This is a genomic window from Massilia mucilaginosa, assembly GCF_011682145.1.
Classification (GTDB): domain Bacteria; phylum Pseudomonadota; class Gammaproteobacteria; order Burkholderiales; family Burkholderiaceae_D; genus Telluria_A; species Telluria_A mucilaginosa.
Map to the genome: position 1 here is coordinate 1 of NZ_WHJH01000037.1, position 54,255 is coordinate 54,255.

General features: G+C 64.6%; 63 protein-coding genes (1 of these 63 only partly in view). 31 read left to right on the plus strand and 32 right to left on the minus strand.

The features are described from left to right. Positions 1-156: 156 nt before the first annotated feature. From F2P45_RS23400 to F2P45_RS23415, 4 genes are all read right to left on the minus strand, one after another. The gene (locus F2P45_RS23400) at positions 157-1,482 is read right to left on the minus strand and encodes an ATP-binding protein (protein ID WP_166880517.1); all 1,326 of its coding nucleotides are present in this window, start codon (positions 1,480-1,482) and stop codon (positions 157-159) included. Positions 1,483-1,550: 68 nt separating this feature from the next. Continuing rightward, positions 1,551-2,441 carry a M90 family metallopeptidase gene (locus F2P45_RS23405; protein WP_166880408.1) on the minus strand — a complete coding sequence of 297 codons (891 nt, stop codon included), beginning with the start codon at positions 2,439-2,441 and terminating at the stop codon, positions 1,551-1,553. A 100-nt stretch (positions 2,442-2,541) separates the two neighbouring features. Then, entirely contained in the window at positions 2,542-3,294 is a 753-nt protein-coding gene (locus F2P45_RS23410; protein WP_166880410.1) for a glutathione peroxidase, read from the minus strand. Positions 3,295-3,631: 337 nt separating this feature from the next. Next, the gene (locus F2P45_RS23415; protein ID WP_229421934.1) at positions 3,632-4,243 is read right to left on the minus strand and encodes a winged helix-turn-helix domain-containing protein; all 612 of its coding nucleotides are present in this window, start codon (positions 4,241-4,243) and stop codon (positions 3,632-3,634) included. A 338-nt stretch (positions 4,244-4,581) separates the two neighbouring features. On the opposite strand from F2P45_RS23415, the gene F2P45_RS36810 reads away from it, so the two are divergent. The 4 genes from F2P45_RS36810 (at position 4,582) to F2P45_RS23435 (ending at position 7,449) form a co-directional block, all read left to right on the plus strand. Next, complete coding sequence (locus F2P45_RS36810) at positions 4,582-4,890, plus strand: collagen-like protein (RefSeq protein WP_166880411.1); 309 nt, start codon at positions 4,582-4,584, stop codon at positions 4,888-4,890. Positions 4,891-5,128: 238 nt separating this feature from the next. After that, positions 5,129-6,145, plus strand: a complete 1,017-nt coding sequence (locus F2P45_RS23425) for an OmpA family protein (RefSeq protein WP_166880521.1) — start codon at positions 5,129-5,131, stop codon at positions 6,143-6,145. A gap of 61 nt (positions 6,146-6,206) precedes the next feature. After that, positions 6,207-7,136 (plus strand): YihY/virulence factor BrkB family protein, encoded by a 930-nt coding sequence (locus tag F2P45_RS23430; RefSeq protein ID WP_166880413.1) that lies wholly within the window; start codon positions 6,207-6,209, stop codon positions 7,134-7,136. 10 nt (positions 7,137-7,146) lie between these two features. Further along, the gene (locus F2P45_RS23435) at positions 7,147-7,449 is read left to right on the plus strand and encodes a hypothetical protein (protein WP_166880414.1); all 303 of its coding nucleotides are present in this window, start codon (positions 7,147-7,149) and stop codon (positions 7,447-7,449) included. 291 nt (positions 7,450-7,740) lie between these two features. On the opposite strand, the gene F2P45_RS23440 is transcribed toward F2P45_RS23435, so the two are convergent. From F2P45_RS23440 to F2P45_RS23465, 6 genes are all read right to left on the minus strand, one after another. Next, the gene (locus F2P45_RS23440; RefSeq protein ID WP_166880416.1) at positions 7,741-8,070 is read right to left on the minus strand and encodes a hypothetical protein; all 330 of its coding nucleotides are present in this window, start codon (positions 8,068-8,070) and stop codon (positions 7,741-7,743) included. Between the two features lie 40 nt (positions 8,071-8,110). Beyond that, a complete protein-coding gene (locus tag F2P45_RS23445) occupies positions 8,111-9,370 on the minus strand; it encodes a lipoprotein-releasing ABC transporter permease subunit (protein ID WP_166880417.1) in 1,260 nt (419 codons plus the stop codon). Between the two features lie 6 nt (positions 9,371-9,376). Next, a complete protein-coding gene (locus tag F2P45_RS23450) occupies positions 9,377-10,324 on the minus strand; it encodes a polysaccharide deacetylase family protein (RefSeq protein ID WP_166880419.1) in 948 nt (315 codons plus the stop codon). Between the two features lie 91 nt (positions 10,325-10,415). Continuing rightward, positions 10,416-11,660: an AI-2E family transporter gene (locus F2P45_RS23455; RefSeq protein WP_166880421.1), complete on the minus strand. Its 1,245-nt coding sequence runs from the start codon at positions 11,658-11,660 to the stop codon at positions 10,416-10,418. 66 nt (positions 11,661-11,726) lie between these two features. Continuing rightward, positions 11,727-12,041, minus strand: a complete 315-nt coding sequence (locus F2P45_RS23460) for a BON domain-containing protein (RefSeq protein ID WP_166880422.1) — start codon at positions 12,039-12,041, stop codon at positions 11,727-11,729. 72 nt (positions 12,042-12,113) lie between these two features. After that, on the minus strand, positions 12,114-12,662 hold the full coding sequence (locus F2P45_RS23465) for a hypothetical protein (protein WP_166880424.1): 549 nt from the start codon (positions 12,660-12,662) through the stop codon (positions 12,114-12,116). Between the two features lie 208 nt (positions 12,663-12,870). On the opposite strand from F2P45_RS23465, the gene F2P45_RS23470 reads away from it, so the two are divergent. The 3 genes from F2P45_RS23470 to F2P45_RS23480 all read left to right on the plus strand — a co-directional run bounded on the left by F2P45_RS23470 (position 12,871) and on the right by F2P45_RS23480 (position 14,037). Continuing rightward, entirely contained in the window at positions 12,871-13,332 is a 462-nt protein-coding gene (locus F2P45_RS23470; RefSeq protein ID WP_166880426.1) for an outer membrane lipoprotein, read from the plus strand. A 73-nt stretch (positions 13,333-13,405) separates the two neighbouring features. Beyond that, positions 13,406-13,558 (plus strand): DUF3309 family protein, encoded by a 153-nt coding sequence (locus F2P45_RS23475; protein WP_166880428.1) that lies wholly within the window; start codon positions 13,406-13,408, stop codon positions 13,556-13,558. A 71-nt stretch (positions 13,559-13,629) separates the two neighbouring features. Continuing rightward, a complete protein-coding gene (locus F2P45_RS23480; RefSeq protein ID WP_166880429.1) occupies positions 13,630-14,037 on the plus strand; it encodes a hypothetical protein in 408 nt (135 codons plus the stop codon). A 51-nt stretch (positions 14,038-14,088) separates the two neighbouring features. On the opposite strand, the gene F2P45_RS23485 is transcribed toward F2P45_RS23480, so the two are convergent. The 8 genes from F2P45_RS23485 to F2P45_RS23520 all read right to left on the minus strand — a co-directional run bounded on the left by F2P45_RS23485 (position 14,089) and on the right by F2P45_RS23520 (position 18,807). After that, positions 14,089-15,240, minus strand: coding sequence for a patatin-like phospholipase family protein (locus tag F2P45_RS23485; protein ID WP_166880431.1), 1,152 nt, complete (start codon positions 15,238-15,240; stop codon positions 14,089-14,091). Beyond that, positions 15,233-15,463: a hypothetical protein gene (locus F2P45_RS23490; RefSeq protein ID WP_166880433.1), complete on the minus strand. Its 231-nt coding sequence runs from the start codon at positions 15,461-15,463 to the stop codon at positions 15,233-15,235. The genes F2P45_RS23485 and F2P45_RS23490 overlap by 8 nt, the downstream gene beginning before the upstream one ends. Positions 15,464-15,501: 38 nt before the next feature. Beyond that, positions 15,502-15,894, minus strand: a complete 393-nt coding sequence (locus tag F2P45_RS23495) for a hypothetical protein (RefSeq protein ID WP_229505253.1) — start codon at positions 15,892-15,894, stop codon at positions 15,502-15,504. Between the two features lie 32 nt (positions 15,895-15,926). Next, positions 15,927-16,313: a phage holin family protein gene (locus F2P45_RS23500; RefSeq protein WP_166880436.1), complete on the minus strand. Its 387-nt coding sequence runs from the start codon at positions 16,311-16,313 to the stop codon at positions 15,927-15,929. A gap of 18 nt (positions 16,314-16,331) precedes the next feature. Further along, entirely contained in the window at positions 16,332-16,670 is a 339-nt protein-coding gene (locus F2P45_RS23505) for an ElaB/YgaM/YqjD family protein (RefSeq protein WP_166880438.1), read from the minus strand. 63 nt (positions 16,671-16,733) lie between these two features. Beyond that, positions 16,734-17,273, minus strand: coding sequence for a ferritin-like domain-containing protein (locus tag F2P45_RS23510; RefSeq protein ID WP_166880439.1), 540 nt, complete (start codon positions 17,271-17,273; stop codon positions 16,734-16,736). A 55-nt stretch (positions 17,274-17,328) separates the two neighbouring features. Further along, a complete protein-coding gene (locus F2P45_RS23515; RefSeq protein ID WP_166880441.1) occupies positions 17,329-18,264 on the minus strand; it encodes an OmpA family protein in 936 nt (311 codons plus the stop codon). Between the two features lie 150 nt (positions 18,265-18,414). Continuing rightward, the gene (locus F2P45_RS23520; protein ID WP_166880443.1) at positions 18,415-18,807 is read right to left on the minus strand and encodes a DUF4398 domain-containing protein; all 393 of its coding nucleotides are present in this window, start codon (positions 18,805-18,807) and stop codon (positions 18,415-18,417) included. A gap of 185 nt (positions 18,808-18,992) precedes the next feature. On the opposite strand from F2P45_RS23520, the gene F2P45_RS23525 reads away from it, so the two are divergent. The 3 genes from F2P45_RS23525 (at position 18,993) to F2P45_RS23535 (ending at position 21,778) form a co-directional block, all read left to right on the plus strand. Continuing rightward, positions 18,993-21,077, plus strand: coding sequence for an AsmA family protein (locus F2P45_RS23525; RefSeq protein WP_166880444.1), 2,085 nt, complete (start codon positions 18,993-18,995; stop codon positions 21,075-21,077). 142 nt (positions 21,078-21,219) lie between these two features. After that, a complete protein-coding gene (locus F2P45_RS23530) occupies positions 21,220-21,531 on the plus strand; it encodes a BON domain-containing protein (protein ID WP_166880446.1) in 312 nt (103 codons plus the stop codon). A gap of 25 nt (positions 21,532-21,556) precedes the next feature. After that, positions 21,557-21,778: a YMGG-like glycine zipper-containing protein gene (locus F2P45_RS23535; RefSeq protein ID WP_099881030.1), complete on the plus strand. Its 222-nt coding sequence runs from the start codon at positions 21,557-21,559 to the stop codon at positions 21,776-21,778. Here the strand turns inward: F2P45_RS23535 and F2P45_RS23540 are convergent. Continuing rightward, positions 21,762-22,046: a hypothetical protein gene (locus tag F2P45_RS23540; RefSeq protein WP_166880448.1), complete on the minus strand. Its 285-nt coding sequence runs from the start codon at positions 22,044-22,046 to the stop codon at positions 21,762-21,764. The genes F2P45_RS23535 and F2P45_RS23540 overlap by 17 nt on opposite strands. A 52-nt stretch (positions 22,047-22,098) precedes the next feature. Continuing rightward, positions 22,099-22,830, minus strand: a complete 732-nt coding sequence (locus tag F2P45_RS23545; protein WP_166880450.1) for a Crp/Fnr family transcriptional regulator — start codon at positions 22,828-22,830, stop codon at positions 22,099-22,101. A 232-nt stretch (positions 22,831-23,062) separates the two neighbouring features. Here F2P45_RS23545 and F2P45_RS23550 point away from each other — a divergent pair, with 232 nt between their 5' ends. The 4 genes from F2P45_RS23550 to F2P45_RS23565 all read left to right on the plus strand — a co-directional run bounded on the left by F2P45_RS23550 (position 23,063) and on the right by F2P45_RS23565 (position 25,220). Beyond that, positions 23,063-23,806, plus strand: a complete 744-nt coding sequence (locus tag F2P45_RS23550) for a glycine zipper 2TM domain-containing protein (protein WP_166880452.1) — start codon at positions 23,063-23,065, stop codon at positions 23,804-23,806. A 171-nt stretch (positions 23,807-23,977) separates the two neighbouring features. After that, positions 23,978-24,208 carry a hypothetical protein gene (locus F2P45_RS23555; protein WP_166880454.1) on the plus strand — a complete coding sequence of 77 codons (231 nt, stop codon included), beginning with the start codon at positions 23,978-23,980 and terminating at the stop codon, positions 24,206-24,208. Positions 24,209-24,300: 92 nt separating this feature from the next. Beyond that, a complete protein-coding gene (locus F2P45_RS23560) occupies positions 24,301-24,447 on the plus strand; it encodes a lmo0937 family membrane protein (protein WP_103170603.1) in 147 nt (48 codons plus the stop codon). Positions 24,448-24,554: 107 nt separating this feature from the next. After that, on the plus strand, positions 24,555-25,220 hold the full coding sequence (locus F2P45_RS23565) for a YiaD family glycine zipper/OmpA-like lipoprotein (RefSeq protein ID WP_166880456.1): 666 nt from the start codon (positions 24,555-24,557) through the stop codon (positions 25,218-25,220). 54 nt (positions 25,221-25,274) lie between these two features. Here F2P45_RS23565 and F2P45_RS23570 read toward each other — a convergent pair whose 3' ends face one another. Beyond that, positions 25,275-26,045 (minus strand): DeoR/GlpR family DNA-binding transcription regulator, encoded by a 771-nt coding sequence (locus F2P45_RS23570; protein ID WP_166880458.1) that lies wholly within the window; start codon positions 26,043-26,045, stop codon positions 25,275-25,277. A gap of 85 nt (positions 26,046-26,130) precedes the next feature. Between F2P45_RS23570 and F2P45_RS23575 the strand changes: the two genes are divergently transcribed. The 5 genes from F2P45_RS23575 to F2P45_RS23595 all read left to right on the plus strand — a co-directional run bounded on the left by F2P45_RS23575 (position 26,131) and on the right by F2P45_RS23595 (position 28,948). Further along, entirely contained in the window at positions 26,131-26,718 is a 588-nt protein-coding gene (locus F2P45_RS23575; protein ID WP_166880460.1) for an NUDIX domain-containing protein, read from the plus strand. A gap of 46 nt (positions 26,719-26,764) precedes the next feature. Then, entirely contained in the window at positions 26,765-27,220 is a 456-nt protein-coding gene (locus F2P45_RS23580; RefSeq protein WP_166880461.1) for a hypothetical protein, read from the plus strand. An 83-nt stretch (positions 27,221-27,303) separates the two neighbouring features. Then, positions 27,304-27,576: a hypothetical protein gene (locus F2P45_RS23585; protein WP_166880463.1), complete on the plus strand. Its 273-nt coding sequence runs from the start codon at positions 27,304-27,306 to the stop codon at positions 27,574-27,576. Between the two features lie 110 nt (positions 27,577-27,686). Beyond that, complete coding sequence (locus tag F2P45_RS23590) at positions 27,687-28,274, plus strand: DUF3617 domain-containing protein (protein WP_166880464.1); 588 nt, start codon at positions 27,687-27,689, stop codon at positions 28,272-28,274. A gap of 92 nt (positions 28,275-28,366) precedes the next feature. Then, a complete protein-coding gene (locus F2P45_RS23595) occupies positions 28,367-28,948 on the plus strand; it encodes a DUF3617 domain-containing protein (protein ID WP_166880466.1) in 582 nt (193 codons plus the stop codon). Between the two features lie 48 nt (positions 28,949-28,996). Here the strand turns inward: F2P45_RS23595 and F2P45_RS23600 are convergent, their stop codons facing one another. Beyond that, on the minus strand, positions 28,997-29,833 hold the full coding sequence (locus F2P45_RS23600; protein ID WP_166880467.1) for a branched-chain amino acid aminotransferase: 837 nt from the start codon (positions 29,831-29,833) through the stop codon (positions 28,997-28,999). 178 nt (positions 29,834-30,011) lie between these two features. Between F2P45_RS23600 and F2P45_RS23605 the strand changes: the two genes are divergently transcribed. From F2P45_RS23605 to F2P45_RS23625, 5 genes are all read left to right on the plus strand, one after another. After that, positions 30,012-30,728: a hypothetical protein gene (locus F2P45_RS23605; protein WP_166880469.1), complete on the plus strand. Its 717-nt coding sequence runs from the start codon at positions 30,012-30,014 to the stop codon at positions 30,726-30,728. Between the two features lie 92 nt (positions 30,729-30,820). After that, positions 30,821-32,917: a site-specific recombinase gene (locus F2P45_RS23610; RefSeq protein ID WP_166880471.1), complete on the plus strand. Its 2,097-nt coding sequence runs from the start codon at positions 30,821-30,823 to the stop codon at positions 32,915-32,917. Continuing rightward, complete coding sequence (gene cls, locus F2P45_RS23615; protein ID WP_166880473.1) at positions 32,914-34,305, plus strand: cardiolipin synthase; 1,392 nt, start codon at positions 32,914-32,916, stop codon at positions 34,303-34,305. Before F2P45_RS23610 ends, cls begins: the two co-directional genes overlap by 4 nt. 256 nt (positions 34,306-34,561) lie before the next feature. After that, positions 34,562-38,374 (plus strand): autotransporter outer membrane beta-barrel domain-containing protein, encoded by a 3,813-nt coding sequence (locus tag F2P45_RS23620; protein ID WP_166880475.1) that lies wholly within the window; start codon positions 34,562-34,564, stop codon positions 38,372-38,374. Between the two features lie 20 nt (positions 38,375-38,394). After that, positions 38,395-39,774: a phenylacetate--CoA ligase family protein gene (locus tag F2P45_RS23625; protein ID WP_166880477.1), complete on the plus strand. Its 1,380-nt coding sequence runs from the start codon at positions 38,395-38,397 to the stop codon at positions 39,772-39,774. Positions 39,775-39,776: 2 nt separating this feature from the next. Here the strand turns inward: F2P45_RS23625 and F2P45_RS23630 are convergent, their stop codons facing one another. From F2P45_RS23630 to F2P45_RS23660, 7 genes are all read right to left on the minus strand, one after another. Beyond that, complete coding sequence (locus F2P45_RS23630; RefSeq protein ID WP_166880478.1) at positions 39,777-40,640, minus strand: class I SAM-dependent methyltransferase; 864 nt, start codon at positions 40,638-40,640, stop codon at positions 39,777-39,779. After that, the gene (locus F2P45_RS23635; RefSeq protein ID WP_166880480.1) at positions 40,637-41,815 is read right to left on the minus strand and encodes a mandelate racemase/muconate lactonizing enzyme family protein; all 1,179 of its coding nucleotides are present in this window, start codon (positions 41,813-41,815) and stop codon (positions 40,637-40,639) included. Before F2P45_RS23635 ends, F2P45_RS23630 begins: the two co-directional genes overlap by 4 nt. Before the next feature lie 92 nt (positions 41,816-41,907). Then, on the minus strand, positions 41,908-42,744 hold the full coding sequence (locus F2P45_RS23640) for a metallophosphoesterase family protein (protein WP_166880482.1): 837 nt from the start codon (positions 42,742-42,744) through the stop codon (positions 41,908-41,910). A gap of 9 nt (positions 42,745-42,753) precedes the next feature. Beyond that, positions 42,754-43,644, minus strand: coding sequence for a diacylglycerol/lipid kinase family protein (locus F2P45_RS23645; RefSeq protein WP_166880483.1), 891 nt, complete (start codon positions 43,642-43,644; stop codon positions 42,754-42,756). After that, the gene (locus tag F2P45_RS23650; protein ID WP_370663304.1) at positions 43,641-44,354 is read right to left on the minus strand and encodes a phosphatase PAP2 family protein; all 714 of its coding nucleotides are present in this window, start codon (positions 44,352-44,354) and stop codon (positions 43,641-43,643) included. Before F2P45_RS23650 ends, F2P45_RS23645 begins: the two co-directional genes overlap by 4 nt. Before the next feature lie 112 nt (positions 44,355-44,466). Then, complete coding sequence (locus F2P45_RS23655) at positions 44,467-44,832, minus strand: response regulator (protein ID WP_166880485.1); 366 nt, start codon at positions 44,830-44,832, stop codon at positions 44,467-44,469. A gap of 11 nt (positions 44,833-44,843) precedes the next feature. Further along, positions 44,844-45,164 (minus strand): hypothetical protein, encoded by a 321-nt coding sequence (locus F2P45_RS23660; RefSeq protein WP_166880487.1) that lies wholly within the window; start codon positions 45,162-45,164, stop codon positions 44,844-44,846. Between the two features lie 415 nt (positions 45,165-45,579). Here F2P45_RS23660 and F2P45_RS23665 point away from each other — a divergent pair, with 415 nt between their 5' ends. The 7 genes from F2P45_RS23665 to F2P45_RS23695 all read left to right on the plus strand — a co-directional run bounded on the left by F2P45_RS23665 (position 45,580) and on the right by F2P45_RS23695 (position 51,578). Next, the gene (locus F2P45_RS23665; RefSeq protein ID WP_166880489.1) at positions 45,580-46,128 is read left to right on the plus strand and encodes a hypothetical protein; all 549 of its coding nucleotides are present in this window, start codon (positions 45,580-45,582) and stop codon (positions 46,126-46,128) included. A gap of 1 nt (position 46,129) precedes the next feature. After that, positions 46,130-46,879 (plus strand): hypothetical protein, encoded by a 750-nt coding sequence (locus tag F2P45_RS23670; protein WP_166880491.1) that lies wholly within the window; start codon positions 46,130-46,132, stop codon positions 46,877-46,879. A 24-nt stretch (positions 46,880-46,903) separates the two neighbouring features. Next, a complete protein-coding gene (locus tag F2P45_RS23675) occupies positions 46,904-47,899 on the plus strand; it encodes a phospholipase A2 family protein (RefSeq protein ID WP_166880493.1) in 996 nt (331 codons plus the stop codon). 53 nt (positions 47,900-47,952) lie between these two features. Further along, positions 47,953-48,978, plus strand: a complete 1,026-nt coding sequence (locus tag F2P45_RS23680) for a MauE/DoxX family redox-associated membrane protein (protein ID WP_166880495.1) — start codon at positions 47,953-47,955, stop codon at positions 48,976-48,978. Between the two features lie 126 nt (positions 48,979-49,104). Beyond that, the gene (locus tag F2P45_RS23685; protein ID WP_166880497.1) at positions 49,105-49,317 is read left to right on the plus strand and encodes a hypothetical protein; all 213 of its coding nucleotides are present in this window, start codon (positions 49,105-49,107) and stop codon (positions 49,315-49,317) included. 91 nt (positions 49,318-49,408) lie between these two features. Beyond that, positions 49,409-50,416 carry a sulfate ABC transporter substrate-binding protein gene (locus F2P45_RS23690; RefSeq protein ID WP_166880499.1) on the plus strand — a complete coding sequence of 336 codons (1,008 nt, stop codon included), beginning with the start codon at positions 49,409-49,411 and terminating at the stop codon, positions 50,414-50,416. A 277-nt stretch (positions 50,417-50,693) separates the two neighbouring features. Next, positions 50,694-51,578, plus strand: a complete 885-nt coding sequence (locus F2P45_RS23695; protein WP_166880500.1) for a dienelactone hydrolase family protein — start codon at positions 50,694-50,696, stop codon at positions 51,576-51,578. 45 nt (positions 51,579-51,623) lie between these two features. Here F2P45_RS23695 and F2P45_RS23700 read toward each other — a convergent pair whose 3' ends face one another. The 3 genes from F2P45_RS23700 to F2P45_RS23710 all read right to left on the minus strand — a co-directional run. Beyond that, positions 51,624-52,061, minus strand: coding sequence for a hypothetical protein (locus F2P45_RS23700; RefSeq protein ID WP_166880502.1), 438 nt, complete (start codon positions 52,059-52,061; stop codon positions 51,624-51,626). Positions 52,062-52,250: 189 nt separating this feature from the next. Continuing rightward, positions 52,251-53,081, minus strand: a complete 831-nt coding sequence (locus tag F2P45_RS23705; RefSeq protein WP_166880503.1) for a response regulator — start codon at positions 53,079-53,081, stop codon at positions 52,251-52,253. Next, positions 53,074-54,255, minus strand: partial view of a PAS domain S-box protein gene (locus F2P45_RS23710; protein WP_441295250.1) — the 3' portion only. It continues 1,131 nt past the right edge of the window; 1,182 of the gene's 2,313 nt are visible here — the last part of the coding sequence; its start codon lies off the right edge, out of view; its stop codon occupies positions 53,074-53,076. The genes F2P45_RS23705 and F2P45_RS23710 overlap by 8 nt, the downstream gene beginning before the upstream one ends.

Sequence of the window (54,255 nt, forward strand, 5' to 3'; positions counted from 1 at the left end):
CCCACCGTGGGCGCACGCGCACCGGGGGCGGCCCCCGGGGCCGGGGGGGCCTATGGGGGATATTATATTGTCGGCCCCCGGGGGTCCCCGCGCCACGGGGGGGGAACGACGGGGTCGTGGCGGTAACACCGCAAAGGCAATGCAAACAATCGCGGCCTATGCTTGCCCCCCCGCCCCCGGCGGCAGCACCGGCAAGCGCACCGTAAACGTGGTCCCCTCCCCCGGCGTCGACGCCACGTCGATCCGCCCCCCGTGCTTGTTCACGATCCCATACGACAGCGACAGGCCCAGGCCGGTCCCGCTGCCCACCGGCTTGGTGGTAAAAAACGGCTCGAAAATCCGGTTCAGATGTTCCTGCGCGATGCCGCAGCCGGTGTCGCCGATCGCCACCCACACCCAGCCATCCTCGGCCCCGGTGCGGATCGTGATCACGCCCTTGTCCTTGATCGCGTGCCCGGCATTGACCAGCAGGTTCATGAAGACCTGGTTCAGCTGCGAGGCCAGGCAGGTCACCGGCGGCAGCTGCCCGTAGTGCTTCTCCACCGTGGCCTTGTACTTGATCTCGTTGGAGACGATATTCAAGGTGCTGTCGAGGCCGTGATGCAGGTCGGCCACCTGCCACTCGTTCTCGCCCACATGCGAAAAATCCTTGAGCGCCTGGACGATATCCTTGACGCGCTTGAGCCCGTCCATCGACTCGCGGATCAGATCGGTCGCGTCATCCTGCAGGAAAGCCAGGTCGGCGCTCTTGCCGATCTGCGCGATGCGGCTGCTCAGGGCCGGCGGCGGACTGTGCGCGGCGATCGCGGCATCGTACTGGCTGACCACGCCGAACAGGGTGGCCACGTATTTCTGCAAGGTGCCCATGTTCGAATTGACGAAGCCGACCGGGTTGTTGATCTCGTGCGCAATGCCGGCGGCCAGCTGGCCGATCGAGGCCATTTTTTCCGACTGCAGCAACTGGTTCTGCGCTTCCTGCAAACGCCCGATCAGCAACTGCTGTTCCTGGCCCTTGCTGTAGAGCGCCTCTTCCATGGTCTTGCGGATCGTGATGTCGGTGAGCGAGCCGATCACTTCGAGCGGCGCGCCATGTTCGTCGCGGATCAGGCGCAAGGTGTCGTGCATCCACAGGTAAGCCCCGTCGGCGGCGCGGAAGCGGTACTCGTAGGCGCGCTGGCCCTCGACGAACACCAGCGCCAGGCTGGAAAAGATGGCGGGCGCGTCGTCCGGATGAATATGATCGAACCAGAAATTGGGATCGGCCACCATGTCCTCGGGCCGGTAGCCGAGCACGTTGTAGGCGTTGTTGCTGACAAAAGTCATCTTGAAGTCACCGCTGGGCACGGTGCAATAGATGATGGCCGGGGTGTTGTCGATCAGGTACTGCAGGCGCACCAGCGGCGAAGCGGCATCCGCGCCCGGCGCGCGCACCGGTGCGGGCGGCGTGTCGGACGCGAAGGATTCAAATTCCTCGAACTGCATCGCCATGATCGATCCCGTGGGAAAGTACTTCAGGCGATTATGACCGAGTATTCAAGCGGGCGCCAGCGTCATCGCCACTGGCCGTACACCGTGCCGTACGAGGCGGGCGGCTCGGGTTCGTCGAACAGCGGCTCCGGCTGCGGCGGCGCCAGCCATTCGCGCGGGTCGACCCGGTAGTACTGCTGAAACTGCTCGTACAGCTCGGCATGGCGTTCGGCCATCTGCCAGGGCTTCTCGAAAAACGTTTCGGTGGCCACGGCGAAGAACTCGGCGGGACTGACCGCGCCATAGTGGTCCAGCACGCTCTGGCGGTGGAACATGGCTTCGTGGCGCAGGTTGTTGAAGTCGCGCGAGAGCACCTCGGACCAGTTGCGGTAGCTGCCCGGATGGCCGAGGAAAGGCGCGCCGTTGTTGCTGCCCGACTCGCTGTCGAGCTGGTGGGCGAATTCGTGCAGGACCACGTTCTGGCCATCGGTCCAGTCGCCGGCGCCGCGCTGGACGTGGTCCCACGACAACACGACGCGGCCGTCGACCCACGATTCGCCCAGCAGTTCCTGGCGCGCCGGATGCACGATGCCGGCGTCGTCGGCATGGTTGCGCGGCACCAGGAAGGCGCTCGGATAGACCAGGATGGTGTGCAGCTTGCGGTACACGCGGGTAAAGCGGTTCAGCAGCAGCAGGCACGCCTGGCCGGCGATGGTGACGCGGATCTCGTCGTCCACCTCCAGTCCCTCGCAGCCGACAAACTTTTTCTGGAACAGGAATTGCTGCACCAGGCGCTGCAATTGCGCTTGCAGATCGGGCTGCATGCGCTGATAAATGGGGATATTGCGTTCAAGAATATCGCGCCAGGCAGGCGGGAACGGCTGGGCCAGCGCGCGCCTGAGGCGCCAGCCGGGATAGCTCATGCCGAGCGCGATTGCCACCACGATGGCGGTGGTCCAGAGCAGCGCTTCCATCTTAGTCCTTGTCGGGTGCGATACGAAAACGGGGGAGCCGCGCCGCGCGACGCGCTCGCGCGCAGCGGCGCGGCGCGCGAGCGGACGGTGCGGACGTGGCTCAGGCTGCCTTGGCGGCGCCGAAGTAAGCGTCGACCGCGTCGGCGTTGCCGATCAGCTTGCCGCCGATGAAGACTTGCGGCCAGGTCGACTGGCCCGAGACCGCGCGCAGCACGCTGGAATTGATCTTGCGGTCCTGCGACATCTCGGCAAACGCCAGTCCGTGCGCCTTGAGCGTGGCCTTGGCGCGCGCGCAATGCGGGCAGCCGGGCTTGGAAAACACCACGACCGGTTCGGGCACCTGCGCGTCCGGACTGACGTGGCGCAGCATGGTTTCGGCGTCCGAGACGTCGAACGGGTCGCCTTCCTTGTCGGCCTCGATGAAGATCTTCTCGATGATGCCATCCTTGACCAGCATGGAATAACGCCACGAGCGCATGCCGAAGCCCAGGTTGCGCTTGTCGACCAGCATGCCCATGCCTTCGCTGAAGTCGCCATTGCCATCCGGGATCACGGTGATGTTCTCGGCATCCTGGCCGACTTTCCACTCGTTCATGACAAACGCATCGTTGACCGAAATGCAGACGATCTCGTCGACGCCGTTCTGCTTGAACACGGGCGCCAGTTCGTTATAGCGCGGCAAATGGGTGGAGGAACAGGTTGGCGTGTAGGCGCCAGGCAGCGAAAACACGACGACGGTCCGGCCCTTGAACAGCTCATCGGTGGTGATGTCTTTCCACTGGTCGTTGGGCCTGGCCTTGAACGTGACATTCGGTACGGGCTTGCCTTCCAGCGATTCTGGCGTCGGTAACATGGCGATCCTTTTGGTGAGTGGGTGGGACGAGCGAACATCCCCGCACCGCCACAAGTGGGGCTGGTTCGGGGGTTTTCAATTGGGGACAATGACAGAAAAACAGCAGACGTGCCGAAGCACACGCATCCTGGCGGGAAAGCGTGAACGCAAAGATGGGCGGCACGGAGCCGACTGGCGCGGCCGCATGGCAGGGCCGAATGGCGAGCGGAACGGCAGAGTCCTGGGCTGGACCGTACTACGACGGTCCTGCCGGAAAGATAAAACACGCTGGCGGCCCCTGCCCCGCAGTCCGGCCGGATGGCGGACGCAGGCGCAGCGGGCGCAGCTCAGCGCAGGATCAAGCCTGGTCTTTGGCCGACGGCGCCGCGCCGAACAAGGCGGCAACCAGCGGATCGCGCGCCACCGGGCTGCGATTGACGCGGATGGCATAGTGGGTGTCGTCCGCCAGGATGTGGAAGTGACGGCCCGTGCCGGCCATGCTCTGCTCGCGCAGGCCCGGACGTTCCTTGCGCGGTGCCGCGCCTTCGCGTTTCGGCTGCACGATCGCGGCCAGGAAGGCCTTGACCCGTTCCGGGTCCGGCGAAATCTGGTACACGGCCTTGCCCAGGTAGGTGGCGGTGCCTTCGATATAGCGCGCCAGTTCGATCACGCCCGCTTCGCGCAGGTCGCGGATGTATTTGCGCGCGCCGGACGGCGAGAATTTGAGGAACCAGGCGATTTCGTCGGCCAGCATTTCGTGGGTCGACAGTTCGCCGATCAGCTTTTGCATATTTTCGATGCGGCGCTGGGTGGCCGAGGTCGAACGCACGCGCTCGATCGGGGCCATCGAGATCGGGGCGCGCTCTGCCGGCTGGGGCGCGACGCGCTCGATCAGCGAAGAATTGGCGTTGGTGTGCAATGTGGTCATTTCGCCTTGGGCCGCATTGTGGTGCTGTGTCGTTGCATGCATGTTGAGTACTCCATGAGAAGAGATTCATTTCGTCCGGATCCGGTACATGTCGTTTGACAGCCTGACAATAATTCGGTTCCGCACAACTGAGTGCAAGATTGCCTGCGTGGACCCCGATGGTCTGTGCGCCATCGAACATTTCGCACAATTTACTTCCTATGATCATCTTTTCATCGTTGCAATTTTGCTGACACGTCCTGCTGTGTGCGTTGGCGTACAGATTCCAACTAAACATGACCGTATTCTGGCCTCGTTCGCACAAATTCGTGTGTGCAATGACTTCACTGACGTTCAGTCTGGTTGCCGCCGGCACCAGACACATATAAAAGGAAACCACCATGAAAACGACTATCCTGGCAGCACTGCTGGCAATCGCCGGCCTGACCGCATGCGAAAAAACCACTGTTAACCCACCTGCAACGGTTGTTACCCCAACCGTTGAAGTTCCAGTAGCCGTACCTGGCCCAGCCGGCGCCCCTGGTGCTACTGGCGCCACCGGCGCAGCTGGTACTGACGGCAACTCGGGCGCCACCGGCACCCCAGGCGCCGCTGGTACCCCAGGTGCCCCAGGCATGGACGGCGCCAAAGGCGAGCAAGGCAAAACCGGCGGCGACACCGTGATCGTGGTACCGGAAAAAACCAACTAATAGCCCCGGGCTATTTTTTGCGCGACAACTCGCGCCGGACCAGGTTCGCCTGGTCCGGCGCGATTTTTCTTGGCACTCGCACAAATTGTTGTATTAAAAAGACAAGTCCGACATCACAGTGCGCTATCGAACGGTTGCATTGAACTCCGCCGCCTAATCTCAAGTCGAACGTCACACTGCTGCATTTCAGCGATGACAACTCTACTGACCTATCGAATAGGAGATCCCTGTGAGCAAAATGAGAAAGACGGCCCTGGCGGCGGCACTATCGTGCGGCGCGTCACTGGCCTTTGCGCAAGACATCAACCCCTCGTGGTATATCCAGCCGAGCGCCAATGCATTCAGGCCCGACAAGGATTTCGGCGTCGACGAGCGCGACTACGGAGGCGGCCTCAAGATCGGCAGGCCGCTCTCCGAAATGTGGGACGTGCAGATGGGCGTCACCCATGCGCGCACCAAGGAAGGGCTGGCCAACTATCGCCAGACCGTGGTGGGCGCGGACGCGCTGCTGATGCTGTCGCGCCAGAATTTCCGTCCCTTCCTGCTGATTGGCATCGGCGCCGAGCGCGACCGGGTCGACAATCCGCTGCGCCGGGTCGGCAAGACCTCGCCCTACGCGACCGCCGGCCTCGGATTCCAGCTGGGCCTGACGGACCAGTGGTCGATGCAGGCCGACTTGCGCACGGTGCGCGGGCGCCTGCGTGGCGACGAGGCCTTCGGTTTCGACCGCAGCAACAACAAATACCTGACGATCGGCTTCAACTACGCTTTCAACAAGCCGATTCCGCCGGCACCGCCGCCAGCGCCGACGCCGCCGCCAGCGGTCACGCCGCCGCCGGAACCGGTCGCACCGCCACCGCCGCCGCCGGCCCGCTTCGAAAAAATCACCTTGAGCACGACCGAGCTGTTCGCTTTCAACAGCGCAACTCTCAACGTGACCCAGACCCGTCTGGACGAGATCGCCGCCGCGCTGACGGCCGACCCGACCATCACCGACGTCGACATCACCGGCTACGCCGACCGGCTCGGTTCGGAGCAATACAACCTCAAGCTGTCGGAGCGGCGCGCGAATGCGGTGCGCGACTACCTGGTGGCCAAGGGCATCGACGGCGCCCGTCTGAAAGCCTACGGCAAGGGCGAAGCCAATCCGGTGGTCACCTGCACCGAGAAAAAACGCGCCGCGCTGATCAAGTGCCTGGAACCGAACCGCCGCGTTGAAGTCGAGCAAATTACCATCGAACGACGCGTTCAATAACAAGATTCACTGTTTTGCGGGGAGCGCGTGCTCCCCGCGCAATCCAAGGAAAGTAACGATAATGGAAATCAAGGAATGGGCGCCGTACTCCAAACAACTGGTCAATGTGATGCGCTGCGCGGTCACCGAATGGTTCGCGCACCGCGCCGCCAGCAAGGGCGCGGCACTGGCGTTCTACACCCTGTTTTCGATGGCGCCGATCCTGGTGCTGGTCATTGCCATCGCCGGCTTTTTCTACGGCGCCGAAGCGGCTCAGGGCCAGCTGATTAACGAATTGCGCGGACTGGTCGGCAAGCAAGGCGCGGAAGCGATCCAGCTGATCCTGGCCGGCGCGCAAAACAAGGAAAGCGGCATCTGGGCCACCGTCATCGCCACCGGCCTGCTGCTGTTCGGGGCGACCACCGTGTTTTCCGAACTCAAGGACAGCCTGGACGAGATCTGGGCCGTGCCGGAGTCGACCGACTCCACATGGTGGACGATCCTGCGCACGCGCCTGCTGTCGTTCGGGCTGATCCTGGTGCTGGGATTCCTGCTGATGGTCTCGCTGGTGGTCAGCGCCGCGCTGGCGGTGCTGGAAAATTACATGAACGGCTTGTGGAAAGACGCGGCCGTGCTGCTGTCGTGGGTATCGTGGGCGATCAGCTTCCTGGTCATCGCAGTGCTGTTCGGGGTGATCTACAAAATGCTCCCGCGCATCAAACTATCGTGGCGCGACGTGACCATCGGCGCGCTGGGCACGGCGGCCTTGTTCAGCCTGGGGAAATTTGCAATAGGACTGTATATCGGTAACAGCGGCGTGGCCAACAGTTTCGGCGCGGCCGGCTCGATGATCGCCCTGCTGCTGTGGGTGTATTACTCGGCGCAGATTTTCTTTTTGGGTGCTGAGTTCGCGCGGCAATACGCGCTGCAGCTGGGCAGTTTGAAGCACAAGCCGGATGAAGTCACCGGCGGCGAGCAGTCTACGGCGGCAAAGGTGACGCGAATTCGCTGAGCGCTGCAAAATGCCGATACCAAACGACTATCGGGAAGTCGTAAAATCGCTTTCTGTCAAGACGGAGGAAGGCAATGTCGCTTGGCGCAAAGACAAGTACGCCGTGTCGGTCACTGTCGACAACACGAAAATTGCGCTTTGGGCTGGCAAGGATGAAAACTCGGACGTGCCATTCGTGGCCTTTGGATTGTACGGGCCGAATGGGGCAGTGCTGGACACTTGGTACATCGACGAATCGGATGGCGATTACGCGCAGACGTTTCAGCTCTATCAGTCAGCTAATCGGCTTGCCCAAGGCGTCCCGGCACGTTGAAGACAACTCGCCGGCCTCATTTCCGAGTTGAAAGTCATTGGATCGCCAGGCGACTAGCTCGTCCTGTTCTCATCTGGTCAAACGATGCGCTGGCGCCAGCGGATCCACCGCCACAACGGAGCGGGAAGTGCCCGCGACGTCGATGCCATCGGCCAGTTCAATGACCGCAACGATGCCATGCACTGCCAGCAGCCACGCTTCCGCACTGGCGCGTGGGATTGACGATTCCGACTCGAAAATTGCCTCTGTCCCGAATTGGTGGGCGCAAGGCCGATGCGGCGGGACGACCGGCTACCGGATCGGCCGATTTTCATTTTCTGCATCATGGTAGTACCTCGACTCGGAGATTTCGGCAAACACCATGCCGTCCACCATATCGAATTCGGCGTATCCGCTATGCTCGCTAAAGACAACCGCCTGGCCCCTGTCAGGCCGCACCAGGAAGAACGCCAGCACGAAGCGGACCGTCATGCCATACGGCGTCCTCACTTCCACGTCAGCGGAAAAATCACTCGCCATCAGCCCGCCTTTGATCAGCTCGTCGACCGGCCTGCCGAAGCGCAGCGCGAGTTCGTTTGCCCACTCGGCGAGCACGACTGACTGTTGACGCAATGTTTTCATCGTTGTCTGTTCCTGCCTAATCAAGCCAATAGCCGATGTTCTACTCGTAACGCAAGGACTCCGCCGGATTGATCCGCGCCGCCCCGTAACTCGGATACAAGGTCGCCACGAAGGCCAGCGCCACCGAGACCCCGCCGATCATGACGATATCCTGCCATTGCGGGTCCGACGGCACCGAACTGAGGAAGTAAATCTCTTTCGACAGCAGCTTGCTGCCCAGCAGTTTCTCCACCACCGGCATGATGACATCGATATTCATCGCCACCATCACACCCGCCGCCACCCCGGCCGCGGTCCCGATCACGCCCACCAGCGCGCCCTGCATCATGAACACCGCCATGATCGAGCGCGGCGAGGCGCCCAGGGTGCGCAGGATCGCAATATCGGCCTGCTTGTCGTTGACCTTCATCACCAGGGTGGACACCAGATTGAACGCCGCCACCGCAATGATCAGCACCAGGATCAGAAACATCATGCGCTTTTGCGATTGCAGGGCCGCGAACCAGACTTCGTTCTGGCGCGTCCAGTCGCGGAACATCAATTCCTGCGGCATGCTGCTGGACAATTCCTGCGCCACCCTCGGCGCCTGGTGCAGGTCATGCAAACTCAGGCGCAGCCCGGACGGCAAGGCCAGCTGCTCAACCGCGCGCGCATCGTCGATATGCGCCAGCGCCACGGTGGAATCGTAATCGTTGTGCCCCACGTTGAAGGTCCCCGTCACCGTGAATACTTGCCGGCGCGGCGTCCAGGCGGTGGCCGCCCCGCCCTGCGGCGCCACCAGCAGCGACAATTTATCGCCCGTTTTCACGCCCAGTTTGCTGGCCAGCTCGTAGCCGAGCACGATGTTGAAGCGGCCCGGCTGCAAATCGTCCAGCTTGCCATCTTTGATGCGCTCGGCAATGCTCGACACGGTTTTTTCGGCCGCCGGCAAAATCCCCTGCACCGCCACCGGGCGCATGGTGTCGTCGTACAGCAGCATGCCCTGCAGGGTGACAAAGGGCGCCCCGCCGGACACGGCCGGATTGCCGCGCGCCTGCGCCAGGGTCTGCTCCCAGTTGGGCAGGCCGCCGCGTTCGTCGATGACTTCGATATGCGGAATCATCGACAGCATGCGCGCCGCCACTTCTTTCTGGAAGCCGTTCATCACCGACAGCACCACAATCAGCGCGGCCACGCCCAGCGCAATCCCGCTGACCGAAATGAGCGAAATGACCGACAGCATCGGATTGCGTTCGCTGCGGCGTTGCGCGCTGGTGTAACGCAGGGCGATCTGTAATTCGTAAGGTAAATTTGCGAGCATGGTTTCCTAGTATCCTTGTGCTTTCAAGCGGTCGATATCGGCCTCGCCATCGTCTTGCAGGCGTTTCTTGTCGTCCAGCTTGTCCATGCCGAGGCTGCGCGACATCGACAGCAGCAGGCTTTGCCCATGCGCCGGGCGTTGCGGCGAGAACTGGTAAACCGCGTCTTCGAAGGCCTTGGCCGGCGACACGATGGTCCAGCCCATCTCCTTGAACATCCCGATCACGTCGTCGAGAAACAGCGCGTTGATCAAATTGTGGTGCAGCAAAATCACTTGGGCAATGTCGCGTCCCTGTAGCCGCTGCGACATGGCGCGGTAGGCCAGCGCGCGCTCGCGCACATGCGCGAGGTAGGCCTTTTTCAAGGGCGCCAGGTCGGCCTTGCTGTTCTTTGCCAGCGTCTCGTCCAGGTGTTCGTCGAGGCGCCAGTCGCTGGTGTCGAGGGTGATGTAGGCGTTGCGGTAGCCCTGCGCGGCGAGAAAGCCGCGCATGCCGTCGCGTTTGCCGGGTTCGCTGCCTTCGCGCAGATAGGTGAAGCGGAACCATTTCTGGTAACCGGGCAAAGTGGCGATGATCTTGTCGCAGTCCAGCACTTCCTGCTGGTATTGCGCCAGGCTGACCTTGGCGCTATCGAGGTCCGGATGGGTCATCGTGTGGTTGCCGATGACGTGGCCGGCCTCGCCCCAGGCGCGCGCCAGCGCGTAGCCGGCCGGCTTGTCGGCGCCATTGCCGGCGGTAACGAACAGCGCCGCCTTGACCTGATGCCTGGCCAGCGCGTCGAGCATGGCCTGGTTGCGCTGCTGCGGCGTGAGACGTGGGGTGGCGGCCAGCGAGGGTCCGTCATCGAAGGTGAACGCGACCGATTGCGCACAGGCGGCGCCGGCCAACACGCCGCAACAAAGCACGGCGGCAGCGCCCCTGGAGAGCGTGAGCGCAAGATTTTTTAACTGGAGCATGAACAAAGCGCGCTTTTGAATTGACGATCTGCAAGCCTAACATACAGCGGCGCAGGCGCAAAGGCATCGCCCCGCCGCCGCAACAGCCTGCTTACTCGCCCAGCAGCTCGGCCAGGACTTCCATGCCTTCGACCCGTTCGGCCACGACCTTGATCATCACGACCACCGGCACGCCGAGCAGCAAGCCCCACATGCCCCACAGCCAGCCCCAGAACAGCAGGCTGACGAACACGGCGGCCGGGTTCATCTTGGCGATCTTGCCGGTCATCCAGGTGGCGATGACGGTCCCGACCAGGGTGGCGATGGCGAGCGACGCGCCGGCCACCAGCAGCACCATTTCCAGCGATTCGAACTGCATGAAGGCAACAAGGCCGGTCAGCGCGGTGATCAACAGCGGGCCGAAGTACGGCATGATGTGCATCAGGCCGGCGAAAATCGCCCAGGCGCCCGCATTTTCGAGACCGATGGCGCGCAGCGCGACCCACATCAGCAGCGCCAGCAAGGTATTGGTGACGAGCAGCATGAACATATAGTTCTGGATCGAGGTATTGATGTCGTCCAGGATGTGCACGGTCACCTTCTTGCGGCTCAGCGACGGCCCGGTCAGTTTGACCAGCTTGCGCTTGAAGGTGTCTCCCGCAAGGAGCAGGAAGAACACCAGGAACACCACCATCGTCGCCTGCGTGACGAAACCGATGAAGCCCATCGACCCGGCCAGCACCCAGTCCATGATCTTGAAACTGCCTCCGGCGGCGGCGGCGGCCGGCATGGCCTTGCGCGCCGCCGATTTTTGCCCGCCGACGCTGGAGGTGGCTTGCTCGATCTGGGAGGCGGCGGCCTGCATCTGCTGGATCGTGCTCGGCTGTCCGCCGCTGGCGCGGGTCAGGATGCGCGTGACCTTTTGGGTAATCGTCGGCAATTCGTCGATGATGTTGAAAAACTCGCCCTGCACCCGGTTCAGCACACCGCCCATCAGCACCAGGATGACGACCGTGACGATGGTGGCGCCGATGGCGCGCTTGATCCGCATGCGCCGTTCGAGGAACAGGACCAGCGGGTTGAGCGTGTAGGCGATAAAGATCCCGAGCAGGAGCGGGACCAGGAATTTTTGTGCCCACTGGAGTGCGTAGACGAAGGCAATCGTCGCGATGATGCCCAGCGCCAGCCCGCGCGCATTGACATGGATCGGGATGCGCAGCGTGTGCGCGGCAGTGGAAGTGAGTGGATCGTGATGCTCCGCGCCGGCATCGGCGGGGGCTGCCTTGACGGCGGCGCCTTCCAGCGAAGGAGCGGGAGTTTGATTGGCGGGGGCCGGAATCGGATCTGCAAGCTGCATAAAATCTTCACATTATAGAGCCGGCACCGCAGGCCGGCCACTGCGGGCCGGCCTGAAGAGCTCAGCTTACTTCACACGTACGTCGTTCTTGACCGATACTACACCCTTCACGCCGCGTGCCACATCGGCCGCTTTGGTGGCATCCGCCGGATCGGCCACGAAGCCGGACAACTGCACGTCGCCCTTGAAGGTTTCAACGTTGATTTCCGACGCTTTGAGGGTTGGCTCGTTGAAGATCGATGCTTTGACTTTCGCGGTGATCACGGTGTCATCGATAAATTCGCCCGTACCTTCTTTGGTGGCGGTCGAAGCGCAACCAGCCATGGTGGCGACGAGGGTGGCGGCAAACAGCATGGTCGACAGACGTTTTGCGATTTTCATAGTGGACTCCTTGGTGGGTGGTTCAAAAAAATTTGCTCTGTATGAGCTGTTGCAGCATAGCTCGCTTGTTACTTACTTGCCATACTGCGATTTCGCGGCTGAGACACAGGTGTCCTTGACCGCACCGGCAAACGCATCGCACTTTTCAAGCGCGACTTTGTATTCGGCCGTTCGTTTGTCGTCGCGCGCATCGGTGCGCGCTTCGATCGCTTTCTTGTCGGCCCTGGCGTCGGCCTGGGCCGCGATCAAGGTCGATTTTGCCTGCTGCATGCAGACATCCTTGTCGTTGCCGGTCAGCGCACGGCACTTGGCCTTGTCGAGGTCAAAGTTGGCCGAGGCAATCGTCAGGCGCGACTGGGTGTAGGCTTTCAGCGTGTTCTTGTAGATGGCGCTCGCTTCTTCCACGGTGCGCACGCGCGCCGCCTTGGCTTCTTCCACGCAGACATCTTTCGGGTTGCCAGTAATCACGTCGCACTGCGCACGGGCCGCCTTGTAGGTGGCGGTGGCCGCCGCCGTGGCCTGCTTGTAGGCCGCCTTCGCTTCCGGGGTCGCCGCGCTGGCCGAGAATGCGGCCGACATCAGGAAGGCGCCGATCAAGGCGGGGGTGACTGCTCGTTTCATCTTGATTTTCTCCGGTGACAATACATCGCTGCTTACCGTTTTACGGGAAGTGCCGCCCGACATCTGTTCGCTGGCGAACACAGCGCGACTAGTGGCAAAAAACCAACAGTTTGAGCCAAACTCGACCGAATGAACCTGAGTGCGGCAGCGCACAGACCCCATGGTTGTTGCTGATTATGCTGGCTTCACACTTTGTCAGGAGAACAACATGAAATCGAACCAGACTATCGCAGCAATCGTCATCGCCACCACCGCCATGCTCAGCGGCTGCGCCAGCACCTCGTCCCAGCCGACCAACAACGGCAGCTACGACAATGCCGCCTCCTCGTCGGCTGGCTACGGCACCATCGAATCGATCCAGGTCACCCGCAATGACGGCCAGACCAACGGCGCCGGCGCGGTTGTCGGCGGTATCGTCGGCGCCCTGGTCGGTAACCAGATCGGCAGCGGCAGCGGCCGTACCGCGGCCACCGTCGCCGGTGCTGTCGGCGGCGCTGTCGTCGGCAACAAGGTTGAAGCGAACCGCAACGCCGGCACTGGCCAGGAAATGTACCAGATCAATGTTCGCCTGCAAAACGGCGAAAACCGCACCATTGTGCAGGACAGCGTGTATGACCTGCGCGTCGGCAACCGCGTGCGCGTGGTCGACGGCCGCGTCTACCGTTACTGATTTTTGGTAGTACCCCCACCATTTACATAAATCACGATCTGCAAAGACAGATCGACTCTTAAAGGAGCCCACCATGGGTACCATTCTTCTCGTTATCCTCATTCTTGCGCTGATCGGCGCTCTTCCTACCTGGAACCACAGCCGCAGCTGGGGATACGGCCCAAGCGGCATCACCGGCCTGATCGTGGTGGTGCTCATCGTGCTGCTCCTCACCGGGCGTCTGTAACAAGTCGACAACCGGCGCCGCGTGCGCCGGTTTTTTTTGCCCCACCATCCCCAACTAAAAAAGGAGCTGCCATGCGCAAGCCCGACAACAACACGATGCCATGCGCATCGCCACGCACCACCAGTCCATTGACCAGCATGCTGCGCGCCACCCTGGCCGCAGCCTGCCTGCTGGGAATGCCTTTTGCCAGCGCCCATCTGCCCCAGACCTCGACCGACCAGAACGTGCCGGCCGCCACCGCGCGCCAGCAAGCGGCCGAAATCGCCCGCGGCGACCCGGCGCGCTGGACGCGCGAAGACGTCACCCCCGAGGCGCGCCTGCGTACCTTGCGCAAGGAAATGGGTGCGGCCCTGCAGGAAGCGAAGGGCGCATGCCGCGCCCTGCCGGTGTCCGAGCGCAGCGCCTGCAACAAGGAAGCGCAAGCGAACTATCAGAAAGACATGGCCGGCGCGCGCGCCCAGGCTGCCGCGGGCGGCTGACAGCACCCGCCTGCCGGGGCGCCGCGCCTCGGCGCCGCCCGCAGCGACGATTTACGCCGCCGCGCTCCAGTCATCCTGGTCCGGCGGCAATTCGTGTACCACCACGGCCGTTTCTTCGGCCACCATCAGCAGCCAGCCCGCGTGCTTGAGCGCGCGCAGCGCATCGCGGTAGCCCTGCTCCCAGCGCCACTCGATCGACCCTTTGGAAAAATTGACGTCCTTCGAGGCCATGTGCCAGTCGTGCCCCGCATACGGAATGCGCACGATGTGCAGGGTGGCGTCGCAGCCGAGCGCGGCGAGCTCGCGCCGGTCTTCCTCGGTGCGCTCGGCCTCGGGCATGCGCGCGTACATCTGGCGCAGCTTGTGCTGCAGCGCGTGGGTGGCGCTGTAGTCTTCGATATGGCGTTTCGAGCGCGAGGCGAACGTCACATCCTTCTGGCGCGTGTTGACCTGATCCATCGTCACCGGCTCCTCGCCTTGCGCGCTCCACAAGTCGACCATGAAGCAGATGGTGTCGCCACCGGGCAGCTCGCGCAGCACCGATTCGAGCGGGGTGTTCGAATACAGGCCGCCGTCCCAGTACAGCTCGCCATCGATGCGCACCGGGGCGAAGGCCGGCGGCAGGCTGCCGCTGGCACGCACATGGTCGGCGCACAGATCGCCGCTCCGGCTGTCGAAATGCGCCAGTTCACCGGTGCGCACATTGACGGCATTGACCGTCAGGCGCATGCCGCCCTCTTCGTTGAGATAGTCGAAGTCGACCAGTTCCTTGAGCGTGTCGCGCAGCGGCAGCGTGTCGTAGAACGAGGCTTCTTCGGGCGCGACCGTCATCCCGAACGGAAAACCGCTGAACAGGCGCGGCTTGAAAAAGCCCGGCACCCCGCGCATGACCGTGTCGAAGGTGTTGAGCCAGATATTCGAGCGCCGCTGGCGGTCGTCGACGCGGGTCATGTCCAGCGTGTCGGCATGCGAAACACGGTCCCAGAAGGCCTTGATTTTCTCCAGCCGCAGCGATTGTTCATTGCCGGCGATCAGCGCCGCATTGATGGCGCCGATCGAGGTGCCCACGATCCAGTCCGGCACCAAGTTATGCTCGTGCAGCGCCTGGTACACGCCGGCCTGGTAGGCGCCCAGCGCGCCGCCGCCTTGCAGGACCAGCACGATGCGCAGCTTGTCGGGATTGAGTTTGTTTGCTTCAGTCATAGAAAGGCCGGAATCGCGTCGAGATGGAGGTGGAAAAAGTGAGTATATGAAAATCGAACAGGGATGAAAACGATACCAGCAAAAAAAGACGGCGTCGAATCCGAAGATTACGACGCCGCTCAAGCCCCACCATATCTTTCCGTTCTTGTTGCAAGGCCGGGTTCGCTTGCCCGGCATGGTCATCAAGCAGTTCAGCGGCATTGGGCCGCACGTTGCGCGGCACACGTTCCGCCGTACACCTTGTGCCTTACAGGTCCCGCCTTACAGCTCCTGCGCCTGCCCCGTGCGGCGCTGCTGCAGGTACCACGCCAGGCCGCCCAGCACGGCCGCCACGCCGAGCGCGGGCTTGATCAGCCGGCGCCGCGTGATGAAGCCGACGATGGTCGCGGCGTACGGCATGATCGACGCGACACTGATGCCGGTCGGATGCAGCACGCTGTCGATCCGTGAACGGACCGCCCAGGTCGCATGGTCGAGTGCCGAGTGAAACAGCACGTCGGGACGCGCATCGTGCTTGATCCGGGCTTTGGCGTGAGCAATGCCGACGCGGTAGAAATCGCCCTGGCGCAGCAAGCGCGCCTTGCGCTCGGCTACCGAGTCCATCTTGTCGCCCCCGGTGCCGGGGGACTTTTCGAGCCCGATAATGTTATCCATCGCCATCGTAATACTCCCGTCTGAAGTGCCGCTTAAAGCAGCATGTCGCGATCGTTCTTGAGTTCGTTCATGGTCTCGGGGAAAGCCAGCTTGCCCTCTTTGAGCATGGCCTTGGCCTTGAGCACGAGGCCGATCGTCACGGCGATGAACACGGCAAACATCAGCAAAAGGATTTTCCAGCCCATGCTTTCCCACGCGAGCGCAACAATTGTCGCGCTACCGTAGGCCAACGCAAACATGGCGCACAGCACTGCCAGCGAGAAAATCACCAGCAATTCAAGCACATGATTGCGTACTTCGGACAACTCGAGTGCCGCCAGTTCCACGCGCGACACCACGAGTCCGAAGATATTTTTTGCCAGCCCTGTCAGGCCGCCCATCAGGCCGGGGCCATGTACTGCTGCGGTTGTTTTGTCCATGGCTTCTCCCGGCGTGAATTATTTGCGGCCCAGGATCACACCGACCAGCAAGCCGACGCTGGCAGCGGCGGCGATGGTGCGCCATGGGTTGTCCTTAACATAGACATCGGCGGTGTGCGCCAGTTCCTTACCTTTGACGATTGCTTGACCTTGCACTTGCGATGCCTTGCCCAGCGCCACGTCCAGCATTTCCATGCCGCGTGCGCGCATGTCTTCGGCTTTCTCGCCGGTCAGTGCGGCCGCTGCGGACAGCAGGGTCTGGGCATCCTTGACCAGGGTCTTGACGTCGGTTTGCACGGCGTTCACGTTGCCGTTCAGGTTCGAAGCGCCGTTCGTGCGGGTGTTGGTATCTAACATGATGAACTCCAGTGGTGGGTTGAAAAAAGTCTGTAAAGTGCTACCGTTTTTGCTTTTGGGCTCTTAATGAGCCAGCAAGTCACGCATGTCGTCCGCGTGCTCTTCTTCGACCGCCATGATGCTCACCAGCAGCGCCTTGGTGGTCGGGTCCTTCTCGCCGATGGCGGCAATCATCTGACGGTACGACTCGATCGCCACGCGCTCGGCGATCAGGTTGGAACGGATCATCGCTTGCACGTCGTCCGAATCGTCGTACTCGGCATGGCTGCGCGCGGTCAGGGTGGCCGGATTGAAATTCGGCGAACCATTGAGCTGGACGATGCGTTCGGCCAGCGAATCGGCGTGTTCCTGCTCCTGTTGCGCGTGCTCCAGGAATTCGGCCTTGATCGGACCGTTGCCCACGCCGCTGACGGTGTAGTAGTGGCGCTTGTAGCGCAGCACGCACACCAGTTCGGTGGCGAGCGCGTCGTTCAGCATGTTGATGACCGCTTCACGATCGGCGGCGTAGCCGTCGGTGACGGCGCCGTCGTCGAGATTGGCGGCTGCCTGGCGGATGGCTTTCACGTCGAAACCGTGCGCCAGTGGCTTGGTATTGTCGTCCATGGTGATTCCTTTACTGTATTTACTCTATATGATGCGTAGTGCGATTGCGTTCGTATTAACGGCGCGGCGCGATCGCGGCACCTTCGTTCGACAGCACGATTTCAACGCGGCGGTTCATCTGGCGGTTGCCGGCGTTATCGTTCGGCGCGACCGGGAAGGCTTCGCCGTATGCGCGCATCGCGACGCGGTCACGGGCAACGCCCATCTCGACCAGCGCGGCGCGCACCGAAGAGGCGCGCTTTTCCGACAATTGCTGGTTATGCGCGGTGCTGCCGGTACTGTCGGTGAACCCTTCGACCAGCACGCTGCGGTTCGGGTTCTGTGCCAGCGCATCGGCCAGCTTGCGCAAGGTCGCCTGGCCGTTCGCGGTCAAGTTGGCCTGGTCCACGCCGAACAGCACGTCGCCGATCGTGATGATCAGGCCGCGTTCGGTTTTCTTCGCTTGCAGGTCGGTCATCAGTGCTTCGAGCTGGGCGGCGCGCGCCTGGGCTTCGCGGGTCTGGGCTTCGGCGGCGGCGACCTGGCCTTGTGCGGCGGCAGCCTGGTTCTGGGCGGCGGCGGCATCGGCCGAAGCGGCGGCGGCGGCGGCCTTGGCGGCGGCGGCATCCATCTTGGCGCGGTCGGCTTCGACGGTGCGCGCTTCGAGGCGCACGGCGTCGCGTTCTTTGCCGGAAGCGGCGATATCGGCTTCAGCCTGCTTCTGCTTGGCGATTTCTTGTGCGGTGGCGATTTTTTGCTTGGCCAGATAGGCCAGCTTGTCGATCTGCTCCAGGCTGTCCTTGCGGGCGGCGGCGGCGTTGGCTTGATCCAGCGCTTCGCTGGCCTGCTTGAATTCCAGCGGGGCGAAGGTCGACACGCGCGAATTATTGTTGGCGGCGACGAAATCGCCACGGGCCTGGTCCAGCAATGGGGTGGTGGTCGGTACGCTGCTGCAAGCGCCGAGGGTCAGGACGGCGGCGAGGATGGCGGTTTTGATCAGGGTATGTTTCATGGAAGTGTTCCTTTTGTTGTCATGGCGCCATATGGCGCGGAGTTCAAACGTTTTCTTGTGCTCTGGGTACTGCTGTGCGCGGCCAGTTGGCCTGCGCTGCCGCTGTGAGGGCGCGCGGCATTTGTCCGCTGTGCAGACTTATTGGTATTTTTATTGTTGCGGCTTGTTGGCGCGGTCGACTTCTTCGCGCAGCACGCGCAGGTCATCCTGGAGTGCGTTGGCGGCGGTGGTCGCCTTGGCCGAATTGGCCTTGCTCTGGGCCAGCTTGGCATCGGCCTGGGCCTGGGTCGCCAGTTCGCGCGCCAGTTTGTAATCCTTGGCGGCCAGGGCCTGGTTGGCCTGCATCATCTTGGTGCGGGCCGCGTTGATTTCTTCCGGAGCCAGATCGGCGGCGCCGGCGCTCACAGCGTTTTCGACGGCATTCTTCGACACGGCCACATCCGCCGTTGCCGGTGCTTTTTGGGAACTGGCGCAAGCGACCAGTGTCATAACCAGTGCGGCGCAAAGAACTTTACTGACTTGATTCTTGATTTGTGCATTCATCGTGTTTCTCCATGAGGTGTAGTGATGTCGTGATAACGTTATAAGCTGATTTATTGGCAAGTTCGGTTCGCTGCCGCACATAGCAAATGTTTTGTGTGCAAGGGGCTTGCCGACCGTGCGCTAACGTACACAAAAACGCCACCCATATCGCTTAAAGTGACCCTGTTCCCACAATAAGGATAGTCATGAGTCAAGCCGCCCCGGTCCCGTCCGGCCGCCGCACACCGCTAGCGCGCCGCACCAAGATTGTTCTGGCCATCGTGGCCGTGCTGGTCGCCATTCCACTGATCGTGCTTGCCATCGTGCTCACCTACGACTGGAACAAGGCGCGCCCGTGGCTCAACGCCAAGGCCAGCGAAGCGATCGAGCGCCCGTTCGACATCAAAGGCAACCTCGACCTGAGCTGGGAAAAGCCGGCCGCCGTCATGGCCGAGCGCGACCGCACCTGGCGCGACCTGGTGCCCTGGCCGCACCTGGTCGCCAACGACGTGCATGTCGGCCAGCCGGCCGGGATGGGGACGGGCGACATGGCCTCCGTCAGGCAGTTCTCTTTCTCGCTCAACCCCTTCGCCCTGCTGCACAAGACCATCTCCATTCCCGTGCTGCGCTTCGACGCGCCGGCCGTCGACCTGCGGCGCGACAAGGCTGGCAAGAACAACTGGACCTTCCGCAACGAAGACCAGCCAGCGCGCTGGAAGCTCGACCTGGAACGGGTCGTCTTCACCAAGGGCGTGGTCAAGTTCAACGATGCGCTCGAGGACATCGACCTGACGGCCGACGTCGACACCGTCAACGCCGATCCCGCCTACGGGATCAGCTGGACGCTGCGCGGCACCTATAACGACGGCCCCGTGACCGGCGGTGGCAAGGCCGGCGCGGTGCTCTCGCTCAAGGAGCAGAGCACGCCCTACCCGGTCCAGGCCGACCTGCGCGTTGGAAAAACCCACATCGAAATCGAAGGCACGGTCACCAAGCCGACCAAGCTGGCGGCGGTCGATGTGCGCCTCAAACTCTCGGGCGCCAGCATGGCGCGCCTGTATACCCTGACCGGGCTGCTGCTGCCGGAAACGCCGGCCTTTCGCACCGAGGGTCGCCTGACCGGCGAACTGGGCGAGGCCGGCAGCCGCTGGATCTACGACAAATTTACCGGCAAGGTGGGGTCGAGCGATATCGCCGGGCACATGGAATACCGGACCGGCAAACCGCGCGGCAAACTGAGCGGCAAGGTGGCGTCGAAACTCCTGCAGTTCGCCGACCTGGGGCCGCTGGTCGGGGCCGACTCGAACGCCAGCAAAGAGGCGCGCGGGGTCGAGGCGGTGCAGCCGAGCGGCAAGGTGCTGCCGGTCGAATCGTTCCGCACCGAACGCTGGACCGCGATCGACGCCGACGTGCATTACGCGGCGGAGCGCATCGTGCGCGAAAAACAGCTGCCGATCAGCAAACTCTCCACCCACCTGATCCTCAAGGATGGCGTGCTGACCCTGGCGCCGATGAATTTCCAGATGGCCGGCGGCAGCGTCACCTCCACCATCAAGCTCGACGGCAGCGGCCAGGGCAAGCAAGCCATCAAGGCCACCGCCAGGGTCAGCGCGCGCCATATCAAGATCAAGGAACTGTTCCCCTCGGTGGAAGGCATGAAGGCCACGGTCGGCCAGATCAACGGCGACGCCCAGCTGTCCGCCACCGGCAATTCGGTGGCCACCTTGCTGGCGGCCTCGAACGGCGAAGTCAAGGCGCTGATCGACGAAGGTACGGTGAGCAAGATGCTGCTCGAACAGGCCGGCCTGAACATCGGCAATATCGTGCTGACCAAACTGTTCGGCGACAAGCAGGTCAAGCTCAATTGCATGGCCAGCGATTTCCAGGTCACCAACGGCCTGATGCAGACGCGCACCTTCGTGGTCGATACCGAAGAGGCGGCCATCACCGGCGACGGCACTATCAACCTGGCCAACGAACAGATGGACCTGACCCTGAATCCGCAGACCAAGGGCTTGCGCATCTTTTCGCTGCGCTCGCCCCTGCACCTGCGCGGCAGCTTCTCCAAGCCCGAGGTGAGCGTCGACAAGGGCGTGCTGGCCCTGAAGGCGGGCGGCGCGGTGGCGCTGGGCCTGGTCGCGGCGCCGGCCGCCCTGCTGCCCTTGGTCAACACCGGTCCAGGCCAGGAAAGCGGCTGCGGGCGCTTGCTGGCCGAGGCGCGCGAAAAGCCGGTGGCGCCGCCGCCGGGCAAGAGCATCCCCGCCGCCCAGAACGTTCGCCCGCGCCGCTGAATCCGAAAAATTGCGTTTTGTCACTTATGTGCGTTGCCGAACAGACCACGAGCTCGGCAGGCCCTAATCTAGACACATCGGTTGGGCGACAAGCACCGCCGAACGCATAACAACATAGACCACCACCATAGAGGAACACACCATGAAAAACCTGAAAATCGTATCGACCCTGATCGCCGCCCTGATGCTGACCACCGTCGTTGGCTGCGCCGCGACCGACAAAAAAGAAAGCGTGGGCGAATACGTTGACGACAGCGTGATCACCACCAGCGTCAAAGCGGCCATCGTCAATGAGCCGACCCTGAAAGTTGCTGAAATCAACGTTGAAACCTTCAAAGGCGTGGTTCAGCTGAGCGGCTTCGTTGCTGCGCAAGACAGCATCGCTACCGCCGGCAAAGTTGCCCGCAACGTCAAAGGTGTGAAGCAAGTCAAAAACGACATTCGCATGAAGTAAGCTTTACAATTAAAGAGGCACTATCATGAAAACAATCAAGCAACTGGTAATGAGCGCGACACTGGTAACAGTAGCGCTCGGTTTGGGTGGCTGCGCAGGCATGTCGGCCCAGGATAAGAACACGGCCATCGGCGCCGGCGCAGGCGCAGTTGTCGGTGGCGTACTGACCGGCGGCAGCGCTGTCGGTACCGTTGGCGGCGCTGCCGTCGGCGGCGTCATCGGCAATCAGGTCAAGCCACCGAAATGATCCGGCTTGCCTGATTGAAGAAAAACCTCGCCAACGGCCCCGTTCGCGGGGTTTTTTTACGCCTGCGTCTTTCTGGAAACGGCAAGCAGCCGCCGTTCGCTTTCTTCAACTTGCAGCGCGGGATGATCGGCGGCGCGCCGGGAATAACTTTGGGGATGGGGGCTTCGCACGTCGGGACGGTGTCGTCGGCAATGCCCGGCAGGGTATGCTGGCTGCCGGCTGCGCAGGCGGGGGAGGATTGAACGGCAGCGGCATGCAGGATGCGCAAACGGGCGCCTCCGGACCGCGGCGGGCCCGCAAGGCGCGCGCTGCCCGCCGGTTCAGACGAAGGCGGTCGACAGCGCGCTCGCGCCTGCTTCCTTGACGATCTCGTAGCATTTGCAGGAGGCTGCGGCCAGTCCCTGCACGTCGAGGATCTCGATATTGCCGCGGCTGTAGATGATCAGCCCCTGCTGCTGCAGGGCGCTGGCGGCCTTGGTCACGCCGACCCGGCGCACACCGAGCGCATGCGCCAGGAATTCGTGCGTCAGGTGAAATTTGTCGGACTTGAGGCGGTCGCGCGTGATGAGCAGCGAACGCGCCAGGCGCGCTTCGAGCACATGGAAGCGGCTGCACACGGCGATCTGGATCGCCTGCGCCAGCAGGGTATCGGTGTAGCGGTACAGCACCCGCTGCAGGGCCGGATTGCGCGCGAACTCGGTGCGGAACTTGGCGCTGTCCATGCGGCTGGCGCAACCGGCGCGCTGGACGATGGCGCGTGTCTGCGCCGTGTCGTGACCGAGCGCGACGGTCGCGCCCAGCATGCCTTCACGCCCCACCAGGCCGACCTCGAGCGTCATGCGCCCTTCGGCCACGCCCAGCAGCGAAATCAGGCTGTCGTGCGGAAAATAGATATGGCGGACCGGCTCGGCCGGCTCGTACAGCACCTCGCCCACTTCCACCTGTACCGGTTCGAGCAAGGGAGACAGCCGCGCAAGGTCGCTGTGCGGCAAGGCGGCGAGCAGCTGGTTGCCGTTCGGGTGGTCGAACTCAACGGCGGAAACGTGATTCATCGCTCCCTCCGGTGGGCGGTGCGCGCGGTCGGCCATGAGACAAAACGGATAGCGATCATTAGATAGGTAAGGCCTGGTTGTTACGACAGATACATTTACAAACAATTTCAATCAGCGTAACGGCAATAATAGGCAAAGTATGTACGGTGACGCACGGAAGGGCTGCCCCATCCTCGGGAGAATGGGGTCCATCAACCCGACAGTGCACTACCAAACATAACAAGGAATCATCATGACGACGCCCTCCTCCCCTGCGCCCCGTAGCGCCCAGCATCCGCTGCTGATCGCCGCCGCCGTCGCGGTGATCGTGTTTTGCGGGGCCGGCACGGCCGCCATCCTCGGCTGGATTCCCTCGTCCATCGGCGGCACGCCCGCCACGACCGAACTGTCCGAAATCGACCGCGCGGTGCTGGCCTCCAAACTGCAAAGCGGCGCTGCGCCGCAGACCCTGGCCGCACTCGATGCGCCCGCCAGCGACTCCCAGCGCCACCACGCCGCGCAGCGTGCCGAGAACGAGCGCATGGACGACCTGCGTGCCGAGCGCGAACGCGAAGAAAAACGCGACGCCGCCCAGGAAGCCGCACGCAAACCGGCACCGGTGCCGCGCAACGCGGCATCCGAACCGGCGCGCGAGCGCTGGTGCAACCATTGCGGCAATATCGAATCGGTGCGTGAAGTCACCCGGCGCGCACAAGGCAGCGGCCTGGGCGCGGCCGGCGGCGCGGTGCTCGGCGGCCTGCTCGGTAACCAGGTCGGCGGCGGCAATGGCCGCAAGCTCGCCACCGTCGCCGGTGCGGTCGGCGGCGCGGTGGTCGGCAACCAGGTCGAAGGCAATCTGAAAGCGACGCGCAGTTACGAAATCCGCGTGCGTCTCGACGACGGCGGAGCGCGCACCTTCCATCAGCAGAGCGCGGCCGGCTGGCGCACCGGCGACCGGGTCAAGGTGATCGACGGGACCCTGCGTCCGGCCGTCTGATCCGACCCGGCTGTACTAAAAAACAACGCCGCGTGGTCATTTCCACGCGGCTTATTCTTTTCTACTTTGCAATGTGCGCCAACGAACCGATTTGCTGATGAGCAAGCGCGAAAATAGCTTCACGCCTGCAGCAAAAGGCGCGGCAGTATCACCAGAGACGAAGGAATGATCATGAACCGCATGGTTTGGATCGGCATTTTAGCTTGGGGCATTATCGTGACGCTGTTTGGATTCAGCGCCGCGGGACCTGTCGCGGCGGGCAGCAGCGCCACAATGCAGGCCCAGGATGTGGTGTTCCTGATTGCCGGCGGCCTGGTGGCCTGCCTGATCGCTCTCGTTGGCCTGGCGGGCGTATTCGGCTGGTTGCCCGTCTTGCAAAACGAACAAAAAACTTATTCTTAATGTACGCCAGCGTACGGAGCGGCATGCCAGAGTTCTGCATACTGCAAGCACGACATACCAGTCGTCTATAAAAACCCACCGAGGACAAAATCATGCTCTATACAATCGCCGTAGTACTTCTGATCCTGTGGCTGCTTGGATTGGTCACTTCCTATACAATTGGCGGCTTCATCCACATTCTGCTGGTTGTCGCTGTTATCATGATCCTGGTTCGCCTTATCAGCGGCCGAGGTATCTAGCTGACGCATCATCCGGCCATCGACTGATGTCCGATCCGTTTCGCGGTCGTGCCTGGCGTAGCCTGGTGTGACAGCGAAACGGATTAATTACTTTTAGGAGCCACACTATGAAAAAGAACCTGACTAAATCCCTGCTCGGCATCACCGTCGTCGCCATGATGGCAACCGGTTGCGCCGACATGTCCGCCACCCAGCGTGGCACGGCAACAGGCGCTGGTGTCGGCGCCGGCCTGGGCGCGATTATTGGCGCGACGGCTGGCAGCGGCGGGCGTGCCGGCAAGGGCGCCATCATCGGCGGCGCTGCCGGTGCGATCATCGGCAATATCTGGTCGAACCGCATGGAACAGCAAAAGCAAGCCATGGAACAAGCCACGCGCGGCACCGGCATCCAGGTCAGCCAGACCCAGGATAACCGCCTGAAGCTCGACGTGCCTGCCGACGTCTCGTTCGACACCGGCCGTTCCGCCATCAAATCGAATTTCCGTCCTGTGCTCGAGCGCTTTGCCTCGACCTTGCAAGACAATCCGTCGACCACCGTGACCATCATCGGCCACACCGACAGCACCGGCAACGACTCGGTCAACCAGCCGCTGTCGGTCGACCGTGCCGCCCAGACCCGCGACTACCTGGCGGCGCGCGGCGTATCGCCGAACCGCATCATGATCGACGGCCGTGGCGAGCGCGAGCCAGTCGCGTCGAACGACGATGCTAACGGCCGCGCGCGTAACCGCCGCGTCGAAATCTACGTCGCCGAGCCGAACCGCCAGGGTTAAGCCCCGCGCTGTCGTTTCAGCACGTCAAAAGCCGGCATCGCGATGCCGGCTTTTTTACGCCTGCGCCACATGCACTTCCACCCCCAGCGCCCGGTAGCGCGCCAGCAAGGCCTCGTCGGTGCCGTGCGCGACCACGATTGCACCGATCTCATCCGCGCCGGCGATCCGGAAAGGCGACACCGTCGCCAGCTTTTCCGGCGAAGCCAGCACCACGGTGTGCGCCGCCGCCCGCCACATCGCGCGCTTGACGGCCGCTTCCTCGAAGTCGCCGGTCGACAAGCCCGCTTCCGGATCGATGCTGCTCACGCCCAGGAAGCACAGGTCGGCGCGCACCTGGCCGATCGCCTCCAGCGTGGCCGCCCCCACTCCCACCACCGAATGACGGTACAGGCGCCCGCCCAGCATGATCACCTCGATCCCTTCGTGCCCCAGCAGCGCCAGCGCCACCGACGGACTGTGGGTAACAACCGTGGCGCGCAGCTCGGGCGCCAGGCAGCGCACCAGATGGCCCGAGGTGGTGCCGCCGTCGACCAGCAGCACCTGCCCGGGCGCGACCAGGGCGGCGGCGGCGCGCCCGATGGCCGCCTTGGCGTCTTGCGATATCCGCTCGCGCGCGCCAAAGTCGGCCAGCGCCGGCGACGCGGGCATGGCCGGCAGGGCGCCGCCGTGCACGCGCTGCAACAAGCCCTCGCGCGCCAGTTCGCGCAGGTCGCGCCGGATGGTGTCTTCCGACAATCCCAGTGCCTCGCTCACGGCCTTGGCCACCACTTGCCCGTCGCGCCGCAACAGGTCCATCAGGTATTGCTTTCGCTGGGTCGTCAGCATGATTGCTCCTGCACGTATTTTCTTGACATTGCACGATTTTGCACGATATTCTAAAAAACACCAAGCACAATCACGAAGGAGCATCATGCAAGCACCACGGGTACGGATCGACAAGGAAGAACTGCTGTCGGACAACTGGTACATCCTGAAACGCCTGACCTTCTCGCTGCGCCGGCGCGACGGCAGCTGGCAAAGCCAGACGCGCGAAGTCTACGACCGCGGCAACGGCGCCGTCATCCTGCTGTACAACCTGCGCCAGCGCACAGTGCTGCTCACACGCCAATTCCGCATTCCCGCTTTTGTGAACGGCCACGACGGCTTTTTGATCGAAGCGGCCGCCGGCCTGCTCGACAATGCCAGCCCGGAACAGCGCATCCGCGAGGAAGCCGAAGAAGAAACCGGCTACCGCATCGAGAACGTGAAAAAGATCTACGACCTCTTCATGAGCCCCGGTTCGGTCACCGAACGCCTGCACTTTTTCATCGGCGCCTACGAGCCCGAGCACAAGGTGGGCGACGGCGGCGGCCTGGCCGCCGAGGGCGAGGATATCGACGTGCTCGAACTCGGTTTCGAGCAAGCGCTGGCGATGATGGCCAGCGGCGAGATCATGGATGGCAAAACTGTCCTGCTGTTGCAATATCTCCAGTTACATCTGATGTCGACGCAAAGCTAGCGCCAGATCAATACATGCGCGTGGGAGGCACGCGATAGTTGCACACATGAATGCACATTCTTCCCTCCCAGACACCCCGGCCGGCCGCGCCGGGCAGCGGGCGCCGTTGTGGAACCCGGACGCCGCCGCCTGCTGGAGCCTGCTGTTCACGCCCCTGTTCGGCACCGTCCTTCTGATCCGCAACTGGGAAGCGCTGGACGAGCCGAAGCGCGCCGTGCAGGCCTGCTGGTGGTTCGCCGCCTGTCTCGCGGCGTTCATCCTCAATGTCTATATTTCCCTGCTGCGCGAAGCGTCGTTGCCGCTGCAGACGGGTCCCATCATCCTGCTGCTGATCTGGTACATCGCCGTCGCCAGCCCGCAGGAGCGCTTCGTGCGCGAACGTTTCGGCACCGACTATGCGCGCCGCTCCTGGGCGATCGCACTGCCTTGCGCCGTGGTGCTGCTGCTCGCGTACCTGCTCGGCTACGCGCACCTGCTCGCCGTGTTCCAACAGGTTCATTGAACTGCGCTGTCGGCATTGCCGCAGCGCAGTTGTTGTTTGAGTACCCACTTTTCGCAGGTTGACCATTCGCACAGGAGCACGGTATGAGCACGGAGCGTTTTGCCCATTTTTTGGATTCTCTGCAATCCTGGAGCGCCGAAGCGCCAGCGCCGGCCCCCGCGCCGCCCAGCGCCAGCGGCCAGACCAACGCCAACCAGAGCGCGCGGGTACGCCGCGTCAAGGGGCTGCTGGAAGCGGTCGGATCGGACTCGGCCTGGCGCGCGCGCGGCGACATCCTGGCTGGCAACGACAGCCAGGCCGGCGCCGCCGCTGAACTCGACGATGAACTTGGCGACGAAGACGACGACTTCGGCTGACTGGCGGCGCGGCAAACAGCCTGCGCTACGGCAGGCCGTTCGCCACGTTCCGATTCCAGCATCGCCTGCCCGTTTCGCGCTAGACTGGCGGCTTATCACTGGAGCCCGCCATGATCCCACGCCTTCGCCCGACCGCCGCCGTCCTCGTTTGCGCCGCAGCCGCCTGCATCTCCCCCGCCCTCGCCCAGACCATGAAACCTGGACTGTGGGAAAACACCAGCAAAACCACCTCGCAAAATCCGCAGATCGCCGAAGCCATGGCCGAGATGCAGAAGCAGCTCGCTTCCATGACACCGGAACAACGCAAGGCGATGGGGCAAATCGGCGGCCAGGCGGGCGCGCCGCAGTTCGACATGAACGCCGACGGCAGTGCGACGATCAAGCTGTGCATCACCCAGAAAATGCTCGACGACGCAGGCGGCAACTTCCTCGGCCCGCAGGATGGCAACTGCACCCACAAGAAAAGCCCGCTGCTTGGCGGGACGCAGAGCTTTTCCTTCACCTGCAAAAACCCGCCGGCTTCCGGGCAGGGCAAGGTCTCTTTCCAGGGTGGTACAAGCTATACCTCCACCATGACGATGTCCTCCAGCGCCGCCGGCCAGCAGGACACCATGCTTCTGGAAGGCAGGGGAAAATGGCTGGGCGCCAATTGTGGCGGACTCAAACCGATCGACGGCAAGCCCCCGGGCGCCAGGTAAGCGCCAGCCATGTTCATCATCCGGCAATGTTGAGATAACAACATCCAGTGCCCGTTTCGCGCTAAACTGGCGGATTGACACTTGGAGTAACTATGAATCAACGTTTCCGCCTGACCAGCCTCGCCCTCGTTTCCGCCGCAGCATTGGCGATGTCGCCCGCATTCGCCCAGACCATGAAGCCGGGTCTGTGGGAAAGCGTCAGCAAAACCACCTCGTCCGATCCGGCAACCACCAAGGCCATGGCCGATTCGCAGAAGGCAATGGCCAAGCTGCCTGCGGCCCAGCGCAAGGAAATGGAAAAGGCCATGAACCAGCCGGGCGGCCCGGCGATGACCATGAATGACGACGGCAGCTTCACCGTCAAGGCCTGCGTCACCCAGAAACAGATCGACGCCGGCGCCAACATCGGCGTCGATGACGGCAACTGCAAGTACAAGCAAGGCGCCAACGTGGGCGGCACCCAGACTTACTCGTTCGCCTGCGCCACGCCGCCGTCCTCGGGTGAAGGCAAGACTGTGTACCAGGGCAACGAATACACCTCGACCATGAAGATGAGCACCATGGCCAGCGGCAAGAAGGACGTCATGACGACCGAGACCAAAGGCAAGTGGCTCGGCGCCGATTGCGGCAGCATCAAGCCGCTCGACATCAAACCGACCCCAGCCAAGAAGTAAGCATGGCAATGTGGGCGCCGCCGACGCGGCGCCCACACGGTGCGGGGCTTACGCCGCGCCGGTAAACGCCAGGTAGCGCTCGCGCGCCAGGGTCGCCACCGGCCCGATGGCGAGCGTGCGCCGCTCGTAGCGGATGCAGGGAGTGACCTTGCCGTAGTTTCCAGTATTGAAGATTTCCAGTGCCGTCAGCAGCTCGTCCGGATGGACGCTGCGCTCCTCCACCGCCACACCGGCCTCGGCCAGCAAGCCGATCACCCGCGCCCGCGTAATACCCGCCAGGAACGTGCCATTCGGCACCGGCGTCACCACCTTGCCTTCCGGCGTGACCAGGAACAGGTTCGATGTCGCGAACTCGGCCACATGACCGTCGCTGTCGACCACCACCGCGTTGTCGAAACCGCGCGCACTCGCTTCGCGGATCGCCCGCGTGGTGTTGGCGTACAGGGCCGAGGCCTTGGCATCGGTCGGCGCCATGCTCGCGTCCGGCCGGCACAGGGTGGACAGGCAGGCCGAAAAGCCGGTGAACGGCGGCATCGGCGCATCGAACAGGGTCAATGCGAACCCGCTCTTGTCGGGCACCGGCACCAGGAACCCCTCGGCGCCGAACACCAGCGGACGCACATACAGTTCGGCCTCGGCCGGGAATTTGGCAACGCCTTCGCGCACCAGCGCTTCCATTTCGTCGACCGTCAGCGGGCACTGCAAGCCGAGCCGCTCGGCTGAACGGATCACCCGTTCCAGGTGCGGGCGCAGGTCGGGCAAGCGGCCGCGGATGGCGCGCGCGCCGTCGAACACCGACGAGCCGAGCCAGACGCTGTGATCCATCGCCCCGAACAGCGGCACATTACCTTCGGCCCATTGCCCCTTGAAATAAGTCAGATACATCATCGCTCCCTGGTCATTGTTGTCCGGGAAGTTTAACCGAACTTGCCTGACAGGTCAGGCCGCCGCCCACGCCCGTTAGAGGCCGGACTCCAATGCAGCGCAGCAATAATCAGACCATACCTGTTAGCATTGAAAATGCTGCAATCATATATTTAACCTAAGGTATTTCAATTTGTCGATGCCGCATCCTTCTCCCACCATCGCGTTTTCCCGGCCGCCAGGCCGCTGGCTCACTGTCGGCATCGTCATCGGCCTGCACGCCGCCCTGTTGCTGGCGTGGCGCCAGACACGCGAAACAGCGCCGGCGCGCGACGAGGACAGCGGTCCGCGCATCCAGTGGATCGACACCATCGCCCCCGCAGCGGCCGCGCGCACGCCGGAAACGCGCCCCGTGCCGGTCCCCAGCGCCAGCGGCGCGCCGCCGCGCACTCAGCGTCCGCGCCGCGCTGCGCCCGCCCCGGCAGCGGCCCCGTCCGCCACTGCGATCACCATACCCGCCGCGCCCGGGAGCGAGGCGCCGGCCATCACGGTGCTGCCGCCCGATCCGTTCGCCGCCGAGCCGGCCCCGGCCGCGCCCGCCAGCGGCGCCGATGCCATCCGCAAGCGCGCGTTTGCCGACCTGGCCAAGATCGACAAGGACTTGCGCAAGGCATCGCTCAACAAGTTCGCCGCGCCCGACGATTCGCCGCAAAAGCGCCTGATCGCCGGCATCCAGTCGGCGCGGCGCAATCCCACCCTGTTCGAACAAGCCGAGATCGAGGAAATTACCACCGGCAATGCCGATGCCGGCGGTCGCAGATACAAGATCAAGACGGGTTTGGGTACCTTTTGCATGACGACCCCCAAGGTGAACGACGAGAAACGGGACCTGAAGTACACCAACTGCCCCAAATAGCCGGTCGAGCCCGTCTGTTCGCTAGCGAACAAAGTTTCAGAGCAACACCACGTACACTACGTCTTTAGTATCTGTTGCTCCGGCTATATTTCATGCTTTCCACCCTAGAACGAATCGATCCCCATAGCGACCGCATTGATGTGCTGGTCGACCTGGTGGAAAAACTGCGCCCGCGCCGCCGCGCCGAGATTGCCACCAGCACCGAGCGGGTGCGCACCCTCTGCCAGCTGCTCAAGGGCAATCCCGAGCAGGCGTCCGCCCTGCGCAGCTACCTTACGCGCCTGCTCGACAGCCGCCGCCACGCCAGCCTGTACACCGACATCGGGGTGCTCTCCAATGACGGTTTCTTCACTGAACTGAAACGCCGCATTTCCTACCGCTTCCTGCCGCCCGCGCTGGGCGATGTGTACCTGAGCGACGCCATCGACCAGGTTTTGTACGTCCAGACCGACTACCGCTGGATCGGCACCGTGCCCGCCGCCGACTGGCTGGCACTGTTCGACGTGGTCTCGAACGCCGCGCCCGCCCCGTTGACAAGCCCGGCCAATGCCGCCCGCACCACCGTGCTCGGCATGCTGGAAGCGATCCGCACGATTTCCTGCCGCGTCTGCGCGCTCGGTTTCGAGCCGCGCCTGATCAGCAGCCACGCCGACATCGAAAACTTCGATTCGCCGTTCCTGATGCAAAACATCGAGGTCAACAACTACCTCGACGGCTATGCGCGCCTGATGGCCGGCGAAGTGGCCAGCGTGGACGATGCGCGCCACCTGCTGGTGATGCTCGACCAGTGCGACAGCGTGGTCGCCAAGATCCGCAAGAACGCGCTCAGCCATGGCACCAGCGTGGCCCTGACTTACCTGCTGGTCGCGCTGACCCAGAGCATCGACCGCCTGCGCAAACTGCTGTTCCTGGTCGATGTGAGCGGTCACTTGCCGGCCGCCCCCGGGGTCGACCTGGCCACCCTGGCCAACGACGCCACCCCGGACTACGCCCCGCCCACCAGCCTGCGCCGCGCCGGCGGCATTGCCCTGGCACAGGAACTGGTCGAAGCGCACAACAACAAATACACGGTGCGCGACCTGTTCGCCGACAATATCGACCTGCTGGCGCGCAATGTGACCGAAAACGCCAGCCGCACCGGCGAACACTACATTGCCGACAGCCGCGCCCAGCTGCGCAGCATGTTCAACTCCTCGGCCGGGGCCGGTTTCATCGTCGGCTTCATGGCGCTGTTCAAGATTCTGCTCGGCCCCCTGCGCGCCGCGCCGCTGGTCGAAGCCTTTTTGTTCAGCCTGAACTATTCGCTCGGCTTCATGCTGATCCACGTGCTGCATTTCACCGTGGCCACCAAGCAGCCGGCCATGACCGCCTCGCGCATCGCCGCCGGCCTGTCGAGCAAGGATGGCAGGAACATCGACCTCGACAGCATGGCGGAGCTCATCAACAAGGTGTTCCGCACCCAGTGCTTCGCCGTGCTCGGCAACCTCGCCACGGCGATCCCGACCGCGTACCTGATCGCCACCGGCTACCGCTACGCCACCGGACACCACCTGGTCACGCCCGACAAAGCCATGCACCTGCTGCACGACATCGACCCGATCCACAGCCCGGCCCTGTTCTACGCCGCCATCGCCGGCGTCTGCCTGTTCGTGGCCGGCCTGATTTCAGGCTATTTCGACAACAAGGCGCTCTACACGCGCATGGCGCAGCGCGTCTACCAGCTGCGCGGCCTGGGTCGCCTGCTGGGGCCGGAACGTCTGCTGCGCCTGTCGCTGTACATCGAGAACAACCTCGGCAGCCTGATGGGCAATCTGTACTTCGGCGTGCTGCTGGGCACCATCGGCACCCTCGGCTTCCTGTTCGGCCTGCCGCTCGACATCCGCCACGTCACCTTCTCGTCGGCCAACTTCGCCACCGCGCTGGTCGCGCTCGACCACGAGATGAGCTGGCAAGTCGCGCTGACCTCGATCGGCGGCTTTTTATCGATCGGCACGGTCAATCTCGTGGTAAGTTTCGGCTTGGCACTGTTGGTTGCGCTTCGCGCGCGCAAGATTCACTTCGAACACGGTATTCTTCTGTTGAAAGCACTCGGACGGCGTTTCCTGGCCGCCCCCATCGATTTTTTCATCGGACCCAAGGACCTGCCGTCCGAATCGCCCGACGCCGTACCACTTAAGGGATCAAAATGACGAAATCACGTGTCGCTGCCTGGCTGGCCGTGCTGGCCCTGGCGGTCGGTCTGGCCTCCTGCGCTTCCCTGCCCTCGATGGACGGGGTGGGCGACACGCCGGTGGTGCAGAAAACCCCGACGGTGGCCACCGGCAAGGGCCGGATGGACAAGAAAAAAGCCGCCGACCTGCTGGCGCGGCGCTGGGCCAAAGCCACGCCCGACATGAAGGCGCTGGCCGTACTGGAAGAAGCCGCCACCGGCGTACCGCTGGTGGCCGGCAACAAAGTCACCCTGCTGTTCGACGGCCCGGCCACCATGAAAGAAATGATGGCGGCCGCAAGCAACGCCAAAACCTCGATCAACCTGGAAACCTACATTTTCGACCAGGACGAGATCGGCCTGCAGTTCGCCAACGTCCTGATCGAGAAGCAAAAACAGGGCGTCACGGTCAACGTGCTGTACGACAGCGTCGGCACCTTTGGCACGCCGAAAGAATTCTTCGAGCACATGCAGCAGGCCGGCATTGCCATGGTCGCCTTCAACCCGGTCAATCCGGCGGCGCGGGTCGGCAAGTGGGAATTGAACAACCGCGACCACCGCAAGCTGATGGTGGTCGATGGCAAGGTGGCCTTCACGGGCGGCATCAACATCAGCAGTACCTATGCCAACAGTTCCTTCTTCCGTTCCAAGCGCAGGCCGGACGCGACCGACAGCAAGAAAGTCGGCTGGCGCGACACCCACATCAAGATCGAGGGTCCGGCGGTGGCGACCCTGCAATATCACTTCATCGACGCCTGGGTCAACCAGGACGCCGGCGAGTTACCCGAGCGCGAATATTTTCCTCCGCTGGCGCCGGTCGGCGACAAGATCGTGCGCGTGCTGGCCACCGATCCCGAGCGCGATTCCGAGATTTACAAGTCGCTCATGCTGGCGATCCAGGAATCGAAGAAGTCGATCCACATCACCGCCGCGTATTTCGTGCCGGACCGCCAGTTTGTCGACGCCCTGAGCGCGGCCGCCAGGCGCGGCGTGGACGTGCGCCTGGTGCTGCCGGGCGTGACCGATCACGGCCTGGTGTTCCACGCCGGACGCGCCTTCTACGACGAGCTGCTCAAGAACGGGGTCAAGATTCACCAGTTGCAGGTGGCGGTGTTGCATGCCAAGACGGCGGTGATCGACGGCACCTGGTCGACGGTCGGCTCGGCCAATATCGACCGCCGCAGTTTCCTGCACAACTACGAATTGAATGTGGTGGTGCTCGACGCCGGCTTCGGCGCCGATATGGAAAGCGCGTTTGCCGAAGACCTGCGCGATTCGAAGGAAATCACCCTGGAACAGTGGCGCGACCGGCCGTGGAGCGACCGCGTCAAGGAATGGGCGGCGCGCCTGACCGAATACTGGATCTGAGCCTCTTGTCAATGTGGTACCACGGCTGCGGGGCGTCATCCCAGCCGTGGCCGAAGTGTTGTTCTCAAACTTGATTCCCGTCCGCTTCCAAACGAAACGCATTTACACAAAAATCGTTGTTCTCTATATTCAATACATACACATAGGGATCAGCGCGGCTTGAGATAAATCAAGCAATGCCTTGATTCATCCGGCGCGCGCACCTTCTCTTCCAGCGCCCCCACAACTGTTGCGGACCTGACCGGGAATTGATCTCATGCCGAATTACATCTTTCAAAAAACACAAATGGCGGTGCTGGTGGCCGGCGCATGCCTGATGATGGCCAATGCGGCGGCGATCGGCAATCCTTGCCCGGCTCCCAGCGGCGGCATCATCACGGTCGACAACACGACCATCGATAACACGTGCACCATCGGCGCCGGCGAGAACCTCGACGTGACCGCCACCGGGGTGATTACCGTGCCCCTGGCAAACACGCCCAACAATGGGGTCCAGCTCAATAGCGGCATCAGCGCCGGCGCGATCACCAATGCCGGCACCATCAACCCGGTCGCGGTCGCGCTCAACATTGAAGGCACGCTCACCGGCGGGATCACCAATACCGGCACCATCGCCTCCACCGGACCGTGGGGCGGCGTGACCGAGGAAGGCATCCGCCTGAACGGCGCCACCGTCGGCGGCGCCATCAGCAACGGCCCGGCCGGCGTGATCAGCGCCGTCAACGGCACCGCGATCCATATCATCGGCAGCACGCTACAGGGCGGCATCACGAATGCCGCCGGCGGCGAGATCGCCGCGGCCGGCGGCTTTGCCGCGCTCGACATCAGCAATTCGCAGCTCGGCGCCAGCATTGTCAACCAGGGCCACATCGGCAAGACGGCGGGGCAAAACGCGCGCGGCATCGCCCTGGCGACCGTCACGCTCACCGGCGACATCCTCAACAGCGGCACCATCGACACCCAGGGCGGCAACCCGGCGCTGGAGCTGGTGGGAAGCACCGTGAGCGGAAAAATCAGCAACAGCGGCACGATCGCCGGCCCCAATTCGAGCATGGTGGTGGTGCGAAACGGCTCCACCGTCGGCATGATCGAGAATACCGCGACCGGCATCATGAGCGGCCGCACCGAGATCATCGGCGTCGCCACGTCGACGGTGACCGGCGGCATCGTCAATGCCGGCAAGCTCACCGGCATCCACCCCATCGCCCTGAGCAGCGCCACCATCACCGGCGGCGGCATCCTGAACGATACCGGCGCCGAAACCCACGGCGATCGCTCCATCAACCTGAGCGCATCGCAGATCAGCGGCGACATCATCAACCGCGGCCTGATGGACGGGGCCGAAGGCGGCATCGCCGCCTTCGATGGCAGCACGATCACCGGCAACGTCAATAACGCCGGCACCATCACCACCACCCTATCGAGCGGCAGAAATAGCATTGACGGCGCCGGCATATTCATCAGCGACAATTCCACTGTCACTGGCCAGATCGTCAACAGCTCGGTCATTACCAGTAGTAACGGCAATGGCATCACCCTGGCCAACGGCGCCACGGCGGGGTCGATCAGCAATTCCGCGACCGGCGTCATCACCAGCAAAAACCATGCCATCAATGTCAACGGCACCGGCGCCAGCGTGGCCACCGGCATCGTCAACGCCGGTGCACTGAACGCCCCGCGCGGCATCCGGATCGGCAGCGGCGCCAATATCGTGGCCGGCGGCATTGTCAACCAGGCAGGCGCCACCATCACCGCCACCGACATCGGCATCACCGTGCCGAATGGACTGATCCACGGCGGCATCACCAACGCAGGGACCATCAGCGGCACCAATACCGGCATTGCGATTACCGGCACCAGCGTGCTCGATGGCGGCATCCTGAACACCGGGACGATCAGCGGAACCAATTCGCTCAACTTCACCAACAGCGGCAGCGCGTTTATCGTCACCAACCGGGGCAGTCTGACTGGCGCGCTCGCGCTCGGCATCAATACCCTCAACATGCTGGGCAACAGCGCCAGCGCGACCGGACTGGTCACCGGCGGCGCCGGCAGCGTGGTCAATATCGGCACCGATGCACTCAACACCGCCGCGTTCACGCCCGGCGGCAATTTTGCCGGCCTGGGGCAGATGAATATCAACGCGGGCAGCACGCTGAGTTCGACCAGCGCCCTGAACATCGGCGCGACGACCATGAGCAACAGCGGGGTCCTGTCGGTTGCCGCCGGCCATACCGTGACCTTGACCGGCGACTATCTCCAGCCCGTCGGCGGCATCTTTCGCACCGGCCTGACCAACGCCACCACCTACGGCAAACTGAACGTCACAGGCAATGTCGACATGTCCGCCAGCAGCAATATCGATGTCGATGTCAGCGGCGCCCCGGTGCTGGCCAACGGCACCGTGCTTGCCGATGTCATCAAGGCTGGCGACACGCTGACCACGCTGGCCACCATTCCCGTTACCGACAACAGCTTTCTGTTCAACCTGACTGGCGTAAAAAACGGCAATGCCATCGACCTGGTGATCGCCTCGGCAACGCCGACACCGACGCCGACACCAACCCCGACGCCAACCCCGACACCGACACCGACCCCGACACCAACCCCGACGCCGACGCCGACCCCGACCCCGACCCCGACACCAACCCCGACGCCAGTGCCGGTGCCGACGCCCACACCCGTCCCGACACCTGGTCCTGTTCCTGTGCCTGTGCCGACGCCGACCCCGGTGCCTGTGCCAACGCCGGTGCCGGTTCCAGTGCCGACGCCCGTTCCAGTGCCGACGCCGGTTCCTGTGCCGACGCCCGTTCCAGTGCCGACGCCGGTGCCGGTTCCTGTGCCGACGCCGGTTCCGGTGCCGACGCCGGTTCCGGTGCCGACGCCGGTTCCGGTCCCGACCCCGGTGCCGACGCCAACGCTGCCGCCAATCCAGCCGCAGCCGGCCAATACCGCCGTCTCGGCCATCGTCGCCACCGGCAACTCGTCCGGCGGCGGGGCCGCGCGCGTGTTCGACAGCCTGATCGCCAGCGCCACCGGTGGCGACATGGGCCAGGTCATCACCGCGCTGGGCAAGCTGTCGAGCGCGCAGGAAGTCTCGGATGCCGTCGGCCAGACCCTGCCGCTGGCGGGCGGCGGCATGGCCTCCGCCGTGGCCAACACCATGAACCTGACCGGCCGCGTGGTGCAATCGCGCATCGAGTCGAAGCGCGGCCTGTCGGCCGGCGACGGCTACGCCAGCGAGCGCACCTTGTGGGCCAAGCCGTTCGGGGCCTGGGCGCGCCAGAGCGAACGCGATGGCACGGCCGGCTATAAAGCCGACAGCGGCGGCCTGATCGTCGGCGCGGACAGCGTCGTCGGCAGCGCCGACCGGGTCGGCGTCGCGCTGACCTACGCCCGGACCAATCTGGACGGCAACGGCGTGAGCCCGCAGTCGGCCGATATCGACCTGCTGCAACTGATGACCTACGGCAGCCACAGCCTCGATGCCGACACCGACATCAACTGGCAGCTCGACGTGGGCGGCAACAAGACCGAGGGGCGCCGGCTCATCAGTTTCGGCGGCCTGACGCGCATGGCCAGCAGCGACTACCGCGGCATGAGCCTGCATGCCGGCAGCGGCATCGCGCGCGTCGTGCGGCTCAGCGAGCAAACCAGCCTGACGCCATCGGTGCGCCTGGACTACACCACCGTCAAGAACAAGGCCTACGCCGAAAGCGGCGCCGGCGCCCTGAACCTGCTGGTGAACAGCCAGCGCGCCAAACAGTTCATCCTGTACGCCGACGCCAGGCTGAATCATTCGCCATCGAAGCAATTGACGTTCTCCGGCAACCTCGGGCTCGGCTACGATTTCCTGGCCGAGCAAACCGCGCTGGTGGCGGCGTTTGCCGGCGGCGGACCGGCCTTCACCACCAACGGGGTCGATGCCAAGCCGCTGTTTGCGCGCGCCGGCGCCGGCGTGACGCTGCTGCGCGACGGCAACACCGAACTGACGGCGCGCTACGACGCCGAAGCGCATCGCGGTTTCCGCGCTCAAAGCGTCTCGCTCAAGCTGCGCAAACAGTTCTGAGCGCTGCCCCAGGGAGAGCAATGCCGACCGACGCACCCGCATGGCGTTTGAAAAGCAGCCTGGCCGGCATCGAGTGGCCGGCCGTTCCGGATATGCGGAGCGGCCTGGTCTGCTCCCTGTTGCGCCAGATGGAAAGCGAGCAATGGCTGGCCCCGCACGAGATCGCGGCGCGCCAGTCGCTCCAGCTGGCGCAGATCGTGCGCCACGCGGCGCGCAGCGTGCCCTGGTACCGCGCGCACTGGCCACCCGGCCTGGTGGCCCAATGGAGCGATGGCGCACCCGTGCGCGCGGACGACTTCGCACGGCTGCCGTGCCTGTCCCGGCGCGAACTGCAAGCGCAGTTCGACCAGCTTCAGAGCGGCGCCGTGCCGTCCGAACACGGCCCGCTGGCGGACGGCAGCAGTTCCGGCTCGACCGGCACGCCGGTGCGCTTTCGCAAAACCTACCTGAACCAGCTGATCTGGGAAGCGCTGACCCTGCGCGACCATGCGTGGCACGCACGCGACCTGCTGCAAACGCTGTGCATCATCCGGCGCGGCGAGGCCGGCGAGGCCGACAACTGGGGCATGGCGACCCGCATGTTCCACACCGGCCCGGCCCACCTGTGCCCGGTCAGCGTCGACGTCCAGGCCCAGCTGGCATGGCTGGTGCAACGCGCGCCGGGCTACCTGCTGACCTATCCCTCGCTGGCCCTGCAACTGGCCACGCTCGCGCTTGAGCAAGGCGTGCGCCTCCCAAGCCTGCGCGAAGTGCGCACTTTCGGCGAACCGCTCGACGCCCAGGTGCGCCAGGCCTGCCACGAGGCCTGGGGCGTGCCGGTCAACGACACCTATTCATCCGAGGAATTGGGCTACCTGGCGATCCGTTGCCCGCACAGCGGCCACTATCATGTGCAGTCCGAAAACGTGCTGCTCGAAGTGCTCGACGACGATGGCAATGCCTGCGCGCCGGGCGCCTGCGGACGCGTGGTGGTCAGCGGCTTGCTCAATTTTGCCATGCCCCTGATCCGTTACGAACTGGGCGACATGGCCGAAGCCGGGCCGCCCTGTCCCTGCGGACGCGGCCTGCCGGTGCTGGCGCGCATCCTCGGGCGCACCCGCAACATGCTGGTGACGGCCGACGCCAAGCGCTACTGGCCCACCTTCGGCTTTCGCGACAGCGGCGCCACCCGCGTGGTCCAGCGCCAGGTGGTCCAGACCGCGCCCGGCCAGGTCCAGATCCGCTATGTCAGCACCAGCGCGCTGGCGCCGGAAGAAGAAGCGCGCCTGGTGGCACAGGTGGCGCAGCGCCTGCCGCCGGGCATGCGCGTCGACGCGCTGCGGGTGGACGGGATCGGCCGCAGCGCGAGCGGCAAGTTCGAAGAGTTTGTCTCGCTCGTCGCGGCGCCGGCGGCGCCCTGAGCTCAGCCGGCCCGCTGGCCCTGCAACATCCATTTGACGTAGCGGCTCTCCGGCGTGGCGGGCCGGTGCCCTTCCAGCGCGCGCGCCGGCAGGCGCTCGCAGCGCACCGCGTCCAGGCCGGCGGCGCGGGCAGCGGCGGCCAGCTCCTCGCTTGACGCGACCGCGTGGGTGGTCTTGGCGGCGCAGAAGGCGCGCACGATCTGTTCGAGCTCGCGCTCGCTCAGCAGCGCCAGGCGCAGCGCCGCCGTGCGCTGGGCGGCCAGGCTGGCGCCGACCATGCGCTCGACCTGCTGCGGCGCATACGCCAGCAGCGCCGGGCCATGCTGCGCGCGCACGCTCTGATACAGCAGCAAACTGCCGGACGGTGCCAGCCGCGCCGCCAGCTGCCCGAGCAGCGCGGCGCGCTCGCCCGGGGCGATGAAACTGAGCAGGGAATGGGCCAGCACCAGGTCGGCGCGCGGCGCGGCCGGATCCGGCGGCATGCGCAGGTCGCTCAGCTCCAGCGTCAGCGCAAAGCCCATCGCGCCGGCGTAGCCGCGGCACAGCGCCAGCGGCACCGGCGAGCGGTCGGCGATGCGCACCTCGAGCGCCGCGATGCCGTCGCCGAGCGCCTCGTGCAGCACCGACAGCAGGCCGCAATCGGCGCTGCCGGCGATGCAGACCGAGGCGAGCGGCCGTGCGCGCGCCAGCTCGCGCAGGTGGCGCACGATCTGCGCGCGCTCGCTGGACAGGCCGCTGATCACACCCAGCAGTTGCAGCACCACCCAGCCGGTATGGTAGGCCGAGGCCATCGGCAGCAAGTCCGGCAAGGCTTGCAGCAGCTGCGCGCGGTGCGCTTCCTTGCCGGCGGCGCGCGCCGGCGTCACCGGGGCAGCGCCAGGTCGGCGCTGGCGAGGGCGAAGCGCGCCACGGCCGCATCGTCGAGCGTGACGCCGAAGCCGGGACCGGGCGGCAAGCGCGCCTGGCCATCGCCGATGTCGATGGTTTCGTTGATGATGTCGCCGGCGAAGCGCTCGCGCGCGGAACCGTAGCCGACGAACTCGCCCACCGCGGGGTGGGCGGCGGCAAAGTGCAACAGGGCCGCGCTGCCCACCCCGAAGGTGTGTTTCGAGCCCAGGTTGCACTGGAGTCCGCCGGCCGAGGCGATCTCGACAATGGCGGCCGAGGCGCGCAAGCCGCCCGACTTGGCCAGCTTGACCGTGATGATGTCGGCCGCGCGCGCGCGCACCACGCGCATCGCGTCAGCCGGGCTGAGCACGCTTTCGTCGGCCGCGATGGGCGCATGCGCGCGCTCCGTGATCAGTTGCATGGCCTCGATATCCCACCACGCGCAGGGCTGCTCGATGCATTCGAGGGCGCATTCGCGCAAGGCGGCATCGACCGCCAGCGCCGCCTTGCACTGCCAGGCCTGGTTGGGATCGATTTCGAGGCGCGCCTGCTCGCCCACGGCACGCCGCACCGCGCGCGCCATGCGGATATCGTGGCGCCAGTCGGCGCTGCCTTTCAGTGTCAGCAGGCGGTATCCCCTCTCCACCAGGGCGCAGGCCGACTGCAGCGCCGTGCGTTCGTCCGGCATGGCCATGCTGCGCGAGAGGGGAAAGCGCTCGCGCGTGGCGCCGCCGAGCAGGTCGGCCACCGAAATGCCGAGGTGGCGCGCCTTCAGGTCGTGCAGCGCCAGGTCGACCGCGCACAGGGAGGTGGGAAAGGCGTGCCGTTCCGACGACAAACCGGCCAGCATCTGCAACAGGGAGACGATGCGCGCGCCGTCCTGGCCCAGCAGCAGCGGCCCGCTGACCTCGGCCAGGCGGCGAAACACGGAATCGGCGCATTCGCCGTCGCGCGCGGGAAAGATGATCGAGGCCTCGCCCAGGCCCACCGTGCCGTCGCGCGCGGTCAGGCGCAGCAGCACCTTGTCGCCCACTTCCAGGCGCCCGCGCGAGGACTGCATGGGCGCAAGATAGGGAATGCGCACCTTCCACACCTGCACCCGCACGATCGCCAGCGGCGCGGCGCGCGCACTTCCAGAAGACATATCAGCCATTGAGCCAGTCCGTAAATGAGGTCGTGCGGGCGGCCATCGGCTGCGGCCGCCGCTCAAGGGCTATTGTACTGTCCGGCAGCCTGGCGTGCGCCCTAAATCCCGCTGGCCATCAAGCCTTCGGTATGGCCCGACCAGATATTCCCGGTGCGCAGAAACGGCTCGGTCTTCATCAGCGAAAAGCGCAACCCCACCTCATCCCAGCCATAGCGGTCCACTTCCACCCGCTCGCGCTCGACCCGCACCACATTGAACGAGTTGACTTCGCCGCGCCCCCGGGTCGAGGTCGCCGTGCCCGCCTGCACCACCAGCGCCGCGTATTCGCTCATCTGGTAGCGCTCGGCCGTGCTGCCCGCATGGCTGGCGTGCATGTGCCCCGACAGCAGCAAATCGACGCCGCATTCGGCGAACGCCTTCATCGCCGCCGGCGCGCGGTCGACCAGGTCGTCGTCGTCCGCCGTGGTCGGCAGGTCGAACGGGTGATGGGTCACGATGATGCGCGTGACCGCCGGGTCCAGCCCGGCGAGCTGCTTGCGGATCATCGCCACCTGCTCGTCGTTGACGCGCCCGTCCTTGAAGGTCAATGAGCGCGCGGTATTGACGCCCAGTACCGCGATTTCCTCATCCACAAAGATCGGATCGAGGTCGTCCGTGATGTAGCGCTTGTAGCGCGTCAGCGGCTGCAAGAAGCGCCGGAACACGTTGTACAGCGAAATGTCATGATTGCCCGGCACGATGATCTGCGGCCCCGGCAAGGTGTCGAGCCAGGCCTTGGCCGCCTCGAACTCTTCGCTCTTGGCGCGCTGGGTCAGGTCGCCCGAGACCACCACCACGTCCGGCGCGACCCGTTCGACCAGCGCGCGCAAGGGAGCGAGCAATTTCTCGTCGACACGGCCGAAGTGCAAATCCGACAGATGAACCAATGTACGCATGCTAACTCCTCAAGTTGGGACCACGACCGTCAGCGCGGCCGGACGGATCCGGTAGCGCAGCGGAGTCGTCATGATGGTGACTTCGCCATCGGTAGCCACCCGCAAACGCGTGTGGCGGGTGGCGATCTCCATGTTTTCCACAGAGAGCACGTCGAAATCGCGCTCCTGCGCCAGGCTGCCCCACAAGGCGCTCCAGCCCAGCCGCAGCAAGCCCAGGCGGCCGGGGCGCTGCGCCACGTACAGGCTCAGCTTGCCGCCGTCGAGGCGCTGGCGTTCGCCCACGCTCAAGCCCTGCATCGTGTATTCGTTATTGCCGATGAACACAAACGGCGTGCGCCGCGCATGCTCGTCGTCGCCCACTTTCAGGCGCAAGCTCAGGAAGGGATAGCGGCGCAGCGCGGTGAGCGTGGCCCAGCCGGCCGCCAGCCACTTGCCGCGTCCCAGCCGGCGCTGCTGCTTTTCGCGGTCGCGCACGATGTCGGGATACAGCCCGAGGCTGGAATTGTTCAGGAAAATCGTGCCGTTCACTTCGCCCACGTCGACCTTGCTGCGCCGCCCCTGCGCCACGTTGCGGATGGCGTCGTCGAGCGCCAGCGGAATGCCGAGGTCCTTGGCGAAGTGGTTCAGGGTGCCCATCGGCAGCACGCCGAACGCGACATCGCTGCCGACCAGCTGCGAGGCGACCGCGTTGATGGTGCCGTCGCCCCCGCCCGCCACCACGATCTGCTTGCCGGCCTCGCGCGCCGCCCTGGCCGCCCCGATCAACTCGCTGCCCCCGCGCGCCAGGGTCACGTCGGCCGCCATGCCGTGGGCGGCGAACTTGTCGCGCAGCTCGGCGGCACGGCCGTCGTCGTGGCCGCTGCCGGCGCTGCCGTTGATGATGACGGCGATCGGGATCATTCGCTGATCCGCGCGGCGCGCCGGCGGCGCAGGGTCGAGCAGGCGGTGATGCACACCGCCAGCCAGCCGCAGCCTTCGACCATGGCGCCGAGCACGTCGCTCAGGTAGTGGGCGCCCAGGTAGACCCGGCTCAGCGCCACCAGAGCGACCATGAGGCAGGCGAACAGCACCACCAGGATGCGCACCTTCCAGCGCGGCACCGTGCACACCAGGTAAGCGGCCAGCACGCCGTAGAACACGGTCGCGCCGAGCGTATGGCCACTGGGAAAGCTGTAAGTGGCCAGGGTCAGCAGCGGCTCGTCGAAACTCGGCCGGGCGCGCTGGAAAATATATTTGAGCAGCACGTTCAGCAGTTGCCCGCCGGGCACCGCCAGCACCAGGCAGATCAGCCAGTAGCGCGCCTTTTTCAGGTAGAAATACAAGCCCAGCGCACTGGCCATGAGCAACACCCCGAGCACGTCGTGGGTGTGGGTGATGAACAGCATGGGATCGGTCCAGATGCTGTTCTTGTGGCTGTGGAACCAGTCGGCCAGAAAGGCGTCGAGCTCGGTGATGTCGTCGTGCGAGACCACGTCGGCGGCCAGGTTGCCGAACACGGCGGCGGCGAACATCATCAGGATGGCGCCGATGGTGACATGCAGGCCGAGTTCGCCTTCTGGACTGAGGCGGGCGACGACGAAACTGCGGACACGCGGAGGGACTTTGATCACGATGACGATGGACGATTGGTCTCGGCCGGCACCAGCGGCACGGCAACGTTTGCAATCTTACATGAGGGGCCGTGCTTCGTAGCGCACAGACCGCCATTGCTGCCCTGCGCGCCTATTCCAGCGTGTTGACCAGCTCCAGCAGCGCGGCGTGGTCGAGCGGCTTGTTGAGGAACGCGGTCGCGCCCTGGCGCAAGGCCCAGACGCGGTCCGACTCCATATCCTTGCTGGTAAGCAGGATCACCGGAATATGCCAGGTCGCTTCGTCGCTGGTGATGGCGCGCGTGGCCTGGAAGCCGTTCAGGTTGGGCATGACCACATCCATGACGATCAGGTCCGGCAGCTCGCTGCGCGCCATGGCCACCGCTTCGCGGCCGTCGGTGGCGAGGATGACGCGGTGCCCGTGCAGGGTCAGCAATTCGGAAACGATCAGGCGCTGCACCAGCGAATCGTCGACGACGAGGATTTTTTGACTAGCCATGACAAATCATTTCAGTGTGCGGAAGGGGCGGGCGCCAGCGCCTCCGCGGCTTTGTGCTCGGGAAAATAGCGCCAGTAAAAGGCGTGCGGCTGCAAGCCGAATTGGGTCTGCAGTTCCTGGCAGAGAATGGTTTCGGCCAGGTAGAGTGCCTTGAGGTTGGTGGTGCGGCTGATGGTCACGTACACCCGCAGCGTCTTGGTCGAGCTCGAATGATGCAGTTCCATTGCGGTCACGTCGAATTCCATGCTGCGCAGCTTGTGCCGGATGTGGCGCGCCACCTCCTTGCGCAAGGAGTTGTACAGCGCCGCATCGAACGCCTTTGGGTCAGGCATAAAGAGAACCCCAATCAATGAACGCGCCGCAACAGGCCTGGAGGCCTTGCCGGCTGCATAAAAACCGTTTTTCCCGGTTCCATCGTGCATGGACGTGACACTTGGAATCATACGCCAGATCACATGCGGCAACAGCCGGGGTGCGCGCAGTATCGCCGCGACTTGCACAGGAGTCAATCGAAATGTTGCTGCGCGCCAAATGTCAGGCCGGGCGCCGTACCGGACGCCGATACCGGACGCCGATACCGGCACGCGCTTTCTTGAGCAAGCGCACGCCCGCCAGTCCAGCCGCATCAAGCCGCGCCGCGATGGCCTTCAATCCTGTTGCGGGATCGACCCGGATCAAACCCGGCGCCGGGAACTCTTACAAACTCGGCAGGAAAGCAGTCCCCTTCCCTTGCCGCCGGAGATCCCAGTGCGAAGCCACCGCGTATTGACCCTGCTGTCGACCCTGCCGTTCGCCCTGGCCATGCTGTGGCCGCCGCATGCGCCGGCCGCGCCGCTGAGCATCACGCCCGCCGTCCTCGGCGTCACCCTGGCGCCCGGCTCCGGCTGGGACGCCCGCGGCACGATCACCAACCTGAGCGGGGTCGACCTGCTCGCCACCGAGATCTTTCTTGAGTTCAGCGGGTATCCGCATGCCGTGCTGGCGCCCCGGCAACTTCTCGGCGGGATTGAATTTACCATCGGCAACCGCACGGTTTCCGAGCTGACCGGCCTGTTCCACGTCGACATCCTGGCGGACGCCATCGGCGGCCTGAGCTACTCGCTGGACGTGTTCGCGGTCGACGTGCACGGCAACTTCAGCGAGCAGGCGACGTATTCCTTCCTGGTCGCCGCGGCGCCGGCGGCGCTGCCGGAACCAGCCACGCCGGCGCTGCTGGCCGCCGCGACGCTCGCGCTGCTGGCCGCAGCCTGGCCGGCGCGGCGCCGCGCGCCGCATCGCAACGATTACGGAGGCTGACATGGCAAGTTCGCCAGCCACAAACAAAGTCATCCTCGGCGAGCCGGGGATCGAACATGTCGACCGCCAGCTATTGCTCAACCTGCACATCATGAACGTGGGCGAGGCGCCGCTGAGCAATCTGCACATCACCGCCATGACGCTCGGCAAGGCACGCCGCACCAGCCCGCCCGGATTTCCCATCGTGATCGATCTGATCGGCGCCAGTGCCACCGGGCATGTCACTGCACGTTTTTCGAGCGCGGGGCTGACGCCGGGCGGCAAGGAACTGTTCACCCTGAGCGGTACCTACACGGTGGGCGGCCTGGCTTACGGGCTGAGCCTGAACCGCTTCATCCGCCTGCCCGCCGCGACCGCGCCCGCGCTGCCGGGCCTGCATGCGCGGGTGGAATCGTCGCAACGCGCCAACCACTGGAATTACGCCCTCTTCAACGACGAAGCGCCCGCCAGCCGCAGGGCGCTCGCCACCTTGTCCCTGTCGATCGCCGCGCCGGTGGCCGTTACCGGCATCCCGCCCGGCTGGGCGGTGGAAACCGACGGCCGCAGCTTCGTGCTGTGGTACGCCGCCGACGACGCCCCACCCTACCCGCACCAGGTAGCGCCGGGAGCCGCGCTGGCCGGATTTCAACTGATGAGCGCTCGCACCCGCTCCGAAGCCGCTCCAGCCGCGCTGACCTCGTGGAACCACGCCAGCGACGAGGCCGGACCGGTGGTGTCCGACTACGTGCTCACGCCGTACCGGTTTGCCTGAATGACTTGAATGCGGGAGACAAGCATGGATGCCTATCGTTCGGCCCTGTCGGCACTGGCGCGCCGGGTGCGCGCGCAGGGACCAGCGGCCGCGCCCGCCCGCCCGCTCGGCGCGGATCACGGCTTCGACCATTTTTCGCGCGCGCTGGGAAGCCAGATCGGGCGCCGCGACGTGATCAAAGTGGCGCTGTCCGGCGCAGTGTCGGCACTGCTCGGAGGGATCGGCATGAAGCAGGCGTGGGCCGCCGCCAACTGCCTGTGCGGACGCCAGTTGTACGACGTGGCGACGCAATGCTGCACCCCGTCCGGCGTGCGGCCCAAGCATCCGCTGGCGGACCTGGCCGCCTGCCCCGACCGGGTCGCGCATCCGGGCCATGTGTGCCGTCCGAACGGCTGCGGCGCGGCGGGCGGGCAATCTTTTCCGTCCGCGTTCGGCGCGGCGCGCTTCGGCGCCTGCTGCGACAGCCACGACTGCTGCTGGGGCAACTGCAACAGCCAGCGCGACAGTTGCGACGGCAACTTCCACGACTGCCTGCGCGCCTCGTGCGAGGCGGCGTATCCGCCGCGCATCAATGTGCTCGGGCTCGACAGCAACCGGATCCGGCGCGCCTCCTGCCGCGCCACCGCGCGCACCTATTTCGAAGGCGTCCAGTCCGGCAGATGGGGCACGCCCGCCTATGTGGCGGCGCAACAGGCGGCCTGCGACTGCTGCGCCGCACAAGCGTGCAAGACGTGCCCCGGCGGCAGCTGCGAGGCCTTGCCGAGCTGCGAAGATCCCGGCTGCGTGTGCTTCCAGACCATCGAAGGCAGCGGCTTCTGCCATGCGCCGCAAGCCTGCGCAGGCTTGTCGGGCTGCGCCTCCAGCGCCAGCTGCCCTCCGGGCTGGGCCTGCGTCAGCGTGACCTGCTGCGGCGGCAATCCAGTCTGCATCCAGCCCTGCGTCGCCGCCAGCGGGGCGCGCGTGGCGCCGTTCGCCGCCGCGCCGCCTTCCGGAGGGGCGAACACCGCCCGCAGGCACTGAACGCTGGCCGGACGCGGCGCCATGCACTTTGCAGTCAATCACGGAGGTTGTCGATGGATATCCTGTTCGTCGCATGCGGCATCACGGTGGTGCTGGTCCTGGCGCTGGCCGGCTTTTCCAAACTCGGACACGCCGAAGACACCGCCAGCGCCATGCAGGCGTTCGGATTGCCGCCGCGACTGGCGCACTGGGCGGCGCCCCTGCTGCCGCTGGCGGAGCTCGGCATCGCCGCCTGCCTGCTCGTCCCGGGTCTGGCCTGGGCCGGGGCGCTGGCGGCGACCGTGTTGCTGGCGCTGGTGACCACGCTGGTGACGTTCGCGCTGCTGCAAGACAAGCATCCCAGCTGCAATTGCTTCGGGCAGGTGCGGTCCGCGCCGCTCGGCTGGGGCGTGGCCCTGCGCAGCCTGCTGCTGACCCTGTGCGCCGCCCACCTGCTCCTGGCCGGGAACCCAGGCCTGGAACAGGGACTCCTGAGCGAGGCCGGCCGTGTCGCGGCCGAGCTCGGCACAGTCGTGCTGGCCTCGCTTGCCGCCACCTGCGCGATCCTGCTGCAAGGCTGGCTGTCGCTCAACCTGGTGCGCCAGCAAGGGCGCCTGCTCCTGAAAATCGACAATCTGGAGCATCGCCTGGCGGCGGCCGGCATCCCGGCAAGCGCGCCCGCGTGGCCGAGCGGCCCGGCGCCCGGGTTCGATGCCGTCACCGTGGCCGGGTCGCGGGTGTCGTCGGCCACGCTGCTGGGCGGCGGCACGCCCGCGCTGCTCCTGTTCGTCAGCCCCGACTGCGCGCCGTGCGCGGATCTGCTGGCGGCGCTGCCGGCGTGGCGCGGCGCCCAGGATGCCGGCGAGCGGCTGGTGATCGTCAGCAGCGGGACGGCCCAGGCCAACCGCGACCAGCTCGGCAGCATGCTGGGCGACGACGCCCTGCTGCAGCGGGAACGGGAAATCAGCGCGCTGTTCGGCGTCATGGCCACCCCCAGCGCCGTGCGGATCGACGCCGGCGGCGCCATTGCCGCCCCGCTGGCCGTGGGCCGCGACCAGATCCTGGCGCTGGCGCGGGGCGCCGCTTGCGGGCGGACCTGAGGGGCTCGCGAGCCCGATGCTCCAAAACGACAGACAACTGTTTATTTATACAGTCCTGTGGTTTCATACAGTAGTTGTGCTATTCTTGAATCACTCGATCAACGCAAACCCATAAAGGAATTTGTCATGACACCACTGAACGGCAACTTCGGCCTCGAATACGCTCCAACCCCATTCATGTTGCGCCTCGGCCGCCGCGAAGTGCTGGTCACGCGCGATTTCCGCAAGCGTTTCTACACGGTCAATCCGATCATCGAATGCGACACCGGGGTCGAACCCGGCCACATCGAAGTGCTGCTGATGCGCCGCTGGCTGCTGATCCTCTCCAAGGCACATTAAACGCATATGCAAAGCTGATTTAATTCGTGTTCTTTCCGGTGGGTGGCATTTAAGCTGAGTGCTCCCGAACTTCCCGCCGAGAGAGCCCGCCATGCTGTTAAAAACAACAAGCCAGTCACTGATCGCACTGACCCTGCTGTCACAAGCTGCCATCGCCGCTGACGTCACCTTGCTCAACGTGTCGTACGATCCGACCCGCGAGCTGTACCAGGACGTCAATACCGCGTTCGCCAAGCAATGGAAAGCCAAGACCGGCGACAACGTCACGATCAAGCAATCGCACGGCGGTTCGGGCAAGCAGGCCCGCGGCGTCATCGACGGGCTGGAAGCGGATGTGGTCACGCTCGCGCTGGCCTACGACATCGACGCCATCGCCGAACGCGGCATCCTCTCGCCGCAGTGGCATAAGCGCCTGCAGCACAACAGCGCCCCGTACACCTCGACGATCGTGTTTTTGGTGCGCAAGGGCAATCCGAAAGGCATCAAGGATTGGAACGACCTGGTCAAGCCGGGCGTTGCCGTGATCACCCCGAACCCGAAGACCTCGGGCGGCGCACGCTGGAACCACCTGGCGGCCTGGGGCTACGCCCTGCGCCAGCCGGGCGCGACCGAAGCGACGGCCAGGGAATTCATCAGCAAGCTGTACAAGAACGTGCCGGTGCTCGATTCGGGCGCGCGCGGCGCCACCACGACCTTTGTCGAACGCGGCATTGGCGACGTGCTGATCGCGTGGGAAAACGAAGCCCTGCTGGCGATCAAGGAGCTCGGCCCGGACAAGGTCGACATCGTTGCGCCATCGCTCAGCATCCTGGCGGAGCCGCCGGTGTCGGTGGTCGACAAGGTGGTGGACAAGCGCGGCACGCGCAAGGTGGCGCAGGCGTATCTGGAATTCCTGTACACCGACGAGGGGCAGGAAATCGCGGCCAAGAACTATTACCGTCCGGTGGTGCCGAAGATTGCCGCCAAATACGCCACGCAGTTCCCCAAGGTCAAGCTGTTCACGATTGACGAAGCGGCGGGCGGCTGGACCAAGGCGCAGAAGGCCCACTTCGCCGATGGCGGTGTGTTCGATCAGGTTTATCTGACGGGCAAGAAGTAATCGCTGGCAAGGGGAATGCGGTGCCTGGATAGCGCGGATCGGCTCACGTTCGCATAAGGAACGTTGCCCTTGCACCATCGCGCCGGCAGCGTCGCCTCCGCACCGTCGCCCCTGCATCGTCACGCCGGCACCGCCACCCCTGCACCGCCACCCCTGCACCGCCGCCTGCCTGTTTCACCATCCCGCACCCACCCTGCATCAAGCCCTCAACCAAGGTATGATCGGATTGCCAGGAAACCAATCCCGGCCACACCGTAACTACGAGGAGACGTCAACGATGACCCGCATGACCGCTAACGATTTCGATCCCGAAGTGCTCAAGTTATTCGACCAGTATGTACACGGCCGGCTCGACCGCCGCGGCTTCCTGTCGCAGGCGGGCCGCTACGCGGTCGGCGGCGCCACCGCGGCCGGCATGCTCGCTGCCCTCTCTCCCAGTTTTGCGGCCCAGGTCGTCGCCCCCGCGGACCCGCGCATCAAGGCGAGCTACGTCGAGTACCCGTCCCCCCAGGGCTACGGCAAGTTGCGCGGCTATCTGGTCCAGCCCGCCAACGCCAAGGGCAAACTGCCCACCATCCTGGTGGTCCATGAAAACCGCGGCTTGAATCCGCATATCGAAGACATCGCCCGCCGCGTCGCGCTCGACAATTACATCGCCTTCGCGCCCGACGCCCTGTTCCCGCTGGGCGGCTACCCTGGCGACGAAGACAAGGCGCGTGAACTGTTCGGCAAACTCGACCAGACCAAGACGCGCGCCGACTTCGTCGAAGCGACCGCCATCCTCAAAGCCATGCAGGGCGGCACCGGCAAGGTCGGCGTGCTTGGTTTCTGCTACGGCGGCGGCATCGCCAACTACCTGCCGACCGTGGTCAAGCACCTGGCCGCGTCGGTGCCGTTCTACGGCGCCCAGACACCGGCCGCCGAAGTGCCGAAAATCAAAACGCCGCTGCTGATCCACGACGCCGAAAAGGACGAACGCATCCTGGCCGGCTGGCCCGCGTACGAAGCGGCGCTCAAGGCCAACAAGGTCGACTACCAGCACTATATCTATCCCGGCGTCGAACACGGCTTCAACAACGACACCACGCCGCGCTACGATGAAGCGGCGGCCAAACTGGCATGGCAGCGCACCATGGACTTCTTCAAGAAACACCTGGGCTGAGCCCACCGCAGCGCGGTGCGCCCCCGGCCCCGGCCGGGCACGCGGTCAGGGCCGGGCGCCCTTTTTGCCGCCCGGCGCCTGGCCCGGCGGCGCACTGGCCATGAATTCCAGATCGTCCTCGTCGAGCGGGACCGACGGAATCGATTCGATGTGGTCGACGTCGATGTCGGCGCCGTCGCGCACCACGGTATCGCGACCGGCGGCGGCGCGCTCGCCGGTGCCGCTGGCATCGGTATCGCTGTCGAGGCCGGGGTCGCCGATGTCCGGGCCGGCGCCACGCGCGCTGCCGGCGTCGAGGTCGGACGTGGTGCCGCTGCCGAGGTCGAGCACGTCTTCTTGCGACATGCCGGACGCGCCGACCAGGTCGCTGCCGCTGTCGGACGAATCGCTGGGGCCGAGGGCGCCCGTGCCATGGCCGGTGCCGAGCGTGCGGTCGGGAGTTTCTGGGAAGTTATCGGGGTCGAGCGTGCTGGTGCCTGTCATGGTGCCTCCGGAACGAATGGATGGTATGTGATGACAGCGTAACTAAAATCGCAAGATGGTGTCGCACGGACAAGGTTGATAAAGTTTGGCGGGAGCGCAAATAGCGCTATCTTAAGAGCCGTCACCCCCGCGCCAAGGCGGCCCTCGGCGCGGGTGACGGCTCCAAGGCTATCAGATCAGCCCTGCGGATCACCCCTGCGGCGTCACCGCCGGGCGCCAGTTCATGCGCTCGGTGATATCCATCCCGATCCCGCGGTAACCCGTGAACCGGCTCGAGGTATCGAACATCGGCTCGCCGCTCACTTGCAGGTATTGCACGCTGCCATCGGCGCGCGTGCGGGTAAAAATGAAATCAAGGAACGGCGTGCGGCTGGCGATGTTTTCCTGCAGCTCGGCACGTTCGTCCGCGTTCCAGCCACCCTCGCCCTCGCCTTCCGCGCCGATCCCGAGCATTTCGCTGACCGGCCCGGAAAACCGGGTCAGCTGCCCCTGCGCATCCTGCTCCCAGTACCAGTCCGACGACAGCTCGGTGAAGCGCTGGAAACGCGCTTCGCTCGCGCGCAGCTCGGCCGTGCGTTCGAGCACGGTCTGCTCCAGCTGGCGGTTGTAGTCGGCCAGGCGGCGGTACAGCAGCCGCACTTCCAGCATGTTGTGGATGCGCGTCTGCACCTCGATCAGGTCGAACGGCTTGCTGACGAAATCCTTGGCGCCGGCCTTGAGCGCGCGCAGCTTGTGTCCGGGCTGGGCGGTGATCACCAGTACCGGCAGGTAGCCGCCCTGTTCGATCTCCTTGAGTCCTTCGATCACCTCGAATCCGTCCATCTCCGGCATCTGCAAGTCGAGCAGAATCAGGTCGTAGCCGTGTTCGGCGTGCGCGGCGCAGACGGTGCGCGGATCCTGGGTCGTCGAAATGTTGACGTAACCCGCGTTACGCAACATTTGTTCAAGCAGCATCACGTTCGCTTCCTGATCATCGACGATCAGGATGTTGCCGCTCAGGATTTCAGAAGGGTCAAGCATGTGGTTCTTTCAAAGTAGTGCCGGGTGCGACAGGGTCGGCGAGGCTTTGTTCGGCCGCGTGCCGCATGGCCAGGTCGAGCGCATCCATGAATTCGCGTACGCGGATCGGCTTGGTGAGATACTGGAAAAATCCCGCTTCCAGTCCCTTTTCTATGTCGCGCGGCATGGCGTTGGCCGACAGCGCCACCACCGGAATGTGCGCCGTGCCCTTGTCTTCGCGCAGGATCTTGAGCGCGCCGTAGCCGCTCATGCCGGGCAGGTTGATGTCCATCAGGATCACGTCCGGCTTGCAGGCGCGCGCCATTTCCACGCCGTGATAGCCGTCCACGGCGGTCAGCAGTTGCAGGTCGCCGCGGCGCTCCATCAATTGCTCCACCAGCGCCAGGTTGGCCGGGTTGTCTTCCACGTACAGCAGGGTCGGCTGCTTGCCGGTGCTGCGCGAGGCGGCCAGGCGGTCGCGCGCCAGGTCGTCGTCGTGCTCCAGCGCCAGCGCCGGTTCGGCGGCGCTGGCGAATTCGACCCAGAACACGGTGCCCGAGCCGACCGTGCTGTCGACGCCGATGCGGCCGTCCATCAGCTCGACCAGGCGCTTGGTGACCACCAGTCCGATGCCGGTGCCTTCTTCGGCACTGTTTTCCTGGCCGAGGCGGTTGAACGGCTGGAACAGCTGCGCCACCTGCGAGGGCGCCAGGCCGGCGCCGGTGTCTTCCACGCTCACGCGCACGCGGCCGTCGGCCACCAGGTCGCAGGTCACGCTGACCGAGCCGCCTTCGCGGTTGTATTTGATGGCGTTCGACAGCAGGTTGATCATCACCTGTTTCACGCGGGTGCGGTCGGCGTGGATGAACAGCTGCTTGCTGACGACCGGGAAATGCAGGCCCAGCTTGCGGGTGGCCGCCTGCGGGCTGATCATGCCTTCGCAGTCGGTCAGCACGTCGCCGAGCGACATCGACTCTTGCGACATCGTGACTTTGCCCGACTCGACCATCGCCAGGTCGAGGATTTCGTTGATCAGGCGCAGCAGGTACCAGCCGCCCTTGAGGATCTGGTCGATCGAGCGCTGCTGGTGCGGCGCCGGCGGCGGCACGTCGGACGCCATCAGCTGGGCAAAGCCGAGCACGGCGTTGAGCGGGGTGCGCAGCTCGTGGCTCATCGAGGACAGGAATTCGGACTT

Excerpts from the sequence above, each read along its gene's own strand:
- F2P45_RS23495 (WP_229505253.1), bottom strand. The coding sequence starts at position 15,894 with ATGGATAACATTATCGGGCTCGAAAAGTCCCCCGGCACCGGGGGCGAC.
- F2P45_RS23680 (WP_166880495.1), top strand. The coding sequence starts at position 47,953 with ATGGATATCCTGTTCGTCGCATGCGGCATCACGGTGGTGCTGGTCCTG.
- F2P45_RS23545 (WP_166880450.1), bottom strand. The coding sequence starts at position 22,830 with ATGAATCACGTTTCCGCCGTTGAGTTCGACCACCCGAACGGCAACCAG.
- F2P45_RS23625 (WP_166880477.1), top strand. The coding sequence starts at position 38,395 with ATGCCGACCGACGCACCCGCATGGCGTTTGAAAAGCAGCCTGGCCGGC.
- F2P45_RS23575 (WP_166880460.1), top strand. The coding sequence starts at position 26,131 with ATGCAAGCACCACGGGTACGGATCGACAAGGAAGAACTGCTGTCGGAC.
- F2P45_RS23475 (WP_166880428.1), top strand. The coding sequence starts at position 13,406 with ATGGGTACCATTCTTCTCGTTATCCTCATTCTTGCGCTGATCGGCGCT.
- F2P45_RS23430 (WP_166880413.1), top strand. The coding sequence starts at position 6,207 with ATGGAAATCAAGGAATGGGCGCCGTACTCCAAACAACTGGTCAATGTG.
- F2P45_RS23585 (WP_166880463.1), top strand. The coding sequence starts at position 27,304 with ATGAGCACGGAGCGTTTTGCCCATTTTTTGGATTCTCTGCAATCCTGG.
- F2P45_RS23500 (WP_166880436.1), bottom strand. The coding sequence starts at position 16,313 with ATGGACAAAACAACCGCAGCAGTACATGGCCCCGGCCTGATGGGCGGC.
- F2P45_RS23405 (WP_166880408.1), bottom strand. The coding sequence starts at position 2,441 with ATGGAAGCGCTGCTCTGGACCACCGCCATCGTGGTGGCAATCGCGCTC.
- F2P45_RS23670 (WP_166880491.1), top strand. The coding sequence starts at position 46,130 with ATGGCAAGTTCGCCAGCCACAAACAAAGTCATCCTCGGCGAGCCGGGG.
- F2P45_RS23440 (WP_166880416.1), bottom strand. The coding sequence starts at position 8,070 with ATGAAAACATTGCGTCAACAGTCAGTCGTGCTCGCCGAGTGGGCAAAC.
- F2P45_RS23580 (WP_166880461.1), top strand. The coding sequence starts at position 26,765 with ATGAATGCACATTCTTCCCTCCCAGACACCCCGGCCGGCCGCGCCGGG.
- F2P45_RS36810 (WP_166880411.1), top strand. The coding sequence starts at position 4,582 with ATGAAAACGACTATCCTGGCAGCACTGCTGGCAATCGCCGGCCTGACC.
- F2P45_RS23605 (WP_166880469.1), top strand. The coding sequence starts at position 30,012 with ATGCCGCATCCTTCTCCCACCATCGCGTTTTCCCGGCCGCCAGGCCGC.
- F2P45_RS23660 (WP_166880487.1), bottom strand. The coding sequence starts at position 45,164 with ATGCCTGACCCAAAGGCGTTCGATGCGGCGCTGTACAACTCCTTGCGC.
- F2P45_RS23645 (WP_166880483.1), bottom strand. The coding sequence starts at position 43,644 with ATGATCCCGATCGCCGTCATCATCAACGGCAGCGCCGGCAGCGGCCAC.
- F2P45_RS23655 (WP_166880485.1), bottom strand. The coding sequence starts at position 44,832 with ATGGCTAGTCAAAAAATCCTCGTCGTCGACGATTCGCTGGTGCAGCGC.
- F2P45_RS23470 (WP_166880426.1), top strand. The coding sequence starts at position 12,871 with ATGAAATCGAACCAGACTATCGCAGCAATCGTCATCGCCACCACCGCC.
- F2P45_RS23485 (WP_166880431.1), bottom strand. The coding sequence starts at position 15,240 with ATGACTGAAGCAAACAAACTCAATCCCGACAAGCTGCGCATCGTGCTG.
- F2P45_RS23570 (WP_166880458.1), bottom strand. The coding sequence starts at position 26,045 with ATGCTGACGACCCAGCGAAAGCAATACCTGATGGACCTGTTGCGGCGC.
- F2P45_RS23520 (WP_166880443.1), bottom strand. The coding sequence starts at position 18,807 with ATGAATGCACAAATCAAGAATCAAGTCAGTAAAGTTCTTTGCGCCGCA.
- F2P45_RS23560 (WP_103170603.1), top strand. The coding sequence starts at position 24,301 with ATGCTCTATACAATCGCCGTAGTACTTCTGATCCTGTGGCTGCTTGGA.
- F2P45_RS23620 (WP_166880475.1), top strand. The coding sequence starts at position 34,562 with ATGCCGAATTACATCTTTCAAAAAACACAAATGGCGGTGCTGGTGGCC.
- F2P45_RS23525 (WP_166880444.1), top strand. The coding sequence starts at position 18,993 with ATGAGTCAAGCCGCCCCGGTCCCGTCCGGCCGCCGCACACCGCTAGCG.
- F2P45_RS23415 (WP_229421934.1), bottom strand. The coding sequence starts at position 4,243 with ATGCATGCAACGACACAGCACCACAATGCGGCCCAAGGCGAAATGACC.
- F2P45_RS23550 (WP_166880452.1), top strand. The coding sequence starts at position 23,063 with ATGACGACGCCCTCCTCCCCTGCGCCCCGTAGCGCCCAGCATCCGCTG.
- F2P45_RS23690 (WP_166880499.1), top strand. The coding sequence starts at position 49,409 with ATGCTGTTAAAAACAACAAGCCAGTCACTGATCGCACTGACCCTGCTG.
- F2P45_RS23565 (WP_166880456.1), top strand. The coding sequence starts at position 24,555 with ATGAAAAAGAACCTGACTAAATCCCTGCTCGGCATCACCGTCGTCGCC.
- F2P45_RS23515 (WP_166880441.1), bottom strand. The coding sequence starts at position 18,264 with ATGAAACATACCCTGATCAAAACCGCCATCCTCGCCGCCGTCCTGACC.
- F2P45_RS23460 (WP_166880422.1), bottom strand. The coding sequence starts at position 12,041 with ATGAAAATCGCAAAACGTCTGTCGACCATGCTGTTTGCCGCCACCCTC.
- F2P45_RS23635 (WP_166880480.1), bottom strand. The coding sequence starts at position 41,815 with ATGGCTGATATGTCTTCTGGAAGTGCGCGCGCCGCGCCGCTGGCGATC.
- cls (WP_166880473.1), top strand. The coding sequence starts at position 32,914 with ATGACGAAATCACGTGTCGCTGCCTGGCTGGCCGTGCTGGCCCTGGCG.
- F2P45_RS23435 (WP_166880414.1), top strand. The coding sequence starts at position 7,147 with ATGCCGATACCAAACGACTATCGGGAAGTCGTAAAATCGCTTTCTGTC.
- F2P45_RS23465 (WP_166880424.1), bottom strand. The coding sequence starts at position 12,662 with ATGAAACGAGCAGTCACCCCCGCCTTGATCGGCGCCTTCCTGATGTCG.
- F2P45_RS23640 (WP_166880482.1), bottom strand. The coding sequence starts at position 42,744 with ATGCGTACATTGGTTCATCTGTCGGATTTGCACTTCGGCCGTGTCGAC.
- F2P45_RS23700 (WP_166880502.1), bottom strand. The coding sequence starts at position 52,061 with ATGACAGGCACCAGCACGCTCGACCCCGATAACTTCCCAGAAACTCCC.
- F2P45_RS23595 (WP_166880466.1), top strand. The coding sequence starts at position 28,367 with ATGAATCAACGTTTCCGCCTGACCAGCCTCGCCCTCGTTTCCGCCGCA.
- F2P45_RS23695 (WP_166880500.1), top strand. The coding sequence starts at position 50,694 with ATGACCCGCATGACCGCTAACGATTTCGATCCCGAAGTGCTCAAGTTA.
- F2P45_RS23450 (WP_166880419.1), bottom strand. The coding sequence starts at position 10,324 with ATGCTCCAGTTAAAAAATCTTGCGCTCACGCTCTCCAGGGGCGCTGCC.
- F2P45_RS23505 (WP_166880438.1), bottom strand. The coding sequence starts at position 16,670 with ATGTTAGATACCAACACCCGCACGAACGGCGCTTCGAACCTGAACGGC.
- F2P45_RS23425 (WP_166880521.1), top strand. The coding sequence starts at position 5,129 with ATGAGAAAGACGGCCCTGGCGGCGGCACTATCGTGCGGCGCGTCACTG.
- F2P45_RS23400 (WP_166880517.1), bottom strand. The coding sequence starts at position 1,482 with ATGCAGTTCGAGGAATTTGAATCCTTCGCGTCCGACACGCCGCCCGCA.
- F2P45_RS23510 (WP_166880439.1), bottom strand. The coding sequence starts at position 17,273 with ATGGACGACAATACCAAGCCACTGGCGCACGGTTTCGACGTGAAAGCC.
- F2P45_RS23685 (WP_166880497.1), top strand. The coding sequence starts at position 49,105 with ATGACACCACTGAACGGCAACTTCGGCCTCGAATACGCTCCAACCCCA.
- F2P45_RS23610 (WP_166880471.1), top strand. The coding sequence starts at position 30,821 with ATGCTTTCCACCCTAGAACGAATCGATCCCCATAGCGACCGCATTGAT.
- F2P45_RS23445 (WP_166880417.1), bottom strand. The coding sequence starts at position 9,370 with ATGCTCGCAAATTTACCTTACGAATTACAGATCGCCCTGCGTTACACC.
- F2P45_RS23530 (WP_166880446.1), top strand. The coding sequence starts at position 21,220 with ATGAAAAACCTGAAAATCGTATCGACCCTGATCGCCGCCCTGATGCTG.
- F2P45_RS23535 (WP_099881030.1), top strand. The coding sequence starts at position 21,557 with ATGAAAACAATCAAGCAACTGGTAATGAGCGCGACACTGGTAACAGTA.
- F2P45_RS23675 (WP_166880493.1), top strand. The coding sequence starts at position 46,904 with ATGGATGCCTATCGTTCGGCCCTGTCGGCACTGGCGCGCCGGGTGCGC.
- F2P45_RS23590 (WP_166880464.1), top strand. The coding sequence starts at position 27,687 with ATGATCCCACGCCTTCGCCCGACCGCCGCCGTCCTCGTTTGCGCCGCA.
- F2P45_RS23455 (WP_166880421.1), bottom strand. The coding sequence starts at position 11,660 with ATGCAGCTTGCAGATCCGATTCCGGCCCCCGCCAATCAAACTCCCGCT.
- F2P45_RS23600 (WP_166880467.1), bottom strand. The coding sequence starts at position 29,833 with ATGTATCTGACTTATTTCAAGGGGCAATGGGCCGAAGGTAATGTGCCG.
- F2P45_RS23555 (WP_166880454.1), top strand. The coding sequence starts at position 23,978 with ATGAACCGCATGGTTTGGATCGGCATTTTAGCTTGGGGCATTATCGTG.
- F2P45_RS23410 (WP_166880410.1), bottom strand. The coding sequence starts at position 3,294 with ATGTTACCGACGCCAGAATCGCTGGAAGGCAAGCCCGTACCGAATGTC.
- F2P45_RS23480 (WP_166880429.1), top strand. The coding sequence starts at position 13,630 with ATGCGCAAGCCCGACAACAACACGATGCCATGCGCATCGCCACGCACC.
- F2P45_RS23705 (WP_166880503.1), bottom strand. The coding sequence starts at position 53,081 with ATGCTTGACCCTTCTGAAATCCTGAGCGGCAACATCCTGATCGTCGAT.